This window comes from Micromonospora sp. DT31, assembly GCF_049841795.1.
Classification (GTDB): domain Bacteria; phylum Actinomycetota; class Actinomycetes; order Mycobacteriales; family Micromonosporaceae; genus Micromonospora.
Window position 1 is genome coordinate 1 of the sequence record NZ_JBNCKZ010000006.1, and the last position, 54,449, is coordinate 54,449.

The following is a 54,449-nucleotide window of genomic DNA, read 5'->3' on the forward strand; positions in this document are numbered from 1 at the left end:
CGCGTCGCCCCGGAGAACGCCGCCGAGCGCAACAGCACCGACCTGACCGAGGTGCCCAAGATCGCCGGACGCCCCCGTGTTCCGGTGCTCAGCCTGCACGGGATCGGCGACATGCAGGTGCCGTTCTCGATGGAACAGATCTATTTCCTGGAGGCCGTAGCCAACAAGCAGCCCTTGGGCCACATGCTCGCCCAGCGGGCGATTCGCACCACCGGGCACTGCGAGTTCAGCCCCACCGAGGTCGGCACCGCCTTCAACGACCTCGTCAACTGGGTCAACACCGGGGTGAAGCCGGCAGGTGACGACGTCTTCACCCGGGCCACGGTGGCCGCGGCCACCTACGGCTGCCGGTTCAGCGACAAGGCCGCCTATGCTGCCGGCACCGGCACCCGCCGGCTCTACGCTCCCTGCCCGGAGTCCACCTCCTGAACCAGGTCCCCCATCGGCCGTTGGTGCGGGGAGGGCTTTCCTCCCCGCACCACCGGCCCTCCGGCGGACAGACCCCGCGGAGATCGCGTCAAGAAAGGCCCCGACCCGGTGTGAACCACCAGATCGGGGCCTTGATCGTTGGTGCGCCGCCAGGGACTCGAACCCCGAACCCGCGGATTAAGAGTCCGCTGCTCTGCCAGTTGAGCTAGCGGCGCTCGCTGACAACGGGACGAGACGTTAGCACGCCCCCGGATCGCCCCGGGCGGACAGGGCGGGCGCCGGTGTGAACCGCCCGGTCGCGGGCGCGGGCCCGAGCGCGGGACGGCCGGTTCCGGCGCCTGACCGGAAGTCACTCGCCCGTTTCTTCGGCTTGACGCATTCCGTTATGGGAATATGATGGCTGTCATGGCACGAGCAGCGACGACATCGGACGCGTTCAACGCGATCGCCGAGCCACAACGCCGGGACATCCTGGCGCTGCTGCGGGCCGGCGAACGGCCGGTGACCGACCTGGCCCAGGAACTGGGCATGAGCCAGCCACGGGCGTCAAAGCACCTGCGGGTGCTCCGGGAGGTGGGGCTGGTGCGGGTACGCGAGGCGGGCAAGCAGCGCCTCTACGGCCTGGACGCCCGCGGGCTGCGGCCCATCCACCAGTGGGTCGGCGGCTTCGAGCGGTTCTGGAACGACAGCTTCGACCGGCTGGTCACCTACGTGCAGGACCTCAAGCAGACAGCACAGGAGGAGTGACCGATGACAGAGGCACGGCAGGAAACGCAGGCGGAGCCGGTGACCGACGACCGGGAGGTCGTCATCTCCCGGATCATCGACGGCCCCCCGGAGTTGGTCTTCGAGGCCTTCACGCAGGTCCGGCACCTGTCGCGGTGGTGGGGGCCGGACGGGTTCACCACCACCACCCGGGCCTTCGAGTTCCGTGAGGGTGGCACCTGGGACTTCGTGATGCACGGCCCGGACGGGACCGACTACTCCGAATGGATCACCTGGACCGAGATCGTCGCGCCGCAGCGGATCGCGATGCTGCACGGTGAGTCCCGCGACGACCCCAACGCCTTCGAGTCGACCCTGGTCTTCGCGCCGCACGGCGCCGCGACCCGGATCGAGATGCGTACGGTCTTCCCCACCCGGCAACTGCGCGACCAGGCCGTGGTGGAGTACCACGCGATCGAGGGCGGCGAGCAGACGCTCGGCAACCTGGCGGCCTACGTCGCCGAGATGGCCCAGGAGGAGGGCCGCTGATGGCCGGGAAAATCTTCTTCAGCGTGTCGATGTCACTTGACGGCTTCAGCGCGCCCGAGTCGATGGATGGCCTCCTCGCCACACCCGAGCAGCGGGAACAGGACCCGAGGCTGGGGTACTGGATGGCGCAGTGGATGGAGCTACAGGCGTGGATCTTCCCGCAGCGGCACTTCCGGGAGAACCTCAGCCTCGGCCAGGGCGGGGAGGAAGGGCGCGACAACGACATCGTCCGGGACACCTTCGAGCGCACCGGCGCGAGCATCATGGGCAAGCGCATGTTCACCCTCGGCGAGCGCGCGTGGCCGAAAGCGGCGCCCTTCCACACCCCCGTGTTCGTCCTCACCCACGAACAGCGCGACCCCTGGGAACGGGCGGGCGGGACCACGTTCCACTTCGTCAACGACGGCATCCACAGCGCGCTGGGCCAGGCCCGCGAGGCCGCCGGCGACCGGGACGTCCGCATCGCGGGCGGCAGCGAGACGATCCTGGAATATCTGAACGCCGGCCTGGTCGACGAGTTCTCGATCGCGCTCTCGCCGGTGCTCTTCGGCGCCGGCACCCGCCTGTTCGACGGCGTGGACGCGTCCCGGATCGCGTTGGCGCCGATCCGGTCGGAGTCGACGTCGCGGGCGACGCACCTGACCTATGCCGTGCACCGCCGCGCACCGTCCTGAATCAGCGGCGGCTAGGCTGCCGCGATGGCCAGTGGTCGATGGACTCTGCTGATCCTCATGGTGTTCGTCGGTCCGCTGCTGTGGTGGGCGGGGGTGTCCCGCACCACGTCTGCCGCCTCCGCCGATCTCGATCCAGGCGACCCTTCGCTGCCGGTCTTTGTCGCCAACTACCACAGCGGCGCGATGAGCATGATCGGCTTCTTCGCCCTGATCAATCTGGTCCTGGTGCTGATGTTCGTACCCGGAGACCGGCTGGTGCGGGAGGGCCGCACCGAACCGTTCGTCCGCGCGGTGGTGGCGACGCTTCTCGTCGCCGGCCTGGTCTGGGTCGAATACCGGCTGAGTCCGGCGGCCTACAACTGGAGCGGCGACCCGGACGCCCGGAGCATGGTCAGGGAGCACATGCGGCCGTGGCACCTGGCGGTCGGAGGTCTCTGGGTCGCCCTCCACGCGGCGGTGGCCGCCTCGATCGCCTGGCGAGCCGGGCGCTTCCGTTTCCGCCACCGGCCGGCGCGTCCGGCGCTCAAGGAAGGCTCCGTCCCCGGCACCTAGGTGGGTGCCGGATCAGGGCAGCGCGTGGGGGACCGCCCGCCCTATCCTGCTGACGATGGATGTCTTCGGAGCGGTGGCTGAGCAGTACGAGCACGCGCGACCCGGTTATCCGCCGGAGATCACCGAGGCGATCCTCGCCTACCACGGGGGCACGCCGACGTCCGTGGTGGAGGTCGCCGCCGGCACGGGCAAGGGCACCGAGGTGCTCGTTCCCCTCGGTGCGCCGCTGACCTGCGTGGAGCCCGATCCACGGATGGCGGCCCGGCTCGCCGAACGGTTCCCGGACGTCCACATCGAGGTGACCACGTTCGAGCGGTGGTCACCGCCGGCCGGCGGTGCGGGAGTGCTCGCCTGCGCGCTGGCCTGGCACTGGCTGGACCCGGCCACCCGCAACGCGTACGCCCGACGGGCCCTGGCCCCCGGCGGCACACTCGCCGTCTTCGGGCACCGCTACGACTACGCCGACGCCGCCCAGCGGGACGCCGTCCGCGCCGCGCTGCGGTCCGTCGACCGCACCGCCCGGGAGCGGCCCGTCGACTGGTTCCATCGGGACATCGTCGAGCACGGCCAGTTCGACGACGTACGCCGGGAGGTGTTCCGCCGGGAGCTGCCGCTGGACAAGGAGCGGTACCTGGCGCTGATGCGCACGTTCGGACCGTACCTGGCCCGTACGCCGGAGCAGCAGCGACGTGGGATCGCCGCACTCGACCGGCTGGTCGACGACTTCGGCGGCACCGTCGTGCTCGACCTGCGTACCACGCTGGTGCTGGGTCGGGCCGATGCTCGGTGACCGGTGGGGCGTGTCGGACGACGAGACGCGGCGCCGGTACCCGTGTGACGACCACGCCACCGCGCCGACGTTGCGGGCGTGGCGCGGGGTGAGCGTGCACGCGCCGCCCTCGGCCGTGTGGCCGTGGGTGGCCCAGATCCGGCTCGCGCCGTACTCGTACGACCTGATCGACAATCTCGGCCGGCGCTCGCCGCAACGGTTAGCGGACCTTCCCGGGCCGGTGGTGGGTGAGGCGTTCACCACGGCCGGCGGGCGCCGGTGGGGCCGGATCCTCGCCGTCGAGCCGGGCCACCACCTCACCGGCGAGATCATGGGTGCGGTGCTGTCGTACGTCCTGGTGCCGGACGTGAGGGCCAGCACCCGGCTGCTGCTCAAGGTCGTCATGCGGACGAACCGGGCGCTCGCCCTCGGGTTGTGCCTCGGGGATCTGGTCATGGCCCGCCGGCAGCTACTGAACCTCAAGCGGCTCGCCGAGCAGGGCTGACCGGAGGCCAGCCCGGAGGGTCACGCCGGTCGTCGTTGGACAGGCGCGCTGCTCAGCACGCCGTCGGGCCGGACCTCCTGACGCAGGTGCGCCAGGTTGACGAACCGGTCACCGTCGAGCGGATCGGCGTCGAGCAGGCGCAGGACCACCGTGCAGTACTTGGCCATCGTGTTGCGGCCCGGCATGAAGATCGACAGCTCGTCGTGCGCGTCAGGCGTCTGCACGATCAGGTCGGCGGGCAGGGCCGGCAGCGTCTCGGGGGTGCCGGCCACCGCGACCTTGACGATCCAGAACGGCCCGACGCCGTCGAGCACCTGCCGGTCCTGTTCCGGCGTCTCCAGCGCCAGCGTCCGCCACGGCTGACCCAGACAGGTGACACCGGCCTGCCGCACCATGGTGACCAGTTCGGCCGCCGCCGCAGTGAGGATGTCCTCGGCCCGGTCCCACTCGTGCGCGTCACGTCCCAGCGGGGTGCCGGGCACGAGCCGCGCCACCACCGTCATGGCCGGCACCTGCCGCAACCGCGGTGCGGGCTGCGCCTCGAAGACGGCGCGGGCCGCCGTGATCGCGTCGGCCTGCGCCCGGCGTTGCCGGCTGACCTCGTCGCTGTGCCGCTCGAGCAGGGCAACCGCCTGGTCCGGTTCGTCGAGGGCACGCCGGACGAGCTTGACGCTCATCCCGGTGTCCCGCAGCAGGGTGATCAGCATGGCCCGCTCCACCTGCTCGAAGGTGTACGAGCGGTGACCGGTCCGTTCGTCGATCTGAGCGGGCACGAGCAGTCCCTCGGCGTGGTAGAAGCGCAGCGCCTGCGGCGAGAGGTGGCACATCTGGCTGAACTCGCTGATCGACAACATGACCCCAGACTGCCCCCTGTGGTTACCGCAGGTGCAAGCGACGACGTACGCCTGCCGGCCGCGTACGCGAAAAAGGCCCCGACCGGCGTGAAACGCCGAGTCAAGGCCTTGATCGTGTGGTGCGCCGCCAGGGACTCGAACCCCGAACCCGCGGATTAAGAGTCCGCTGCTCTGCCAGTTGAGCTAGCGGCGCTCGCTGACAACGGGAAGAAGATTAGCACGCCCGCCGGAGCGGGTTCCAATCCGATACGGGGTCCACCCTTCGGACGAGCTTAACCGGCGAAACTACCCAAAACTCCCGGGCAGTTCCGCGTCGGGACGGGTTCTGTCGCCTCGATGCGGCACGATGTCCGCCAGGCATGCGAGGACAGGGGTGGGCATGGGCAGGTTCGCGCGGGCCGGGGCGACGCTGGGCGTCCTGGTCCTCACGGCGTCGCTGGCGCTGACCGGATGCGGCGACGACGGGGAGGACGAGAAGCCGGCGTTCGTACCCGGCCAACAGCAGGTCGGCGGCGTGGCGACCACCGCGCCGGAGCCGAGCGCCCCGGCGAGCGGGAGCCCGGTCGCGGCACCACTGGCCGTCAGCCCGGCCGACGGCGCGACGCGCCGGCCGGTGAGCACCGAGATCAACGCGCGGATCCCCGGCGGCGGCAAGGTGTCGAAGGTCGCGCTCACCACCGCCGACGGCTCCGCCGTCGCCGGTCGGATGCGACGCGACGGTTCCGGCTGGGTGCCCTCGGCCCCGCTGAAGTACGCCACGAAGTACACCGCCACGGTCACCGGCACCGGCAAGGACGGCCAGACCCACCAGGGCACCAGCACGTTCACCACGATGCCGAGGCCGAAGTCGATGATCGGCTCCGGGCTCTACATGTTCAGCGGCAAGACCTACGGGGTGGCCATGCCGGTGGTCGCCGAGTTCTCCCCAGGCATCCCGAAGAAGGACCGGGCCGCCGTGCAGAAGCGGATGTTCGTGCAGACCGACCCGCCGCAGCCCGGCGCCTGGCACTGGGTCGACAACGGCACGCAGGCGTACTACCGCGCCCCGGAGTACTGGAAGACCGGGACCACGATCACGGTGCGGCTGGCGTTGGCCGGCATCCCGCTGAGCAACGGCCGGTACGGCAACACCGACCGGGTCGCCACCGCGAAGATCGGCCGCGCGTTCGAGATGACCGTCGACAACGCGACCAAGCGGATGACCGTCTCCGAGAACGGCTCGGTGGTCAAGACGATCCCGGTCAGCCTGGGCAAGAAGAGCACCCCCTCCTCCAGCGGCACGATGGTGGTGATGGACAAGCAGGAGTCGACGGTCTTCGACACCCGCGACGACCCGAACCCGGACAACCGCTACGTCACGAAGATCGATTTCGCGCAGCGGATCACCTGGGGTGGCGAGTACATCCACGCGGCCCCGTGGTCCGAGGGTGTGCAGGGTCGGCGCAACGTCTCGCACGGCTGCGTCAACGTGTCGATGGCCGAGGGCCGGTGGCTGTTCAGCAGGACACTCGTCGGTGACCCGATCACGGTCAAGGGCACCGAGCGGCGGCTGGCGCCGGGCAACGGCTGGACGGCGTGGAGCCTGAGCTGGTCGCGGTTCGTCGCCGGCAGCGCACTGCCGGTGCCCGAGGGCGGGCAGCCGTCGGTGTTCTGATCGGCGTACCGTGGTCGGACATGCCACCTCAGGCAGAGCGCCGGGCGGCCGCGGAATCGTTACTCCCGAGTCGGGGTGTTTCGCTTCACGTCCGGCAACGCGCAGCCGCTCCGGCGCGTCTGAACCGGAGACGACGGGGACCGGATCACACGTGCGAGGGAGTCATGCGAGCTGGCCAGGACGAACCGATCCGGGGCAGGGCTGCCCGGCGCGTCGGGCGCCGCCGGGCGCTGACGGCCGCGGTGCTCGCCGCGGCGATGGCCCTGACCTCCGCCTGCACCGGTGGGGGCGACGACAAGCCGTCGAGCTGGCAGGGCGGCGGCAACGACAGCGAGGGCGAGAAGGCCCCGAAGGCGGTGGCCACCATCAGTGAGCCGGCCGCCGACGCCAAGGACGTGCCCGCCTCCACCGCCATCACCTTCACCACCGAGCAGGCGCAGGAGACCGCGGTCGAGTTGAAGGACTCCGCCGGCAAGGTCGTCGAGGGCACGCTCGCGGCGGACGGCACGAGCTGGCTGCCCACCGGCGCGCTGGCCTACGGCCAGACGTACACGGCGACCGTGACCGCGACCGGCGACGACGGCAAGCCCGCGACCGCGACCAGCACGTTCACCACCATGGCGAAGCCGGCAAAGCAGATCCGGGTGACCAGCTTCCTCGGCGACAACCAGGTGGTCGGGGTGGGGATGCCGTTGATCGTGAAGTTCGGTCGGGCCATCCCGACGGACTACCGCGACGACGTCCAGCGCCGGATGACGGTGACCTCGAAGCCGGCCCAGGAGGGCATCTGGCACTGGGTGAGTCCGACCGAGGTGCGCTACCGGCCGAAGACGTTCTGGAAGGCCAACACCACGGTCAGCTACAAGGTGCAGGCGGGTGGGCTGCCGCTCGGCGGCGGCTGGTACGGCCGTTCCGACCTGAGTGTCGATGTGAAGGTCGGCCCGGCGTTCGTGATGACCGTGGACAACCGCACCAAGCGGATGACCGTCACCCGCGACGGCAAGGTGGTCAAGACGATCCCGGTGAGCCTGGGCAAGAAGAGCACCCCGTCCTCCAGCGGCACAATGGTGGTGATCGAGAAGCTGCGGCACACCGTCTTCGACACGATGGAGGAGCTGGGCCCGGAGGACGGCTACCGCACCGAGATCGACTATGCCCAGCGGCTCACCTGGGGTGGTGAGTTCATTCACGCCGCGCCCTGGTCGGAGGGGGTGCAGGGGAGAACGAACGTGTCGCACGGCTGCGTCAACGTCTCGATGAAGGACGGCAACTGGCTGTTCGCCAACACCCGCATCGGTGACCCGATCACGGTCAAGGGCACCGAACGCAAGCTCCAGAACGGCAACGGCTGGACCGACTGGAACATGAGCTGGGAGCAGTACGTCAAGGGCAGCGCCCTGCCGTACGAGCCGACCACCTGAGCGCGCCCCGGACACGAAGAAGCCCCCTCCCGCGGGAGGGGGCTTCTTCGATGGGGTGACTGATGGGAATTGAACCCACGACAACCGGGACCACAACCCGGTGCTCTGCCAACTGAGCTACAGCCACCATGCTCGCCGCTGCGGGTCGACCCGGGCGGTGCGCGGACTAATAATAGCCACACTCCGGCCGACCCCGTCCACCGGGTTCGGCCGGGGCGTCAGAGCTGCGCGGCGATCGCCTTCGCGGTCTCCACGTCCGGACCGGGCAGCGGCACGAACACGGTCCGCCGGTAGTACTCGAGCTCCCGGATGCTCTCCCGGATGTCGGCGAGTGCCCGGTGGGCCAGGCCCTTCTGCGGCTGCCCGAAGTACACCCGGGGGTACCAGCGGCGGCACAGCTCCTTGATCGACGAGACGTCGATCATCCGGTAGTGCAGGTGGGCGTCGAGCCGGGCCATGTCGCGGGCCAGGAAGCCGCGGTCGGTGGCGATGGAGTTGCCGCACAGCGGCGCGGTCCGCGGGTCCTTCACATAGCTCGTCACGTAGTCGAGCACCATGGCCTCGGCCTCGGCCAACGTCACCGTGGAACGGCGTACCTCCTCGGTCAGCCCGGACTTGGCGTGCATGGTGCGCACGACCTCCGGCATGCCGTCGAGCGCCGCCTCGTCGGCGTGGATCACCACGTCCACGCCGTCACCGAGCACGTTGAGGTCGGGATCGGTGACCAGTGCGGCGACCTCGATCAGGGCGTCGCGTCGCAGGTCCAGCCCGGTCATCTCACAGTCGATCCAGACGAGAAGATCAGCCACCGGGACAGACTACGCGCCGCCGATCCGACCGCGCCTCGGCACCTTGGACGAGGCGGACCGCTAGGGTTTCCCCGTGCCAGCCGAACCCGTCGCCCCACCCGCCGTCGCCCCCGACGACGTGGCCGGGCGTACGGCCCGACGGGTGGTCACGGTGCTGGCGCTCGTCGCGGTGCTGCCGGCGCTCTACCTGCCCGGCCTACGCCACGAGTACTACGACCAGAAGATCTACATGCGGGCGATGGACTGGTGGACGGCCGGCCATCCGCTGTACGACTACGTCCAACCGGACCGGGTGCAGGGGGCGCTCTACTTCACCTACCCGCCGTTCGCCGCGCTGCTGCTGGCCCCGTTCGCGCAGTTGCGGCTCGGGGTGGCCATCGCCGCTTTCGCGGTGCTGACCGTGGCCGGCGTGGTGGTGACCACCCGCTGGCTGGTGGCCCCGGTGTTGCGACGGCACGGCCTGCCGCACACGTTCGGGCTGACCGTCGCCGTGTTGCTGGTGCTGGCGGTGGAGAGCACCCGGGAGACGCTCACGCTCGGGCAGATCAACATGCTGCTGGTGGTGCTGATCCTGGGCGACCTGCTGTTCGCCGTACCGCAGGGGCGGCGGTGGGCGGGCGTGGGCGTGGGCGTGGCGGCGGCGCTGAAACTCTTCCCCGGCATCTTCGTGCTCTACCTGCTCGCGGCCCGGCGGTGGCGGGCGGCGGCGGTGGCGGCGGTGACCGCGGCGGTGGCCACGCTGCTGGCCGCCGCGGTGGCGCCGGGCGACTCGTGGCGGTTCTGGACCCACGAACTGTGGGCGACCGATCGGGTGGGGCGCCCCGACTACACAGGTAACCAGTCGCTGTTCGGCCTGCTCAGCCGGCTGACGTCGCCGCAGGACCCGGGCCGGCTGGAGTGGCTGCTGCTGGTGCTGTTGGTGGCCGCGTTCGGGCTGTGGCGGGCGGCCCGCGCCGCGCGGGCCGGGGACGCGGTGACCGGCCTCACCCTCACCGGCCTGGTCGGTGGGCTGGCCAGTCCGATCACCTGGACCCATCACCTGTACTGGTTCGTCCCGGCGGTGGTGGTGCTTCTCGACACCGCGTTGGACGCCGGCCCGGGGACCTGGCGGCGCCGGGGTCTGCTCGCGCTGGCCGTGGGCACCGGACTGGTGATCGTGTACGGGGTGGTGACGTTCCAGGACTGGGGTGCCGGCGTGGTGCACACCGGCAACCTGGTGGACTTCGTCGTCCGCAACGCCTATGTGCTGCTCAGTCTGCTGATGTTGGTGGTGCTGCCGATCCGCTGGCACCGCGACACCTCGCCCGACAACCCGGACCGAGCGGACACCACTGGCGACAACTGACGTTCGGGGTTAATCTGGTCTCAACTACCTCAGGTAGCACCGAATTTCCCCCGGTGAGAACGGCCCTCCGCGTCGGCAGCGCGGAGGGCCGTTCGCCGATGCGCGTCAGTCCGGATCGGCCGGGCGGCGACCCGGCAGCGGGGCGATCGCCGCGCGGGGGCGTCCGCCGGCCGAGCCGACGGCCACCAGGTGCCGCTCGGGTCGCGACGCCGGACCGGGCTGCCGGCCCAGCCCGCTCAGCGAGGTGACGCCGAGCCGCCCCGCGAGCACCGGCACCTGGTCCGGCTCCACCACGAACACCACCTCGCGTGGCCGGGCCGGGCGCAACAGCACCACCACGGCCAGCACCACGAGCAGGGCCCCGCCGGCCAGCAACGCCCACCGCAGTCCGGGCAGCCAGCCGGCCCGCAACTCGCCAGCCATCCGCAGGTCGAGTCCGGCCGCGCCGTCCACCCGCATCACCACCAGGCTGAACGACCGGCCGTCCAGCTCCGCCGGGCTCCACTCCAGCGAGCCGACACCCTGGCGTACCCAGAAGGTCTGCGCCAGGGGCACGGCGGCCGCGTCACCGGCGGTCGCCGGGTCGAGGCGGACCGGCAGCGGGCCCCGGGCCACCGCGACCCGCCCCACCGGGCTGTGCGGGACGTCGGCCAACCACCGCCGGACCTGGTCGGTCGGCGCGAGGCCGAGGAACGCCGGCCCGCCGGTGTCCCGCGCGGTCAGGCGCAGCCGGGTCGAGCCGGTGGCCGCCACCGGCAGCTCGGCGCGCAGCAGCGCGGCCACATCGGCCACCACGATCGCGCGGGCGGGGGTGCGGACCGGCTCGAGACGGGCGCCGAAACCGTCGTCCGGGCCGCCGTCGCCGGCGGCGAGCCAGAGCGCGGCACCGGCCAGCAGCACCGGAATGCCCAGAGCCATCGCCAGCATGCCGGCGATGGTGCGTACAAAACGCATTCGCGTCGTCCCTCTCGGTAGCCAACTACCCGGACGACCTTACCGACGGGCTCCGGCCGCCGCCGGAGATCAGCCGCACCCGCCCGGGAGACGCGACCGGCCCGGCGACAACGCTCCGCCGGGCCGGTGACGACGCTCCGCTCAGGACCTCGCGGTCGGCTCCCGCCGGGTACGCGCGAACGCCAGCCCACCCAGGGCCAGGCCGGCCAGGCCGGCGACGAGACCGGCCACGCCCAGCGCGGTGGCCGCCCCGGAGTCGTCGTCATCGTCGTCGTTCCCGGCGCTCGCCGGGGCGCTCGGCGACGTGGACGCCGGCGTGGTGAGCGTCAGCACCGGGGCCGGGCTGTCCGGCTCCTCCGCGCCCGGCGTCGGCTCCTCGATCCACCGCGACACGTTGCCGTCGGAGTACGTCTGGAGCACCTTGAACACCATGGTCTCGACCTGCGGCAGCGGCCCCATCGACACCGGGAACTCCTGGAACTCGCCAGGCTTGACGCCGCCGCCCGGCTCAGCGGTGAAGGTCAGCTTGGACACCGCCTCGGTGAGCTGGCTGCCGTGCACCTCGATCGGCGGATCGACCTTGCGCTTCTGCACCGCCACGGTCCAGCCCGGCACCGGCATGGTGGACACCGAGCCGACCGGGGCGTTCTCCGGCAGGTTCACCTCGACCTTGACCGTCGACGCGGTGTCGCTCTCGTTCGGCACCCGGAACGCGAAACGGCCGTAGCCGCCCTGGGTGGCTTCCGCCGGGTTGACCGTGACATGCGCCGAGGCCAGACCGGGCAGGCCGAGCACGGTCGTGGCGACGGCGGCGAGAGTCAGCGCGGCGACGGTCGCCGGGCGCCGGAGACGGATCATCAGATGGGACCTTCCGTTACTTGATCGGCACGGTGGCGGTCACCGTGGCCTGGTCGATGTCGGACGTGCGGACGGTGATCCGCACCTGCCAGTCACCACGGGCCGGCAGGTTGACCTCGCCAGTGGCGTGGTTGTCGCTCAACGGCAGCAGCGGCACCGTGATCGGCTCGATGCCGGCCGACGGCAACGCGGCGGTGACCTTCCACTCCTGCACCGGCTGCGGCCGGTTGTCCTTGGTGTAGGCGTACAGGTGGAGCGAGTTGTTGCCGGTCTCCGCCGGGTCCAGCTCGACCTGAAGCGAGTAGAGCGGGCTGCTCAGCGTGGTGGAGAAGTAGCCGGCCGGCGCGCCGGCCACGTTCGCGCCGGCGGTCCGCGCCGGGGTGGTCTGCACGAGGGTCGCCGACACCCCCAGCACCACCGCCGTGATGGCCAGCTCGGCGACCACGGCCCGCCGCATCGCGCCGGGCCGGCCGGCGGCGACCCGCCGCCGCACCAGCGCCCGGGAGTACGCGGCCACGCCGATCGCCAGCACGAAGAGCGCGATCTTGGCGAGCAGCAGCTGCCCGTACGTGGTGTCGACGAGCGCCTTGAGGCTGGCCACCTCGATCAGACCCTGCACGGTGCCGGCCAGCAGCAGCGCGGCCACCGCCAGCGCCGCCCAGCGGGACCAGATCGGCAGGATCGCGTCCAGCTCCCGCTCGTCGGCGCGCCGCAGCAGGAACACCGCCAACATCACCAGGCCGCCCAGCCAGACCGCCATGCCGCCCAGGTGCACCGCGTCCACCACCACCGACACGGCGGGCGCGGGCGAGGCCGCCGCGTGCCCGGCGAGCGGCCAGGTGAACAGCGCCGCCCCGCCGAGAACGGCCAGGATGATCCCGTCGGTGCGGCTGACCGGGCCGGCGAACAGCGGGCGGAGCAGGAACGCCGCCGCCGCGAGCAGGCCCAGCCGCACCAGGTGGGTGGTGCCGTAGGCGCTGCCCAGCACGGCGGTGAGGCCGGAGCCGGTCACGTCGAACAGGCCGCCGCCGTTGGTGTAGGGCACCTGCAGCCACACCTCGGCGAGCGTCGCCACGGCCAGCACGCCCAGCCCGGTCCAGGCCACCCGGGCCGGCCCCCGGCGGGACAGCCGGCGTGGCCAGAGCGCCGCCAGCACCAGCGCCGGGCCGACGAGCAGCAGCAGACCGACGTACCCGGCGTACTTCGCCACCTTCACCGCGGTCTCGGTCACCGGGTTCGCCCGGTTGTCCGAGCCGGCGTCGGTCGGCGGTTCCGACGGCGCGCCGACGGAGTAGGTGAACGCGCCGGAGACCGGGTGGCTGTCCGCCGAGATGACCCGGTAGCTGACCAGGTAGGTGCCGCGCGCGCCGGACGGGTCGACCGGGATGGTCACCTCGGCGCCCCGGAACGTCGGCTCACCCCGGTCGGCCCGGGAGCCGTCCGGGGCGATCACCCGTACCTTGTCCGGCACCTTGCGGACACCCTCGCTGAAGGTGATCACCACCTGCGCGGGCGCCTCCGGCACCACCGCCGACGCGGCCGGACTGCTGCTGACCAGCACCGCGTGGGCGCTGGCCGGGGCGGCCGGGACGAGCAGCAGGCCGACCATCAGGAGCAGCAGCCCGGCAACGGTCCCGGCACGGGCGGCGGCCCGGTACGGGCGACGTACGACAGGAGTCATGACCGCCATGGTTCCCGAACCGGGTCGGGTCCGGCGAGCCGACCTCCGGCGGTCGGGCCGCGACGCCCGCCGGGGGCGACGGCGCGCGCCACTCCGGGCCTGCTCGGAGGTCATGGCGAGGTAGTCGACCGGCGGGCGGGAAAAGTTCCCGGCGTGTGCCGGGACACGGAATGGGCCGAAGGACCCTGTCCCGCCCCGGTACGCCGCGTAACCTCGTCAGGCGTGATCCCCGGCCCGCGCGACACCGCCGCCGACCGCCCCGCGACGGCGGGAGCGGAGGCTGCCCGGGAGGCGGCCACCGGTTGGGCGCTGGCCGCCCGTGACGGTGACCGCGCGGCGCAGGCCGAGTTCGTCCGTGCCACCCAGGCCGAGGTGTGGCGCTTCGCCGCCGCCCTGGTCGACCCGGACAACGCGGACGACCTCACCCAGGAGACCTACCTGCGGGCGTTCCGGGCGCTGCCCGGCTTCGAGGGGCGCTCCAGCGTGCGGACCTGGCTGCTCGGCATCGCCCGGCGGGTCTGCGCCGACCACCTGCGCACGGTGGTGCGCCGCCGCCGGCTCGACGCGCGGCTCGCCGCGCAGGCCGCCACCGACCGGCCCTACCCGGACCCGGCCGGTCATCTCGGCGCCACCGACCTGATCCGCCGGCTGCCCGCCGAGCGACGCTCCGCGTTCGTGCTCACCCAACTGCTCGGCCTGTCCTACGCCGAGGCCGCCGACGTGGAGGGGGTGCCGGTGGGCACCATCCGGTCCCGGGTCGCCCGCGCCCGCGACGAACTGGTCCACGCCGTCGGCGACACGATGGCCGGATAGCGGGAACCATTCATGATTCTCGGACGACGAATGACTGTGACCCCCTCCCCCTCCCGGGCCGGCCGCTGGCCGGTCCTGCGCCCCTGGCTCGGCGTCGCGGCCCGGCTCGGGCTGGCCGCCGTCTGGCTGTTCGCCGGCGCCACCAAGGTCGGTGACCTGGCCGCCTCCGGCCGGGCCGTGAACGCCTACCAGGTGCTGCCGTACGACCTCGCCACCGTGATCGGGGCGGCGCTGCCCTTCGTGGAGCTGGCCCTGGGCGTGCTGCTGCTCGTCGGCCTGGCCACCCGGCTCACCGCCGGTGTGTCCGCCGCCCTGCTGGTGGTCTTCATCGCCGGCATCGCCTCGGCCTGGGCCCGCGGGCTGGCCATCGACTGCGGGTGCTTCGGCACCGGCGGCGAACTCGCTGCCGGCGAGACCCCCCGCTACCTCCCGGAGATCCTCCGGGACCTGGGATTCCTGGCCCTGGCCGGGTTCCTGCTGATCTGGCCCCGCACCCCGTTCTCGGTGGACGGCGCGCTGGCGGGCGACGACACGGTGGAGGACGAGGATGAGTAGTCGCAAGGGTCGCCGGGACGCGGCGCGGGTGGTCCGTGAGCAGATCGCCCGGGAGAAGCGCCGCAAGCGCACGTTCTGGACCTCGATCGCGGCGGTGCTGGTGCTGGTCATCGCCGGTGGCATCGGCTGGGCCGTCTACTCGTCGCAGAAGTCGGACGACTTCACCGCCCCGCCCGGGGCCAACGACGCCGGCACCGGCATCGTCCAGGGCACCGGCCCGGTCACCATCGACCTGTACGAGGACTACCTCTGCCCCGCCTGCAAGCAGTTCCAGCAGGCCAACGGCGAGACGCTCAACCAACTCGTCACCGAGGGCAGGGCCAGGCTGGTGTTCCACCCGGTGGCGTTCCTGAACCGCTACTCCAGCACGCAGTACAGCACCCGCTCCTCGGCCGCGTCCGGCTGCGCCGCGCAGGGCGGCAAGTTCCGCGAGTTCACCGACCAGCTCTTCGCCAGGCAGCCGGCGGAGGGCGGCGCCGGGCTCAGCGACGACGAACTCGTCGACATCGGCGCGGGCGTCGGGCTGAACCGGGACGAGTTCGCCTCCTGCGTCTCCGACGGCACGTACAAGTCGTGGACCGAGCACGTCACCGAGAAGGCGAGCAAGGCCGGCGTGACCGGCACCCCGACCATCAAGGTCAACGGCAGTGAGCTGCGGGACCGGAGCGCGCAGGGCATCCGGGCAGCCGTGGAGGCGGCCGGCAAGTGATCCCCGCACCGATGCGCCGGGCCGCGCTGGTGCTCGCCGTCGCCGCCACCGCCCTGCTCACGTTCGCCGCACCGGCGTCGGCGCACGGGGCGGACGCCCCCGACGGCACCGACTACCGCAGCACGATCACCGCGGTCAGCGCGCCCGACCTGGGCGCGCGGATGGTGGAGGCCGGCGCGCGGCTGGAACTGACCAACCGCACCGGCGCCGACGTCACCGTGCTGGGCTACTCCGGGGAGCCGTACCTGCGCATCGGCCCGGGCGGCGTGTACGAGAATCGCCGCTCCCCGGCCACCTACCTCAACCGCACCCTGGCCGGGGAGACCCGGCTGCCGGCCGAGGCCGACCCGGCCGCCGCGCCGCACTGGCGGCGGATCACCGACGGGCCCACCGCCCGCTGGCACGACCAGCGCACACTGTGGCGCGAGCCCGACCCGCCGGCCGCCGCAGCCGCCGACCCGGGCCGGGAGCACCGGGTCCGCGACTGGGTGGTGCCGCTGCGCGTCGGTGACGACACCGGTGAGGTACGCGGCACGCTGGACTGGGTGCCGCCGCCCGACCCGTACCCGTGGTGGGTGGCCGCCACGCTCGGCTTCCTGGTGATCGGCGCGGCCGGGCTGGCCCCGGCGGGCACCGCCGCCGGGGTGCGGGCGCTGCGCGCGGCGGGCGCGCTGCTCGCCCTGGGTGGCGTGGCGGCCGTGGCGCTCACCGTGGCCCGGGCGGTCGACACCGGCGGCCCCGGCACCGCCGGGCTGCTCGCCGAACTGGCCACCGGCCAGGTGTGGACCCTACTCACCGGGCTCGGCGCGGTGGCCGCCGGCGGGTACGCGCTGGCCCGCCGCCCGGCCGCCGACTTCGCGCTGGCGCTGGCCGGCGCCTGTCTGGCCCTGTTCGCCGGGGTGTCGAACCTCGCCGCGCTGTCCCGCTCGGTGCCCCCGGCGGCCGGCCCGCCCGAACTGGTCCGGCTCCTGGTGGTGGTCGGCCTGGCCACCGGCGCCGGTGCGGTCGCCGCCGGCCTGCTGCGCCTGCGCACCGCCGCCCGCGCGGCCCGCCACCCCCACCCCACCCCGGCCCGCTGACCTCGGTCAGCGGGGGCGGGGCGCGAAACCGTAGGGCAGTTCCAGGCGGTGCGCGGCCAGGGCGTCGGCATCGGCAAGCAGGTCCACGGTGGGGGCGTCGGCGACGATCCGGCCGCCGTCCAGGATCACCGAGCGGGGGCACAGCTCGGCCGCGTACGGCAGGTCGTGGGTGACCATCAGCAACGTCACCGGCAGGGCGCGCAGGATCTCCGCCAACTCCCGGCGGGCCGCCGGGTCGAGGTTCGACGACGGCTCGTCCAGCACCAGGATCTCCGGGCGCATGGCCAGCACGGTCGCCACCGCCACCCGGCGTCGCTGCCCGAACGACAGGTGGTGCGGCGCGCGGTCGCGGTGCTCGGCCATCCCCACCGCGGTGAGGGCCTCGTCGACCCGGGCGGTCAGCTCCGCCCCACGCAGGCCCAGGTTGGCCGGCCCGAACGCCACGTCCTCGGCGACCGTCGGCAGGAAGAGCTGGTCGTCCGGGTCCTGGAAGACGATGCCGACCCGGCGGCGCACCTCGGCGAGCGTGTCCCGGTCCCGGGTGACCGTCAGGCCGCCGACGCTCACGCTCCCCCCGGTCGGGGTGAGGATGCCGTTGAGGTGCAGCACCAGCGTGGTCTTGCCGGCGCCGTTCGGCCCGAGCAACGCCACCCGGTCACCGCGCGGCACGGTCAGGTCCACCCCGTGCAGGGCGACGTGGCCGTCCGGATATGCGTACCGGACGCCACGGACGTCCAGGGAGGGCGGCTGTTGCACGTACCCGATCATTGCAGGACGAGTGCGGCGGCGGCGATGGAGGCCGCGATCGCCGGCACCGTCGCGGCGACCGCCCACTGGCCGGCCGTGGCCGGGCCGGCCCCCTGCCACACCGTCGGCATCCGGCCCGTGTAGCCGCGGGAGAGCATCGCCAGATAGACCCGCTCGCCGCGCTCGAAGGCGCGCAGGAACAGCGCACCCACCCCGGCGGCGAAACCGCGCAACTGCCACAGGAAACGGGGGTCGTCGCCGCGGGACACCCGCGCCACCCGCATCCGCCGGGCCTCGCCGACGAGCACCTCCAGGTAGCGCAGCATGAACGTGGCGATCTGGGTGAGGATCTGCGGGCAGCGCAGCCGGTCCAGGCCGACCAGCAGGTCACGGGTCGTCGTGGTGGCCGCCAGCAGGAGCGAGGCGAGGACGCCGAGCGTGCCCTTGGCCAGGATGTTCCACGCCCCGTGCAGGCCGTCCACGGACAGGTTCAGCCCGGCCACCTCGACCCGCTCCCCCGCGCCGAGGAACGGCAGCGCGAACGCGAACAGCACGAACGGCACCTCGATCATCGCCCGGCTGAGCAGCCAGCGCGGGCCGACCCGGGCCAGCGCCGCCACCACGACGACCAGCAGCGCGTAGCCGCCGAACGCCCAGTACGCCTCCCGGGGGGTGGACACCACCGCGACGGTGAACAGCACCATCGCGGCGATCTTCACCTCCGGCGGGAGGCGGTGCACCGGCGAGCCGGACCCGCGGTAGAGCACGTGCGCGTGCCCGGCGCCCATGGTCGCGGCCGGTCAGCGGGTGGAGTCGGCAGGCGTGTCGGACCCGGTGGCGCTCACCGGGTCGCGGCGGCGGGTCAGCCAGAACAGGCCACCGCCGACGGCGAACGTGAGCAGCACGCCGAGCACCCCGGACAGGCCGGTGGAGAGGAAGTCGTTGCCGATCCCCCGCACGCCGTAGTCGGCCAGCGGGCTGTCCGCCAGCTCGTGGTCCCGGGCCTGCTGGGCCGGGCAGCTGCCGCCGGTGATCTCGTCGTCGGCGTTCACCGTGCAGCCCTTGAGCAGCGACGAGTCGAGCCCGTCCGGGTGCGACGAGGCGTAGTTGCTGACCACACCGGCCAACAGCAGGGCCACCAGCAGGCCGCCGAGCAGGAACGGCCAGGAGCGCTTGTTCATCGGGCACCTCCGGCGACCGGGACGGCGGGAGCGGGCGCGGTCGACCGGCGGGCGCGCAGCGCGTACACCAGGTCGGGGCGGACCTTGGCGACGGTGAGCACGGTGGTCGCGGTGATCAGGCCCTCGCCGATGCCGATCAGCAGGTGGGCGCCGAACATGGTGCCGGCCAGGCCGGTGAGGTTGCCGCCCAGGTCGGTGGTGCCGCCCAGCCAGTACTGCAGGACGAAGCCCTGGGACGCCACCACCACGCTGACCAGCGCCGACACGAAGGCGGTGACGGCCAGCCCGGCCGGGGTGCGCGGCAGCACCCGCAGCAGCAGCGCGATCAGCAGGTACGCCGCGGCGGTGCCGAGGATCGCCATGTTGGTGATGTTCAGGCCGAGCATCGCCACGCCGCCGTCGCCGAAGACGAGGGCCTGCACGATCAGCACGACGGCCACGCAGAGCGCGCCGACCCAGGGGCCGACCAGCAGCGCGGCCAGCGCGCCGCCGAGCAGGTGACCGCTGACCCCGGCGGTGAAGATCGGGAAGTTGAGCATCTGGACGGCGAAGATGAACGCCGCCACCAGGCCGGCCATCGGCGCCAGCCGGTCGTCGAGGTCGGCCCGGCCGCGTCGCACGCAGAAGGCGAGCGCGGCGAGCGCGACGACCGCGAAGATCGCGGCCACGGGACCGTTGATGATCCCGTTGGAGATGTGCATCGCCAGGGTGTCCACGGGCTGAGCCTATTTCCACGGCCACGTTGTTGCCAATGCCTTGCAACAACTGATGGGATGCGTCACGGTCCGGGTGCCCGGCACCGCCCAGCGGCCCCCACCCCGGCGGTATCGTCACCGCCATGACCGACCGCCTCAACCCCGGCGACCCCGCCCCCGAGTTCAGCCTGCCCACCGACGACGGCCGCACACTCACCCTTTCCGACCTGCGCGGCCGCAAGGTCATCCTGTACGCCTACCCGGCCGCCATGACGCCCGGCTGCACGAAGCAGGCGTGCGACTTCCGGGACTCGCTCGCCTCCCTGCAGGCCGCCGGCTACGAGGTGGTCGGCATCTCCCCGGACAAGCCGCAGAAGCTGGCCACGTTCCGGGAGCGCGACGCCATCACCTTCCCGCTGGTCGCCGACGCGGACAAGGCGGTACTGACCGCGTACGGCGCGTACGGCGAGAAGCAGTCGTACGGCCGCACCGTCACCGGCGTGATCCGTTCGACCTTCGTCATCGACGAGGACGGCAGGATCGAGCGGGCGCTCTACAACGTCAAGGCCACCGGGCACGTCGCCAAGCTGCGCCGCGACCTCGGCCTCGACTGAGACCGTCGCGTCCCGCCGCCGCCGGCGGCGCGTGCCACGCCCACGACGGCCGGGCGCGACGCTCTACACTGGGCGGGCCCGCGGGAGTGGCGTAACAGGCAGCCGCGATAGGTTTAGGTCCTATTGTCCGAAAGGACGTGGGGGTTCGACTCCCCTCTCCCGCACCACGAACGGTGTCACCCGCATCACGAACGCGGGTTCGCGGCCGCCTCCCGCCAGCAGGATGGCGACGTGGACCTGCGTTTCGTTCTCGACCCCGACCTCACCGCTGACCTGCGGGAACAGATCGCCGACCTCTGGGTCGACGTCACCAACGCCGGCGGCGCGGTCGGCTTTGTCGCGCCGGTGACCGCGGCCGAGGTACGACCGCTGGCCGAGTCCACCCTCGCCGAGGTGGCCGACGGGCCGGACCGCCTGCTCGTCGGCCACCAGGGTGACCGGCCGGTCGCCGTCCTGGTCATCGCGGACAACCGGTTCCACCTGAAGGCGCACTGGCGGGTGCTCAAGCGGGTGATGGTGCACCCCGACGTCCAGGGGCGCGGGCACGGCGTGGCGCTGATGCGCGAGGCGGAACGGGTCGCCCGGTCCCTCGGCCTGGCCGCGCTGCACGTCACGGTGCGCGACGGCCTCGGGCTGGACGGCTTCTACCGGCGCCTCGGCTACCGCGAGGTCGGCCGCCTCCCCGCCGCGCTGCGCCTGTCCCCCACCGACACCCGCGACGAGATCCTCATGTGGCGCGACCTGTCCCATCCCTGACCCCACCCCCACCCCCACCCCGCCCCGCCCTCGCCCCGTCGACCTGGCGGTTGCCGCCCGGGCAAAAGGCATCAATGCCTCGACCGAGGGGCGGCACCTGCAAGATCGACGCCGAAGGGTGGGGCGGGTCGGGTCGGGGCGGGGAGGGGGACGGGGCCCGCGGGACCCGGCGACTCAGTAGCATCACGGCATGTCAGCTCGCCACCGGCTCGCCGCATCCGACCCTGTCCACCCGGACTCCGACGTGGAGCCGGACGCGGCGGAGGCGACCACCCCGAAGCGTCGCCGGGGCCGGCGGATCGCCCTGATCGTGCTGCTCGTGGTGGTGCTGCTGGCCGGCGGCGGCGCGCTGGCCGGTGGGCTCTACTACCGGTCGGTGGACAAGTCCATCGACCGGGTCGACGCCTTCGAAGGTGTGCCGGAGGAGTCGCGGCCGGAGGTCGGGGCCAAGGGCGCGATGAACATCATGATCCTGGGCAGCGACTCCCGCGACCCGGAGAACACCGGCGGTTCACGCAGCGACACCATCATCCTGGCCCACCTGCCGAAGGACCGGTCGAGCGCGCAGCTCATCTCGATCCCCCGGGACACGTGGACGGCCGTTCCCCGGTCCAAGGACGGCCGCGGCGGTCGGGACGCGAAAATCAACGCGGCGTACGCCTGGGGCGGTGTGCCGCTGATGGTGCAGACCGTGGAGAAGTTCAGCGGCGTGCGGGTCGACAACGTGGCGATGGTCGACTTCGCCGGCTTCAAGGAGATCATCGACGCGCTCGGCGGCGTCGAGGTCGACGTGGAGAAGGGCTTCACCACGAGGTACTCGCTAATCGGCACGCGCACCTTCGAGAAGGGCCGGCAGACCATGGACGGAGCCGCCGCGCTGGACTACGCGCGGGAGCGCCACGCCTTCCCCGACGGCGACTTCGCACGCATCCGGCACCAGCAGCAGGTGATCAAGGCCATTCTGGACAAAGCCGCCTCGGGCGGGGTGCTGACCAACCCGGCCAAGCTCAACTCGTTCGTCCGGGCCACGTCGGATTCGGTGGCTGTCGACAAGTCGCTGTCCCTGGTGGACCTGGCGATGGAGATGCGCGGCCTGCGCAGCGGCAACCTGACGTTCTTCACCTGCCCGGTGAAGGGGACGGGCCGGGTCGGCAGCGAGAGCGTCGTGTTCCCGGACCCGGCACGCTCGAAGACACTGTTCGACGCGGTGCGCCGCGACTCGGTCCCCGACATCCTGGCGATCGGCGAAAAGTAGGACGTCGATCTGCCATGCCGGTGGTGGTGGCGAGGCACAGTCGCTCGTATCCTGCGATCGCCCTCGGTCCTTCCGTCCGGGCCGGGGGCGTCACGGGGAGGATCGACCATGCCACGCCTGCCGGCGTCCGAGCATCCGGCCGCACCGCCGCCCGGTGCGCCGATGAACAGGTCAACGAACAGCGACCTGGACACCACCACAGTGCTCCCGTACGCGGGTTCGCGGGCGTCCACGCGCACCCGGCGGCTGCGGGCCTGGATGGTGACCGCACCCATCGACGTGGCGGCGCTGCTCGTCCCGTTGCTGGTGACCCAGAACTACTGGCGCGGCACGTTGTCCAACGCCGCGCTCACCATCGGTTTCTTCGCCGCGGGCGGGCTCTACCGCCCGCGGCGGCACATCAGCATCCTGGACGAACTGCCCAGCCTCGGCGGCCGACTGCTGGCCTCCGGCGCGGTGGTGGCCATCATCGCGACGCTGCGGCACGATTCGGTGCCGTACGTCAGCGGGTTCGTGCGTGGCGTGGCACTCTCCGCCGGTCTGGTGATCGTCGGGCGGGCGCTGAACACCCGGCTCATCCTGCTGGCGCGCAAGCGCCGGTGGGTGGAGCACAACGCGATAGTCGTCGGCGGCGGACCGATCGGCGGGGAACTGGCCCGGCTGCTGCGCCGCTACCCGCAGTACGGGCTGCGGTTCGTCGGCGCGGTCGACGCCCCGTCGCGACCGCGCATGGGGTCGCTGCCGCTCATCGGCACGATCGACGACCTGGAGAAGCTCACCGACATGCTGGAGTGCGAGGTCCTGGTCATCGCCGACCCGGACTGCTCCGAGGCCGACCTGATGGAGTCGCTGCTGCGGCCGGCCAGCTCGCGGTGTGACCTGTGGGCGGTGCCGCGCCTGTGGGGTTCACGGTCCCAGGGCGGCTACCCCGACCACATCGGCGCCATTCCGATCGTCAAGATCGGCGACACGACGCTCAGCGGTCCACGGTGGCGGGTCAAGCGGGCCTCCGACGTGGTGTTCGCGGTGACCGCCCTGGTGGTGCTGAGCCCGTTGCTGCTGCTCTGTGCCGTCGCCACCTTCCTCGACGGCGGTCGCGGTGTGTTCTTCCGGCAGGAGCGGATCGGCCGGTACGGCAAGCCGTTCCACGTCGTCAAGTTCCGGTCGATGCGCCCGGAGGACGAGCACGAGTCGCGGACGAACTGGTCCATCGCGCACGATCAGCGGGTCGGGCCGATCGGCCGGTTCATGCGGCGCACCTCGCTCGACGAACTGCCGCAGCTGTGGAACATCCTGCGCGGCGAGATGAGCGTGGTGGGCCCCCGCCCGGAGCGACCGCACTTCGTGGAGAAGTTCTCCGTGGAATACCCGACCTACGCGATGCGTCACCGCGTGCCGGTCGGGCTCACCGGGCTGGCGCAGGTCAGCGGCCTGCGCGGGGACACGCCGATCTCGGACCGGGCGCGGTTCGACAACTACTACGTGGAGAACTGGTCGCTCTGGCTCGACATCAAGATCGTGCTGCGTACCGTCGCCGAGGTCTTCCGGGGCGGCGGCCGCTAGCGGCCGGCGAGCGCCTCGGCCAGGTCCGCCTGCCAGGGGCCCGGCGGCGGCAGCTTCGCGGCGGCCCACCGGCCGTGCGCCAGCACGCTGTAGGGGGGACGCCGCGCCGGGCGCGGGAAGCGGTCGCTGGTGGTCGGCCGGACCCGGTCCGGGTCGAGGCCGCGCAGGGCGAGGACGGCGCGGGCCAGGCCGTACCAGGTCGTCTCGCCCGCGGCGGTGCCGTGATACGTCCCGGGCGCCGCGTCGCCGGCCAGCGCCGCGTCGGCGAGCGCCACGAGACGCTCGGCGAGCCGGTACGACCAGGTGGGCTGCCCCCGCTGGTCGTCCACGACGTCGAGCCGGTCCCGTTCGGCGGCCAGCCGCAGCATCGTGGTGACGAAGTTGCGCCCGTGTGTGGCGTAGAGCCAGGCGGCGCGCACGACGTACCCGGTCTCGGGCAGCAGCCGGGCCACCGCCAGTTCCCCGGCGAGCTTGCTGCGCCCGTACGCGTTGACCGGGCCGGTCGGCGCATCCTCCGGGTACGGCTCGGTGGCGTCCCCGGCGAACACGTAGTCGGTGGAGACGTGCACCAGGCGGGCGCCGGACACGGCGCAGGCACGGGCCAGGGTGGCGACAGCGTCGCCGTTGACCGCCGTGGCGTCCCGTTCCCGGGTCTCCGCGCCGTCCACGTCGGTCCAGGCGGCGGCGTTGAGCACCACGTCGTGGCCGCCCACCGCGTCCCGGACCCGGGCGGCGTCGGTGACGTCGAGGTCGGCGCGGCCGGCGGCGGTGACCGACACGTCCGGTCGGGTCCGCAGGACGGCCAGCAGGTCCTGCCCGAGCATCCCGCCCGCGCCGGTGACGAGGAGCCGGGTCATCCGTTCGCCGTCTTCAGCGGCTCCCACCAGGCCCGGTTGTCCCGGTACCAGCGCACGGTCTCGGCCAGCCCCCGGTCCAGGTCGATGCTCGGCGTGTAGCCCAGCTCGGTGCTGATCTTGCTGATGTCCAGCGAGTACCGGCGGTCGTGTCCCTTGCGGTCGGTGACCGGGACGACCCGGTCCCAGCCGGCGCCGCAGGCGTCCAGGAGCCGTCCGGTCAGCTCCCTGTTGGTCAGCTCGGTGCCGCCGCCGATGTGGTAGACCTCGCCGGCACGCCCCTTCTCCTGCACCATCGCGATGCCCCGGCAGTGGTCGTGCACGTGCAGCCAGTCCCGGACGTTGCCGCCGTCGCCGTAGAGCGGCACGGTGCCGCCGTCGAGCAGATTGGTCACGAACAGCGGGACCACCTTCTCCGGGAACTGGTACGGCCCGTAGTTGTTGGAACAGCGGGTCACCACCACGTCCAGTCCGTGGGTGCGGTGGTAGGCCAGCGCGAGCAGGTCGGACCCGGCCTTCGAGGCGGAGTACGGCGAGTTCGGCGCCAGCGGCCAGCTCTCCGTCCAGGAACCGGAGTCGATCGAGCCGTACACCTCGTCGGTGGAGACGTGCACGAACCGGCCGGTGCCGTGGCGCAACGCGGCGTCCAGCAGCGTCTGCGTGCCCAGCACGTTCGTGGTGACGAACGGGGCCGCGCCGGTGATGGACCGGTCCACGTGCGACTCGGCGGCGAAGTGGACGATCACGTCGTGCCCGGGCACCACCTCGTCGACGAGCGCCGCGTCGCAGATGTCGCCGTGCACGAACCTCAGCCGGGGGTCGTCGCGTACCGGGGTGAGGTTGGCGAGGGTGCCGGAGTAGGTGAGCTTGTCCAGCACGGTCAGCGCGGTCGGTGACTCGACCCGCACCCCGGCCGCGTCGCCACCGGGAACACCCAGCAGCATCCGCGCGTACTCCGACCCGATGAAGCCGGCGCCGCCGGTGACGAGGATCCTCACGGGTCGAGGAGTCTACGCCGTGTCACCGCGCCGCAGGCGCGACGACGGGCCACGGGGAGGGCGCCGTCGTCGCGGGTACTCTCCGCGGGTGCGTGGAATCCTTCTCGCCGGCGGCACCGGCTCCCGGCTCTGGCCGATCACCCGGGCCGTCTCCAAGCAGCTGATGCCGGTGTTCGACAAGCCGATGATCTACTACCCGCTCTCCACCCTCGTGATGGCGGGAGTGCGGGACATCCTGGTGGTGACGACGCCGGAGGACCGCGCCCAGTTCGAGCGGCTGCTCGGCGACGGCAGCCAGTGGGGGCTGTGCCTGGCGTACGCCGAGCAGCCCCGCCCGGAGGGCATCGCGCAGGCGTTCCTGCTCGGCGCGGACTTCATCGGCGACGAGTCGGTGGCGCTGATCCTCGGCGACAACATCTTCCACGGTGTCGGGCTCGGCCGGCAGCTCGCTCAGCACGGCGACCTGGCGGGCGGCCGGGTCTTCGCGTACCCGGTGGCGAACCCGCAGGAGTACGGCGTGGTCGAGTTCGACGACGCCGGCCGGGTGCTCTCGATCGAGGAGAAGCCGGCCCGTCCCCGGTCCCGGTACGCGGTGCCCGGCCTCTACTTCTACGACAACCGGGTGGTCGACATCGCCCGCAAGCTGACGCCCAGCGCGCGTGGCGAACTGGAGATCACCGCGGTCAACGAGACCTACCGGGCGTGGGGCGAGCTGACCGTGACGGTGCTCGACAGGGGCACCGCCTGGCTGGACACCGGAACGTTCACCTCGATGATGCAGGCAGCCGAGTTCGTCCGGGTGATCGAGGAACGCCAGGGCATGAAGATCGGCTGCGTCGAGGAGGTCGTCTGGCGGTCCGGGCTGATCGACGACGAGCGGCTGCGCGTGCTCGCCCATCCGCTGACCCGCAGCGGTTACGGCGATTACCTGCTGGGCCTGTTGGCCGAGCGGGGCGGGAACGACCGATGAGGATCCGGCCGCTGAGCATCGAAGGAGCCTGGGAGATCACGCCCCGGCAGCACGGCGACTCCCGCGGCTTGTTCACGGAGTGGTACCGCTTCGACCGACTCGCCGAGGCGGTCGGGCATCCCCTGCGGCTCGCCCAGGGCAACCTGTCCGTCTCCGCGCGGGACGTGGTGCGCGGGATCCACTTCGCCGACGTCCCACCCGGGCAGGCCAAGTACGTCACCTGCGTCCGCGGGGCGGTGCTCGACGTGGTGGTCGACGTCCGGGTCGGCTCGCCCACCTACGGCCGGTGGGAGGCGGTGCGCCTAGACGACACCGACCGGCGGGCCGTCTACCTCGCCGAAGGGCTGGGGCACGGGTTCTGCGCGCTGACCGACGACGCGACGCTCAGCTATCTCTGCTCCGCCACCTACAACCCGTCGGCCGAGCACACCGTGCACCCGCTGGACCCGCACCTGGGGATCGACTGGCCGGCGACGACACCGCTGCTCTCCGCCCGGGACGCGGCGGCGCCGAGCCTGAGTGAGGCCCGGGCGTCGGGCCTGTTGCCCCACCACGACGCGTGCCGGTCCTACGTGGATGCCCCGGGCTCGCGCGAGATCCCCGGTCCGGCCGGGTCCTGACGCGCTGCCCGCGGTATTTGTCCGGCGGGCTGGCGGTTGCGCCGACCGACCCCATATCCTGCGATCGCCCTCGGCCCGTCCGACCGGGGCTGCCACGGGAGGGAAGCACGATGTCCGGTCCGCCGCCACACGCCGCGGCCACCGGGGCGACCGCGGAGCCGGCCGGCTCCACCGTTCCCGCCCTCGACGACGCGTCCGTGGCGCTGGTGCACGAGTGGTTCGGCGTCACCGGCGGTTCCGAGCAGGTCTTCCGGAACATCGCCGAGCTGTTCCCTGCGGCGCAGCGGTTCGCGCTGTGGAAGGACGACGGGGTGGACGAGCCGCTCCTGCGGGAGTCCTGGCTGGCCCGCACCCCGATTCGCCGCAGCAAGGCGTTGGCCCTGCCGCTGATGCCGGTGGTCTGGCGGACGCTGACCCGGGAGCGCTTCGACGTGGTCATCTCGTCCAGCCACGCCTTCGCGCACACGGTCCGGCTGGGGCCGCCCGAGACCACCCGGCACCTGAGCTACGTACACGCCCCGGCGCGATACCTCTGGAACCCGGCGACGGACGGCCGCGGGGCGAGCCCTCTGCTCACCCTGCCGCGACGCGCGCTCCAAGGCGTCGACCTGCGGTTCAGCCGCCACGTGCACCGGTACGCGGCCAACTCACGTGAGGTGCAGGCCCGGATCCGGCGCTACTGGCGACGCGACGCCGTGGTGATCAATCCGCCGGTGCGGGTGGACTACTTCGCCGCCGCGCCGGCCGCCGACCGCGCCCAGGCGCGCGACTACCTGCTCGGCGTCGGGCGCTGGATCCCGTACAAGCGGTTCGACCTGATCGTGGCGATCGCCGAGGCCGCCGGGATGCCGCTGGTCATCGCCGGCTCCGGCCCCGAGGAGGCGAACCTGCGCCGGCTCGCCGAGCGGGCCGGCGTCCCGGTCACGTTCGAGGTCACGCCGAGCCAGGAACGGCTGCGGCGGCTCTACTGGGGCGCGCGGGCGCTGCTCTTCCCGGTGCACGAGGACTTCGGCATCGTGCCGGTGGAGGCACAGGCGTGCGGCACCCCGGTGCTCGGCCTGCGGCGCGGCGGGCTGCTGGAGACGGTGGTCGACGGCGAGACCGGCTTGCTTGTCGACTCCACCGACCCCCGCGACCACGCGGCACTCACCCGGCGTCTGGACGAGTTGCGGCCCGATCGCGTGCAGGCCCACGCGGCAACCTTCTCCGAGGCGTCCTTCGCCACGGCCTTCGCCGCGTGGGTGGCGGAAGCCGTTGCCTAGCCCGGCCCGGGCGGCGAGCCGATGACCACGCTCGGCATCGCCGTCGTCAACTACCGCAGCGCGGCGGACACCGCCGGCCTGGTCCGGTCGATCCTGGCCCACCACCACGACCCCGACCTCAAGGTGGCCGTCGCGCTCGTCGACAACAGCGACGAACACCACCGGCTGGCGGAGGTCGCCGCGTTCGCGCACCGGCACGGCCTGGTGGCGCGGGTGCTGCACGGTCACGGCAACGTCGGGTACGCCGCCGGCAACAACCTGGCCGGGCGCTGGCTGTGCGACGCCGGAGCCGACGTGATCTGGGTGCTCAACCCGGATGCCCGGATCACCGGTGGGGCGCTCGCCGCGGCGGCTCGACTCGGCCCGGCGGGCGACTGCGTGATCGGCGCGACGACGTGCCAGGACACCTCCGGGGTTCGCCGGCCCGACCTGGGCGCGGTCGACCTGTGGACCGGCCGCAGCGGACGGCCGCCGGGGCCCCGCACGCTGACCTATGTCGCGGGGCACTCCGTGCTGCTCACCCGGACGGCGTTCGAGCGGCTGGACGGGTTCTCCGAGGAGTTCTTCCTGTTCTACGAGGAGGCCGACCTGGCCGTGCGGTGCGCGCGGCTCGGCGTACCGGTGCGCGTTCTCCCGGACCTGCTGGTGACGCACGCGGGCGGCGGCGCGACGGGCGCGAGCACCGACCTACGGGCCAAGTCGCTGCTGACCTACTTCCACGCCAGCCGCAGTTGCATGATCTTCTTCCGGCGCCACTACCGCCGCCGGCTCGCGGTCGCGACCGCCGCCCGGCTGCTCTACGCCGGCCGCGCCCTGCTGGCGGCCGGTCCGGCCGCGGCGGGCGCGGTGCTGCGGGGCACGGCGGCGGGACTGCGGTCATGACCGCGTCGGCGGTGACGGCCCTGCGGCGTGCGGCCGCCAGCGCCACCCTGATGTACGTCGTCGCGCTGGGCATGTCGGGTGTGGCCATCCTGCTCAGCATCGCGCTCCCGCCGGCCGAGCGGGGCCTGCTGGTGGCCACCACGGCGAGCGCCACGATCGGTGTCGCGGTCGGCGGGTTGTCGCTGGAGACGTTCCTGCTGGCGCAGGGGCGGCGGTGGCTCGACGAGCTGGCCGGGCGCCGCAGCCTGCTCGTCTACCTCGCCACGGTGCCCCTGACCGCGGCGCTGGCCTGGTTGTTCGCGCGCTACTCCGAGGAGGCGAGGCCGGGCGTGGCGGTCGTCGGCGCGGCGTGCATCGCGGCGAGCAACGTGCCGGCCGCAGCCGGGCTCACGCTCGGCGGCTTCCTGAGCGTCTACCGGTACCGGGCCGCTTTCGCCGCCGTCGCGCCAGCGCTGTACGTCGGCCTCATCCTGGCCGATGTGGACGACGCGGACCACTGGCTGACCGCATGGCTGGGCTGCCAGGCGGTGATGGCGGTGGCGTTCTGGGCGCGGCACGGCCGGCCGCTGGCCCGGCTTCTCCGCCGGGCCACCTCGACGCGGGAGCGGATCACCCGGCTGGGGCTCACCCACACGGGCGCGGTGGCCCAGGTCTTCACCTACCGCTTCGACCAGTTGGCACTGGCCCGTCACCAGGGGCCGGACGTGCTCGCCGTCTACTCCCTCGCGGTGGCGGCGATCGAGTTCACCCAGGCCGGCGCGGTGGTCGCCGCGCAACGGACACTCGGCGACCACGAGGACGGCTCCGCCCGCCGGCTGGCCGGTGTGCTGCGCCGGGCGGTCTGGCTGGCCGCCGGCATGGGTGTGCTGGTCCTGGTCGGGCTCGCCGCGATCGGCGTACTGGCCGACGGCTACACGGCCGCTCTGCTGATCGGCCTGATCCTGGTGCCGCGCAGCCTCGCGGTGACCATCGGCAAGGTCCTCAGCGCCCGGCTGGTCAACCTCGGCGGCGAGCGCGCGACCGCGGTGATCGCGGTGGGTACGGCCCTGGCCGCGATCGTCGGCTACTCTCTCACCGCTCCCGCGTTCGGCGCCGTGGGTGTCGCCGCCGTCTCGGTGGCGCTCTTCGCGGCGCACAGCACGGTCACCGCCGCCACGCTGCGGAGATGGCCCGCGCGGCAGGACGCGCCGGGACCCGACTCCCCGGCCCGGAACAGTGAGGTTGGCAGCAGTGCCTGACAAGGTCGTCGCGGTGATCCTCAACTGGAACTGCGTGGACGACACGCTGCGCTGCCTACGGGCGGTGACCGCCGGCAGCCTCGTGCCCGAGGTCGTCGTCGTCGACAACGGCTCGACCGACGACTCCCCAGCGCGACTCGGCCACCTCGACGGGCGCGCCACCCTGCTGCGGCTCGACGACAATCTCGGTTACGCGGGCGGGATGAACGCCGGCATCCGGGAGGCCCAGGCGCGCGGCGCGGACTGGGTCTGGCTGCTGAACGCCGACGCGGTGCCCCGGCCGGGTGCGCTGGCCGCGCTGCTGGCGCACCGGGAGCGGTTCACCGTGGCGACGTCGGTGCAGACGACCTCGGCGCACCCGGACGACCCGGCCGCCGAGCCGTACGTGGTCGCCGCCATGCTTCCCGGCGGCAAGGTCCACCCGTTCCGCTGCGCGGGATGCGCCGACGGGGTGCACGAGGTGGACGTGGTCACCGGCGCCGCGCTGCTGCTGCGGGTGCCCGACGTGGTCCGGGTCGGGTTCTTCGACGAGCGCTTCTTCCACTACAAGGAGGAGTTCGACCTGGTCCGCCGGATCGCCGACGCGGGCGGGCGGATCGCGCTGGTGTGCGCCTCGGAGGTCTGGCACAAGCGCGGCGGCAGCCTAAGCGGCTCCAGTCCCCGGGCGCTCTACTACTACCACCGCAACGAGATCCTGTACGTGCGCAAGCACTACCGCCGTCCGCTGCGGCGACTGCTGCTCAGCGAGCCGATCCACTACCGGCGGCTGGCGACCGCGCTGCTCCGGCTGGCGACCGCGGACCGGAGTCGCCGCCTCGGCTCGCGCGCGGTCCTCGCCGGATACCGGGACGGCCTGCGGGGCGTCCACGGCGCCACCGAGAGGTTCTGACGGTGCACCTGCTGTTCGTGAGCCACTCGGCGGAGCTGATGGGCGCGGAACGTTCGCTGGTCGCGCTCGTGCGGGAGGCGGCCCAGGTCCGGGGGCACCGGATCACCGTCACGCTGCCGGCGGCGGGTCCGCTGGAGTCCGAGCTGACCGCGGCGGGCGCCGCCGTGACGGTCCTGCCGACCCGGCTGTGGATGGGCCGGCGGCACCTCGGCCCGGTCGGCGTGCTGCGGTCGGTCCAGGCGCTGGCCTCGGTGCCCCGGTACCGGCGGTTCCTGCGGCGGGCGCGGCCCGATCTGGTGGTCACCAACTCGGCCGTGGTGCCGGCCGGCGCGATCGCCGCCCGGTTGGCGGGCGTCCGGCATGTCTGGACGGTCCGGGAGAGCCTGCTGACCAACCCGAGCCTGCGCTCCGCCCTGCCCCGCCGGACGATCGCCCGGATCATCGCCGCCCGGTCGGTGGGCGTCGTCGCCATCTCGCGGTACGTCGCCGGGCAGTTGCTGGCCGCGGCGCCCGGCGTCGGGGCGAAGCTGCGGGTCGTCCCGCCCTCGGTCGAGCCCGGCGCGGTACGGCCGCCGGCCCCGTCCGGCGGCCACGGGCCGGCGGGCGCACACGGGCTGGCGCGACTGGTGCTGCTCGGGCGGTTCACGCCGGAGAAGGGACAGGCGGACGCCATCGAGGCGCTCGGGCACTGCCTGCGGGCCGGGTGCCCGCTGCGGCTGACGCTGGCCGGCGTCGGCGACCCGGTCGCCCAGCGTGCCGTTCGGGAACTCGCCGAACGGCACGGCGTCGGTCACCTCGTCGACGTCTCCGCCTGGGCGGACGATCCGTACCCGCTCTACGCGGCGGCGGACGCGACACTGATGCTGTCCCGCAACGAGGCCTACGGCCGGGTCACCGTGGAGTCGCTGATGGCAGGCACCCCGGTGATCGGCTACCGCGCCGGCGCCACCACCGAACTCCTCACCGACGGCGGTGGAGTGCTGGTGGAGCCGGACGCCGGGGCGCTGGCGCGGGCCCTGCTGGACCTGGCCGCGGACGCGGGGGCGGTCGGCCGGCTCCGGTCCGCCGCCGCCCGGCGGGCAGGTGAGCTGACCGCGGCACCGTCGTCGGCGCCGCAGTTCGTCTCCTACCTGGAGGAGCTGCGGACGGACCGCCGGTGACCCGGTCGCCGTGGTCGATCGGGCCGCCGGCGGCGCTGGCGGTGACGGCCGGCGTGCTCGCCGTCCGGTGGCCGGTCCCGGCGGTGGCCACGGCCATGGTCGCGCTGACCGGCTGGGCGCTCTGGACCCCGGCCCGACTGAACCACGCGCTCTTCACGGTGCTGTTCCTGGTGCCGGTCACCGTTCGGCTCGGCGGCTCGACCAAGACGGTGTGGATCGTGCTGCTGGCCGCGACCGCCATCGCCCTCTACGGCCGGCTCCAGCAGCTGCGCCCCGACACGCCGCTCGCGTCCGCCGGGATGGCCGGGTTCGTGCTGCCCGTCGCGGGGGTCGTCGCCGCGCTGGCGCACTGGAGCGGGCCGAAGGATCTGCTGTTCGCGCTCACCCCGTTCGTCTGCTACGCCGTCATCACCTGGCACGTGGTGGCGGAGGCTCGTCGCCAGCCGGCGGCGTTCGTCCGGCTGGCCCGGTTCTTCGCCTGGCTGGGCGTGCCACTGGCGCTCCTCGCGATCTACCAGCGGGCCACCGGCACCTGGCCGGTCCTGGACGAACTGGCCGTCAGCAACGCCTTCACCTCGTCGGCCGGCGCCGGCCGGTCCGTCGCCACGATGGGCCATCCGATCGTCTACGGCACCTACTGCCTGATGTCCATGTGCGTCGCGCTCGCCCTACGCGGCCGGGCCTGGCCGGTGCCGTTCGCCGCCGGCGCGGTGGGGTTGCTGCTCTCCGGCTCGCGCAGCGCCTGGATCGGCACGGGATGCGCCCTCGCGGTCTGGTACGTCGCCCGGCGGCCGAGGCTGACCCGCCGTGGCGTCGCCGTCGCCGCGGCCACCGTCGCCGCGGCGACCGCGCTGGCGCTGGCCGGCCCCGCGCCGGTGCGGGGCACCGTCGAGATGCTGCGCGCGCGGCTGTCCAACGTCGGCGGGTCCAGCTCCGCGACGGCCCGCTACAGCCGGTACGAGGTGGCGTGGCAGGCGCTCACCGACAGCGTCGACCGGATGCTGTTCGGTCTCGGGCCGGAAGCGCACGTCCGCTTCTTCCAGGAGGTGGGCATCGGTGACCACCTGGCGCAGACGTTCGACAACAGCTTCCTCACCCTCTGGTACGACCTGGGACTGGTGACGCTGCTGCCGTTCGTCGCCCTCCTGGTGGCGTTGTTGGTCAGGGCCCGGTCGCTGGCCGCCCGGCTGCTGGTCGTGGGGATGACGGCGCAGATCTTCTTCTTCGACTTCTATCTGTGGCCGTGTGCCGCGGCCGTGTTGATCCTGGCCGCCGGCCTGGCCGTCGTCGACGCGGACGTCGACGCGGACCACCCGGCGGCGCGGACGTCCGTGCCGCCGGCCGGTGCGGGTTCCGGGTCGTTGAGCGCAAAGGGAAGGACCACAGGTGAGGCTCGTCGGTGAACCCCGGCCGGCCGCGGTTTCCGGCTCACCGAAGCCGGCGGCACGCGGCCGCGACGGCGTACGTGCCGCAGTCGACCGGTCCCTGCTGGCGGTCCGCGGCTGGACCGAGCTGACGCCCCGGCACCACCTGCGGGCACTGCGCCGGTACCGGTGGACGGTGCTGATCCTGGTGCTGCTCGGCGGGGTCGGCGGTGGGCTGGCGGCAGCGTCGCAGACCCCGGTCTACCGGGCGCAGGCGCGGCTGCTGTGCTCGCCGAACTTCCCGACGAACGACGTCCGGCAGCTCGACACCGGCGGCAACTACATCCTGCAACGCGTCCGGTCGTACACCGAGGTCGCCAACAGCGCCGAGGTGGCCGCGGCGGTGACCGCGAGGCTGGGGCTGCCCTACTCGCCGCAGGAGCTGATGTCGCGGATCACCGTGACCAGCAGGGCCAGCACCGCCGTGCTGACCGTCGAGGTCGACGACACCGAGCCGGAGCGGGCCCGGGACATCGCCAACGCCGTCGCGGAGGAGATCCCCGCGTACATCGCCCGGGTCGAGCGGCCGGCCGGCGTCGACCGGTCGCCGGTGAAGGTCACCGTGGTACGCCAGGCGGTGGCACCGGAGTCGCCGGAGTCGCCGCGACCGCTGACCGATGTCGGCCTGGGTCTCGCCGGTGGGCTGGTCGTCGCGGCGGTCACCGCGCTCGGGCGGTACGCGCGGGAACGCGCCGTCCGGGACCCGCAGCACGCCGCCGAGGTGGCGGACCTCGTCCTGCTGACCGACGCCGTGTCGGCGGGCCCGGCCCCGCTCGCGCCCGACGGGGCGCCCGACCGGGTGGAGGAGCTGCGGCGGTTCCGGACGAACGTCCGCCTCCAGGCGGCCGGTGGCCCGCTCACCAGCGTCGCCGTGGTGGAACCCACCACCGGCGCGGGGGCGGCGGTCACCGCGGCCAACCTCGGAATCGCGTTCGCGCTGGCCGGCGAGCCGGTGGTCCTGGTCGACGCCGACCCCGACCGCCCCTCCGTGCACGAGTTGTTCGGCGTCGGCAACGACTACGGCCTGACGACGGTCCTGCGCGACGGGGCGCCGGTGCACGCCGCGCTGGTGGGGTGGCGACCGGACGTGCCGCTGCGTGTCCTCCCGGCCGGGCCGGCCGGGGCCGGGCCGCTCCGGTCGGACCGGCTGGCAGACCTGGTGAAGGCGTTGCGCCTCGACGGGATCCTGGTGCTGGTCGTGGGCCCACCGCTGCTGTCCGAGGCGGACACACTGCTCCTGGTCGGCGCCACCGACGCCACAGTGGTGACCGCCCACGTCGGGTCGACCGACGCGGACTCGCTCGCGGCCGCCGTACGGGTGCTGCGGCGGCTGCCGGCGAACCTGCTCGGGCTGGTCGCGGTGCGGCCGTCCGGATAGCCCGGAGCGGGGACCGGGTTACCGGATCCGCGAGTCGGCACCTATGGTTGGGCGAATGAGGGATGACGTCGCGATGCTGTTGCGGCGGGCGACCTTCGGCCCGACAGCGTCCGAAGTGGCGTCGGCGCGCCAGGCCGGTTACGCGGCGACCGTCGCACGGCTGACCTCGCCGGCCGGGCCGGATCGGGGGGCCGCCACCGCACCGGTTCCGGAGCTGGGCCGGGATCCCTTCGACGACCTCCCCGATCCGACGGTCGAGCAGCGGGCCGCCGCCGAGTCGACCCGCCGGGAACACACCGACGCCATCATCAGGTGGTGGCTCGACCGACTCACCGTCGCCGACCACCAGGCCGCCGAGAAGCTGCTGTTCTTCTGGCACGGGCACTGGGCCACGTCGATCCGCAAGGTGGGCAGCCCGCAGTTCATGCTGGCGCAGCACCAGAAGATGCGCAGCTCGCCGGACATCCGGGTGATGGCCCGGAAGCTCGTCTGCGACCCGGCCCTGGTCTACTGGCTCGACGGACAGCTCAACACGAAGGACGCGCCGAACGAGAACCTGGGCCGCGAGTTGATGGAACTCTTCCTGCTGGGCATCGGCAACTACACCGAGCGGGACGTCAAGGAGGCGGGGCGGGCGCTGACCGGCTGGCGGACCGATCTCGGCGTGCCGGCCACGGCGATCTTCTTCCCCGAGGACCACGACGCCGGGCCCAAGACGATCCTCGGCACCACCGCCCACTTCGACGCCTTCACCCTCGTCGGCCACCTCGTCAAGCAGCCGGCGTGCGCGCGGTTCGTCGCCGCCCGCATGTGGTTCCGCTACGGCTCGTCGACCGAGCCGATCCCCCGCTCGACGCAGCAGCGGATGGTGGCCGCCTTTCCGGTGGGCATCCGGATGCTGCGCGCCCTGCTGACCGACGACGAGTTCCGCTCGGGCCGGCACCGGCTGGTGAAGCAGCCGGTCGAGTGGTTGGTCGGCGCGCTGCGGCAGCTCGGCCTTCGGCCGGCCCAGCTCTCCGCGCAGACGCTGCACCAGCTCACCACCGGCCTGACCGGTCTCGGGCAGGTTCCCTTCGCGCCGCAGAGCGTGGGCGGCTGGCCGGCCGGGACGGCCTGGCTCAGCTCGGCGGCGGCGCAGACCCGGCTGGGCCTGGCCGACGTGCTCGCCGGGCTCGCCGACACCGACCGGGGCGACGGCGTCGACCGGATGAATCCGGAGCGGCTGGCGGAACTCCTCGCCGTGGACACCTGGACGAATCGCACCTACCTGGCCCTGAAGCGAGCGGGCAGTCCCCGGCAGCTCCTCACCCTCGGCCTGGTGAGCCCGGAATATCTGGTGAACTGAGATGGATGCACTGACTCGCCGCAGGTTCCTCCTCGCCTCGGCCGCCGCCGGCGGGGCCGCCGCGGTCGCCGCCGGCGGGATCGGGCTGGCCGAGCTCCTCGCCACGGCCCGGCATCCGGGGGCCGATCCGGACGACCAGGCCGATCGCCTCGTGGTGGTCACCCTCTACGGCGGCAACGACGGGCTCAACACGGTCGTGCCGTACGCCGATCCGGCGTACCACTCCGCGCGGCCGGAGCTGGCGTACGACCCGGAGGAGGTGCTGCGTCTCGACGACGCGCTCGGCCTCAACCCGGTCCTCACCGGACTGAAGCGCCTCTGGGACCGCCAGCAGGTGGGCATCGTGCTGGGCGTCGGCTATCCCCGGCCCGACCGCAGCCACTTCCGGTCGATGGACATCTGGCAGACGGCGTCGCCGGAGCTGCCCGTCGCCACCGGCTGGGTGGGCCGCTGGCTCGACGGCACCCGCGCCTCCGCCGAGACGGCGGTCAGCTTCGAGCCGGTACTCCCGCCGCTGCTGGTCGGTGAACGGCAGTTCGGCGCCTGCGTGGCCATCAACGGGCTGCGGCTGCCGCCCGGGGTCGACGCCGGCATGGTCGCCGCGTTGGGGGGAACCCAGGACGGCGAGTCCGAGTTGCAGGCCCGCGCGGCGCAGGCGTACCGGGACCTGTTGGACGTGGACTCACTGGTCCGACAGGCGGAGCACGGCCAGGCGGTCACCGCTCCGACCGACCGTCCGGTCGCGACGGCGACCGGCGGCGCGGTCTCCCTGGCCGGTCAGCTCGCGCTGGTGGCGCGGTGCGTGGAGGCCGGGGTGCCCACCCGGGTCTACTCGGTGAGCCTCGGCGGGTTCGACACCCACGCCCAGGAGCGGATCGGGCAGGAGGCGCTGCTCCGCCAGCTCGACGAGGCGTTGTCGTCGTTCGTGGAGCGGCTCGGCCGGACGTCGGCCGGCCGACGGGTGTCCGTGGTCGTCTACAGCGAGTTCGGCCGCCGGGTCCGGGCGAACGCGTCCGACGGCACCGACCACGGCACGGCCGGTCCGGTGTTCGTGCTCGGCCCTCGGGTCGTGGGCGGGCTGCACGGCGAACACCCGAGCCTGACCGACCTCGACGCCGGCGATCTCAAGGCGACGACGGACTTCCGTGACGTCTTCGGCGCGCTGCTCGGCACCGTGCTGGGCGCCGAGCCGGCCCGTTACCTGGCCGGCTACCAGCCGAAGCCGCTGTCGCTCATCCGCACCGCCACCTGAGGCCGGCGCTCACGAGCGGCGGCGGGCGCGCACCACCAGCAGGGCGACAAGTGTCACGAGCAACGCGGCACCGAGCCCGGCGAGCAGGTAGACGGCCCAGGTCGGGAACGTCTGCGCCCGGTCGGCGATGGCCTGCCGGTCGGCGGCGTTCCGGCGGTACGTCTCAGCCACGAGGTTCGTGGGCGAGTCGGTCACGGTGGCGCGCAGTTGCCGGATCGCGACCGGGTACTGGCCGGCGAAGTAGGCGTCCAGCCCGCTGCGGTAGCGCTTGTCCCGGTTGCCCAGTTCCGCGGTGACACCTGCCTCGGCGAGCAGGGCGCCGAGCGTGGACGCCGGCACGACCACCCGGTTCTCCTTGGTGGGCGAGGACTCGTCGTTGTCGAGGATGCCGACGACCCGACCGCTCGTGTCGACGACCGGGCCGCCCCGGGAGTGGCTGCCGACGTCGTCGTTGACCCGGAACACCGACACCGGCCCCTGGCTGCCCCAGGCGGTCACCGTCACCTGCTTGGATCCGACGGTGTAGGTGGCGGTGCGTGGGTCCTTCTCGCTCGTGCCGTAGCCGAACGACAGCAGCGACGCCCCCGGCTGGATCTCGGCCGACGTGTTCAGCTCCGCGACGGGCAGGTTCTCGTCGGCGAGCTTGACCAGGGCGACGTTGCCGGCGGCGGCGTCCCACGCCTTGACGATCTCACCGGGGACGGCCGGGTTGTCGGTGCGGTTGCCCCGGCTCACGTTGAGCTGCCCGAAGAGGCGGACCTGCGGTTCCGGTTGGGAGTCGACGCCGGTGAGCACCGTCGTCCGGAGGTTCGTCGCGACGTATTCGTCGAGCTTGCCGGATTCGAGCTTCTTCTCCGCGATCAGCGTCTGGCCCAGCGCGTAGAGGGCGTTCTGCCGGGCGGTGTCGGCGGCGGGCCGGACGCAGAGGTTGTTGGTGAGCACGTGGCCGGCGGAACTGACCACGAAGCCGGTGCAGCGGCGGTTGAAGGTGACCGGTCCGGCCCGCAGCGGCGCCTTGGTCACCTTGTCGCGCAGGTAGCCGGTGAACACCGCCTCCACATAGACCACCGCCGGAGAGGCGATGGCGGTGGCGCGTTCCTCAAGCGTGTACGGGGGCGGCGGCGGGTCGTTGTCGCTCGTGCCCACGAACACGACCACGCCGCCCGCGGCGGCGAGGATCAGCACGGCCAGCGTCACCAGCGCCCGGAGCAGGCCGCTACGGCGCAGGCGGGGGTCGGAGGGTGCGATGCGGCGCTGCGGCGAGGTGAACGGGTCGGACGGGGACGTGCTGACCGGTGGGGACGACACCTGGTGCGGCACCGACGACACCTGCTGCGGCACCGACGACACCTGCTGCGGTACCGACGAGACCGGCTGCGGCGGCGCGGAGACCGGCTGCGGCCCGACCGGGGCGTGCATCGCCCACGGCAGGGGCGCGCCCGAGGTCGGGGTGCTGCCGGAGACCGGCATCGCCGAGATCTGCTGCGGCGGGTCGGCCACCGGGCCGGCCTCCGGGATCAGGGTCTCCGCCTCCGTCTCGGCTGGGTGCACGTCCATGCCGAGGTTCTGGAACAGGCGCTGCCCGCCCATCCCCTCCTCGTAGGGGTAGGCCGCCCACGGTGTCGCCGCGGCGAAGTCGGCGTTGACGTAGCGCTGGCCGCCCGGGGTCAGTGCCATGGCGCCGGCGGCGTTGGCGAAGGCTTCCCGCCACGGCAGGTCGGCCGCCGCGGCGCCCTCCAGCACCGCCACCGTCACCAACCGGTCCTGCCCGTCGATGGCCCACCACACCTTGCCGACCTGACAGACGCCCATCACCTCGGTGAACCTGTATGGACCAACCGGTTGCATGCGTCCCACTCCTCTACTCACCCCGCCGTGCGGATAGTACAGAGCGCTTGCACGATGAAATTTTCTATGCATAGAGTCTGCCCATGAATGAAGGCAGTGCGGCCGGAGCCGAGCGCCTGCTCGACCTGCTGCACGGCGTGCGGCTCACCCCCACCCAACGCCGGATCGCCCACTGCCTGGTGCGACACAGCGGCGCGGTCGCCTATCTGTCTGCCGCGGAGGTGGCCGAGCTGGCCGGCGTCAGCCAGCCGTCGGTGACCCGGTTCGCCATGGCGCTCGGACACGACGGCTATCCCGCGCTGCGCCGCCGGCTGCGGGAGCTGACCGCGCACGGCCCCACCGGGCCGGTCGCCGCCGGGAACCCGCTGCAACGCGCGGTGCACGCCGAACGGGACAACCTCGACCGGCTCGCCGCCCACCTCGCCGACGCCGACCGGATCGCCGAGGTGGGCGAACTCCTCGCCGCCAGCCGACCGCTGCCGGTGCTCGGCCTGCGCGCCGCCGCGCCGCTGGCCGCCTACTTCGCCTACTTCGCCGCCAAGGTGCACCCGGACGTCCGGGTCCTCGACGACGGCGGCAGCCTGCTCGTCGACCGGCTCGACCAGGCCGCGGCGGCCGGCGCCACCGCGCTGCTCGCCCTCGTCCTGCCCCGCTATCCCCGGGAGACCCTGGACGCGCTGCGCGAGGCCCGGGACGCCGGGCTGACCGTCGTGGCCATCACCGACTCGCCGGTGAGCCCGGTCACCGAGCACGCCGACGTGGTGCTGCCCGCCGCCGTCGGCACCGACCTGGTCTTCGACCTGCACACCGCCCCGATGACCCTGGCCATGGTGGTGTTGCAGGCGATCTGCGACGCCGCGCCGACCGAGACCCAGACCCGGCTCGAGGCGTTCGAGTCGTCCGCCGCCCGCCGCCAGTTGTTCCTCGGCTGAGAGGAGTACGAGATGCACCAGCCCGTCCGCGCCGCCCGCGGCACCGCCCGCACCGCGAAGGGGTGGCCGCAGGAGGCCGCCCTGCGGATGCTGATGAACAACCTCGATCCGGAGGTGGCCGAGCGCCCCGACGACCTGGTGGTCTACGGCGGCACCGGCCGGGCGGCCCGGGACTGGCCGTCGTACCACGCGCTGGTGCGTACGCTCACCGAGCTGCGCGACGACGAGACGATGCTTGTGCAGTCCGGCCGCCCGGTCGGGGTGCTGCGCACCCACGAATGGGCGCCCCGGGTGCTGCTTGCCAACTCCAACCTGGTCGGTGACTGGGCCACCTGGCCGGAGTTCCGCCGCCTGGAGTCGCTCGGCCTGACCATGTACGGGCAGATGACCGCCGGCTCGTGGATCTACATCGGCACCCAGGGCATCCTCCAGGGCACCTACGAGACGTTCGCGGCGGTGGCCGCGAAACGGTTCGGGGACACCCTGGCCGGCACGTTGACGCTGACCGCCGGATGCGGCGGGATGGGCGGGGCGCAGCCGCTCGCGGTCACCATGAACGGTGGCGTCTGCCTGATCGTCGACGTGGACCGGAGCCGGCTGGAGCGGCGGGCGCACGACCGCTACCTCGACGAGATCGCCGACTCGCTCGACGACGCCGTCGAACGGGCGCTGGCCGCGAAGCGGGACCGGCGGGCGTTGAGTGTCGGGGTGGTCGGCAACGCGGCCACCGTCTTCCCGGAACTGCTGCGCCGGGGCGTCGCGATCGACATCGTCACGGACCAGACCAGCGCCCACGACCCGCTGTCGTACCTGCCGGAGGGGGTGGAGCCGGCCGACGCGCGGGACTACTCGGCGGCCGAGCCGGCCGAGTTCACCGACCGGGCGCGGGCCTCGATGGCGAAGCACGTGGAGGCGATGGTCGGCTTCCTCGACGCGGGCGCGGAGGTCTTCGACTACGGCAACTCGATCCGGGGCGAGGCGAGGCTCGGCGGGTACGAGCGGGCGTTCGACTTCCCCGGTTTCGTGCCCGCCTACATCCGGCCGCTGTTCTGCGAGGGTCGGGGGCCGTTCCGCTGGGCCGCGCTCTCCGGCGACCCGCGGGACATCGCCGCCACCGACCGGGCGATCCTCGACCTGTTCCCGGAGAACGAGTCCCTGGCCCGGTGGATCCGGCTGGCCGGCGAGCGGGTCGCGTTCCAGGGCCTGCCGGCGCGGATCTGCTGGCTCGGCTACGGCGAGCGGGACCGCGCCGGGGTGCGGTTCAACGAGATGGTCGCGTCCGGCGAGCTGAGCGCCCCGGTGGTGATCGGCCGGGACCACCTGGACTGCGGCAGCGTGGCCAGCCCTTACCGGGAGACCGAGGCGATGGCCGACGGCTCCGACGCGATCGCCGACTGGCCGCTGCTCAACGCGCTTGTGAACACCGCCAGTGGGGCATCCTGGGTGTCCATCCACCACGGTGGCGGGGTGGGCATCGGCCGTTCGATCCACGCCGGCCAGGTCTGCGTCGCCGACGGCAGCGCGCTGGCCGGGCAGAAGATCGAGCGGGTGCTCACCAACGACCCGGCGATGGGTGTCATCCGGCACGTCGACGCCGGCTACGGCGACGCCCGCGAGGTCGCCACGCGCACCGACGTCCGCATCCCGATGGCAGAGTGAGGAAGGGCCCCTTGTTAACGCATTCCACAGGTGAAGGGTCCCTTCCTCACCGGTTCCGGGAGCTGTGGGACGAGATCGCCCCGGTCGGGCGGGACGCCGGCAGCGGCGGCTACCTGCGCTACGCGCTGACCGGGCCGGAGCGCACGCTGCGCGGCTGGTTCCGCGAGCAGGCCGACCGACGCGGCATGCCGGTGTCCGACGACGGCAACGGCAGCCTGTTCGCCTGGTGGGGTGACCCGGCGGCCGGCGGCGCGGTGCTCACCGGCAGCCACTTCGACTCGGTGCCGCACGGCGGCGCGTACGACGGCCCGCTCGGCATCGTCAGCGCGTTCCTGGCCGTGGACGAGTTGCGGGCCGCCGGCGTGACCCCGGACCGGCCGATCGTGGTGGCCGCGTTCGTGGAGGAGGAGGGCGCCCGGTTCGGCGTACCCTGCCTGGGGTCGCGGCTGCTCACCGGCGAGATCGACGTCGACCGCGCGGCCGGGCTGCGCGACCAGGCCGGGACGACCTTCGCCGAGGCCCTGGGCGGGCGGCCGGCGGGCGCCGACCCGGCGCTGCTCGGCCGCTTCGCGGCGTTCGTGGAGCTGCACGTCGAGCAGGGTCGGGCACTCGTCGACCGGGACGCGGCCGTCGCGGTGGCCTCCGCGATCTGGCCGCACGGCCGGTGGCGGTTCGACTTCACCGGCGAGGGCAACCACGCCGGTACGACCCGGATGGCCGACCGCCGCGACCCGATGCTCACCTACGCGTTCACCGTCCTCGCGGCGAACAAGGAGGCCCGGTTGCGCGACGCGCACGCCACCGTGGGCCGGGTGTCGGTGGAGCCGAACGCCACCAACGCCATCCCGTCCCGGGTCACCGGCTGGCTGGACGCGCGGGCGGCCGAGGCGGCGACGCTGCACGGTCTGGTCGAGGCGGTACGCGCCAAGGCCACCGACCGGGCCGGTCGCGACGGCACCGGGGTGACCTGCACCGAGGAGTCGGCGACCCCGCTCGTGGCCTTCGACGGCGGGCTCGCCGGGCGGCTGGTCACGCTGCTCGACGTGCCGGTGCTGCCCACCGGGGCCGGGCACGACGCGGGGGTGCTGGCGGCGCACCTGCCCACCGCGATGCTGTTCGTGCGCAACCCGACCGGGGTGTCGCACTCCCCCGCCGAGTCCGCCACCGACGACGACTGCGCCGCCGGGGTCGCCGCCCTGGCCCGGGTGCTGGAGGAGCTGGCATGCCGTTGAGCAAATGGCTGGCCGAGTACGCCTGGCTGCCCGAGCGCGCCGAACCCACCCGGGACGTGCTGATCGAGGTGGTCGACGGGCGGTTCACCGCGGTGACGCCGCTGGGCCACGGCGGCTCGCCGACCGCCGGGGTGGAGGTGCTCGGCGACGCGGTCCGGCTGCCCGGGCTGACGCTGCCCGGCCTGGCCAACGCCCACTCGCACGCCTTCCACCGGGCGCTGCGCGGGCGCACCCACGACGGTCGGGGCGACTTCTGGTCGTGGCGCAGCCTGATGTACGCGATCGCCACCCGGCTGGACCCCGACTCCTATCTGGCGCTGGCCCGGGCCACGTACGCGGAGATGGCGCTGGCCGGGATCACCTGCGTGGGCGAGTTCCACTACCTGCACCACGGTCCCGGCGGCACCCCGTACGCGGACCCGAACGCCATGTCGGACGCGCTCGTGGAGGCCGCCGCGCACGCCGGCATCCGGCTCACCCTGCTGGACACCGCGTACCTGGCCGGGGGTGTGGACGGCACGCCGTTGGCCGGGCCGCAGCGCCGGTTCGGCGACGGTGACGCGCTGCGCTGGGCGGAGCGCGTCGACGCGTTCCGCCCGTCCGACGACCATGTCCGGCTCGGCGCGGCCATCCACTCGGTGCGCGCGGTGCCGGCCGAGCAGCTCGCCACGGTGGCCGGCTGGGCCGACCGCAACGGGTTGCCGCTGCACGTGCACCTGTCCGAGCAGCCGGCGGAGAACGACGCCTGCCGGGCGGTGCACGGCTGCACCCCGACCCGGTTGCTGTCCGACCACGGGGTGCTCGGCCGGCACACCACCGCCGTGCACGCCACCCACCCGACCGCCGCCGACGTGGCGCTGCTCGGCGAGAGCCGCACCGGCGTCTGCCTCTGCCCGACCACGGAACGGGACCTGGCCGACGGGATCGGTCCGGCCCGGCGGATGGCCGACGCGGGCAGCCCACTGAGTCTGGGCAGCGACAGCCACGCGGTGGTGGACCTGTTCGAGGAGGCGCGGGCCGTGGAGCTGGACGAGCGGCTGCGCACCCGCGCCCGTGGGCACTTCAGCCCGGCCGCGCTGCTCACCGCCGCCACGGTCGGCGGGCACGCCGCGCTGGGCTGGGGCGACGCCGGCCGGCTCGCCGTGGGCCAGCGGGCCGACCTGGTGACGGTACGGCTGGACAGCGCCCGCACCGCCGGGGTGCCGCCGGTCGGCGCGTTCTTCGCCGCCACCGCCGCCGACGTGACGCACGTGATGGTGGACGGCCGGCCGGTGGTGGCCGACGGCCGGCACCTGACCGTCGACGTGGCCACCGAGATGGCAGATGCGGTCGCGGCGGTGACGGCGTGAGCGCCTTCGGCTTCCCGCAGCGACCGGTGCGCCCCGGCGACCCGCTCCGACCGGCGGCGCGGAACTCCGGCAGTCTGCTCGTCGACCACATCGGCGAGCTGGTCACCAACGAGGGGCGGCCGGGCGACCCGCTGGGCATCCGCCGCGACGCCGCCCTGCTGATCTCCGACGGCGAGGTGGCCTGGGTCGGGCCGGCCCGCGACGCGCCCGCCGCCGACAGGCGCATCGACGTCGGCGGGGCGGCGGTGCTGCCCGGCTTCGTGGACAGCCACGCCCATCTGGTCTTCGCCGGGGACCGGGCGGGCGAGTTCGCCGCCCGGATGGCCGGCGAGCCGTACACCGGCGGCGGCATCCGCACCACGGTGGGCTCCACCCGGGCGGCCGGCGACGACGACCTGCGGTCGACGGTGCGTCGGCTGCGCGACGAGATGCTGCGGCAGGGCACCACCACGGTCGAGATCAAGAGCGGGTACGGCCTCACCGTCGCCGACGAGGCCCGCTCGCTGCGGATCGCCGCCGAGTTCAGCGAGGACACCACGTTCCTCGGCGCGCACGTGGTCCCCGCCGAGTACGCCGACCGCCCGGACGACTACGTGGGCCTGGTGTGCGGGCCGATGCTCGCCGCCGCCGCCCCGTACGCCCGCTGGATCGACGTGTTCTGCGAGCGGGGCGCGTTCGACGTCGACCACGCCCGGACGGTCCTCGCCTGCGGGCAGGCCGCCGGTCTGGGCGTGCGGGTGCACGCCAACCAGCTCGGCCCGGGGCCGGGTGTCCAGCTCGGGGTGGAACTGGGCGCGGCGAGCGTCGACCACTGCACCCACCTGACCGACGCCGACATCGACGCGCTGGCCTCGCGGCGGATCGACTGCATGTGCGCCGAGGGCGAGCACACCGTCACCGTGGCCACGCTGCTGCCCGGCGCGGAGTTCTCCACCCGCTCGCCCTACCCGGACGCCCGCCGGCTGCTCGACGCGGGGGTGACCGTGGCGCTTGCCACCGACTGCAACCCCGGTTCGTCGTACACCTCGTCGATGCCGTTCTGCATCGCGCTCGCCGTACGCGAGATGCGGATGACCCCGGCGGAGGCGGTCTGGGCCGCGACCGCCGGCGGGGCGGCGGCGCTGCGCCGCACCGACGTCGGCCGGCTGACCCCGGGGGCGCGGGCCGACCTGATCGTCCTCGACGCCCCCACCCACCTGCACCTGGCCTACCGGCCGGGGGTGCCACTGATCCGCCAGGTTCTGCACAACGGAGTGCCGCGATGACGAACGTGACCGTCCTGCCCACCGGGGTCACCCCCGCCGACGTGCTCGCGGTCGCCCGCGGCAGCGCCAAGGTCGTGCTCGACCCGGCCGCCACCGCGGCGATGGCGGCCAGCCGGTCCATCGTGGACGGCATCGAGGCCGCCGGCCGCCCGGTGTACGGCGTCTCGACCGGCTTCGGGGCGCTCGCCAACACGTTCGTCGCCCCCGGGCGGCGGGCCGAACTGCAACACGCGCTGATCCGCTCGCACGCGGCCGGTTTGGGCGCGCCGATGCCCCGCGAGGTGGTCCGCGCCATGATGCTGCTGCGGGTCCGCTCGCTGGCGTTCGGCCGTTCCGGCGTACGCCCGCTGGTCGCCGAGGCGCTTGTGGACCTGCTGAACCACGACGTCACCCCGTGGGTGCCGGAGCACGGCTCGTTGGGCGCCTCCGGCGACCTGGCGCCGCTTGCGCACTGCGCGCTGGTGCTGCTCGGCGAGGGTTGGGTGCTCGGCCCGGCCGGCGAGCGTGTCCCCGCCGCCGACGCGCTGCGCCGGGTCGGGCTGTCCCCGGTCGCGCTGGCCGCCAAGGAGGGGTTGGCGCTGATCAACGGCACCGACGGCATGCTCGGCATGCTGCTGCTGGCGATCCAGGACGCCCGGCACCTGTTCACCATGGCCGACGTGACCGCCGCGCTGGCCATCGAGGCGATGCTCGGCTCCGAGCGACCGTTCCTGCCCGAGTTGCACGCCATCCGCCCGCACCCCGGCCAGGCCGCCTCGGCGGCGAACATCCACCGGCTGCTCCAGCGTTCGGCGGTGATGGACTCGCACCGCGACGACCTGGCGCACGCCGTGCAGGACGCGTACTCGATGCGGTGCGCCCCGCAGGTGGCCGGCGCGGCCCGGGACACGCTCGACTTCGTGGCGGTGGTGGCGGGCCGGGAGTTGCTGTCGGTGGTGGACAACCCGGTGGTGCTGCCGGACGGGCGGGTCGAGTCGACAGGCAACTTCCACGGTGCGCCACTCGGCTTCGCCGCCGACTACCTGGCCATCGCCGCGGCCGAGGTGGGGGCGATCGCCGAACGCCGGGTGGACCGGCTGCTGGACGTGGCCCGCAACCGGGACCTGCCGGCGTTCCTGTCCCCCGACGCCGGGGTGAACTCCGGTCTGATGATCGCCCAGTACACCGCCGCCTGCATCGTCGCGGAGAACCGCCGGCTGGCCGCCCCCGCCTCGGTCGACTCGCTGCCCACAAGCGGCATGCAGGAGGACCACGTGTCGATGGGCTGGGCCGCGACCAAGAAGCTGCGCACCGTGCTGGACAACCTGACCAGCCTGCTCGCGGTGGAGCTGCTGTCGGCCGTACGCGGACTTCAACTCCGCGGGCCGCTCACCCCGTCGCCGGCGGGCCGGGCGGCGGTGGCCGCGCTCGGCGGCACCATCGGCGACCCCGGGCCGGACGTGTTCCTCGCCCCGCTGATGGAGGCGGCCCGGGAGGTCGTACGCGGGCCGGAGCTGCGGGCCGCGATCGAGCGGGAGACCGGCCCGCTCGGCTGAGCGGGCCGCCAGGCCCGAGGCGGCGCAGCGGCGGGGGTCAGGTGGCCGGCGGGAGCACCTTCGCGACCAGTTTGGCCAGCTCGCGCAGCGCCTTGCCGCGGTGGCTGACCGCGTCCTTCTCCTGCGGGGTCAGCTCCGCGTTGGTCCGCTCCTGGCCGTCACCGAGGAAGATCGGGTCGTAGCCGAAGCCGCCGTCGCCCCGTGGGGCGCGCAGCAGCCGGCCGGACTGTCGACCGTCCACCAGGTGCTCCTTGCCGCCGGGCAGCACCAACGCCACCGTGCAGACGAACGCCGCGCCCCGGTGCTCGTCCGGCACGTCGGCGACCTGGTCCAGCACGAGCTGGAGATTTGCCCGGTCGTCGCCGTGGCGACCGGACCAACGGGCACTGAACACGCCGGGCATGCCGTTGAGCGCGTCCACCGCCAGACCGGAGTCGTCGGCGATTGTCGGCAGGGCGGTGCGCCGGCAGCCCTCCCGCGCCTTGATCAGCGCGTTCTCGCCGAAGGTGAGCCCGGTCTCCGGCAGCTCCGGGTATTCCTCGACGTCGTCGAGGCCGAGCAGGGCCACCCGGTGCGCGCCGAGCGCGCCGTCGAGGATCCGCTGGAGCTCGACGAGCTTCTTGCGGTTGCGGGTGGCCAGCAGCACCTTGTTGTCGGTCACAGGTCCAGCGCCTTCCGCTGCGCGTCGGCCAGGTCCAGGCAGCCCGCCACACCCAGGTCGAGCAGGGCGTCGAGCTGGTCGCGGGCGAAGACCCCGGCCTCGCCGGTGCCCTGCACCTCGACGAAGTCGCCGGTGCCGGTGCACACCACGTTCATGTCGACCTCGGCGGTCACGTCCTCGGCGTAGCAGAGGTCGAGCATCGGCTCGCCGCCGATCACCCCGACGCTCACCGCGGCCACCGACCGGTGCATCACGTTCTCCACCTTGCCGGCCAGCGACTTGCGCGCGGCCAACCAGCTCACCGCGTCGTACAACGCCACGTACGCGCCGGTGATCGCGGCGGTACGGGTGCCGCCGTCGGCCTGGAGCACGTCACAGTCCAGCACGATCGAGTTCTCGCCGAGCGCCTTGAGGTCGACACAGGCCCGCAGGCTGCGGCCGATCAGGCGGGAGATCTCGTGGGTCCGCCCGCCGACCTTGCCCCGCACGCTCTCCCGGTCCGACCGGGTGTTGGTGGCCCGGGGCAGCATCGCGTACTCGGCGGTCACCCAGCCGAGCCCGGAACCCTTGCGCCAGCGGGGCACGCCCTCGGTGACGCTTGCCGTGCAGAGCACCCGGGTCGCGCCGAACTCGACGAGCACCGAACCCTCCGGGTGGGTGCTCCAGCCCCGGGTCAGGGTCACCGGTCGAAGTTGGTCGGGACGCCGCCCGTCAGGTCGTGCCATGCCTGCACCCTATGCGGTGCCGTGTCCGTCCCGCCTGCGGGTGCCCACCGCGCGGATGTCAGACGTCGTAGCTGGCGCCGGCCCGTACCACCTCGATCGACCCGGCGTACGCCCCGGCCGCGGCCTCGACGGTGTGCGACTCGCTGCCCCAGGCCGTGACGAGGTGGGTGAGCAGGAGCCGGCCCACGCCCGCCTTGGTGGCCGCCTCCCCGGCCTCCCGGCCGGTCAGGTGCAGGTCCGGCGGGTTGTCCGCCCCGTCCAGATAGCTGGCCTCGCAGAGGAACACGTCGGCGTCCTGCGCGAGGCGCAGCAGCGCCTCGCAGGGCGCGGTGTCGGCGGAGTAGCAGAACACCCGGCCGCCGTGCTCCAGCCGCACCCCGTACGTCTCGACCGGGTGGTTCATCCGGTCGACGGTGACGGTGAACGGGCCGATCGGGAAGGTGCCCGGTTGGAGGCCGTAGAACTGGTAGACGTCCTCCACGGAGCCCGCCTCCTGCCCGTACGCGCTGGCCAACCGGTCGGGCGCGCCGGAGGGCGCGTACATCGGCAGGGGCGGGTACGGGCCGTCCGGCGCGTACCGGCGCACCACCACGTAGGACACCGCGTCGAACATGTGGTCGCAGTGCAGGTGGGTGAGGAGGATGGCGTCGGGGGCGTGCAGCCCGACGTAGCGCTGGAGCGTGGAGAGCGAACCCGCCCCGAAGTCGATCAGGAGACGGAACCCGTCGGCTTCCAGGAGGTAGGCCGAGCAGGGCGACTCGGGGCCCGGGAAGCTGCCCGCGCAACCGAGGACGGTCAGTCTCATCCCGTGTCCTCGATCTCACGGTGAGTAGTCAACGGGTCGGCCGGTGCGGCGTCGATGATCTTTACCGACGCGCTCGTCACGCTGCGCAGCCTACGCGCCGCCACCGTCGGTCAAGAATCATCTGCCGGAAGTTGTCGCCAACGTGACACCCGCGCACGTCCGGTCCGCGCGGCACCGCGCCGGCCCGGCCGGCGCGCGGCGCCGACCGGGCCGATCATCGGGCGCTCACGCCCAGAGCTGGCCGTCCAGGGCTTCCTCGGCGTCGGCGAGGGTGCCGCCGTACGCCCCGGTCGAGAGGTATTTCCACCCACCGTCGCAGACCACGAACGCCACGTCGGCGCGGCGGCCGTCGCGCACCGCCTCGTGCGCCACGGCGAGCGCGGCGTGCAGGATCGCGCCGGTGGAGAAACCGGCGAAGATGCCCTCCACCTCGACGAGCTGCCGGGTACGCAGCACCGCGTCCCGGGTGCCCACCGAGAACCGCCGGGACAGCACCTCCGCGTCGTACAGCTCGGGCACGTATCCCTCGTCGATGTTGCGCAGGCCGTAGACCAGCTCGCCGTAACGCGGCTCGGCCGCGACGACCTGGATCCCCTCGACCTTCTCCCGCAGGTAGCGACCGGCACCCATCAGCGTGCCGGTGGTGCCCAGCCCGGCCACGAAGTGGGTGATGCCCGGCAGGTCCTGCACCAGCTCCGGCCCGGTCGTCTCGTAGTGCGCCCGGGCGTTCGCCTCGTTGCCGTACTGGTAGAGCATCACCCAGTCCGGGTGCTCGGCGGCGATCTGCTTGGCGGTGGCGACAGCCTGGTTCGAGCCACCGGCCGCCGGCGAAAAGATGATCTCCGCGCCGTACATCCGGAGCATCTGCACCCGCTCGGTGGACACGTTTTCCGGCATCACGCAGACCAGGCGGTAGCCGCGCAGCTTGGCCACCATGGCCAGGGAGATGCCGGTGTTGCCGCTCGTCGGCTCCAGGATGGTGTCACCGGGACGCAGGCGGCCCGACTCCTCGGCCGCACGGATCATGAACAGTGCCGCCCGGTCCTTGATGCTGCCGGTCGGGTTCCGGTCCTCCAACTTGGCCCAGAGCCGCACCGGCGGCGCCCCGTCGGCGACCGTCGGCGAGAGCCGTGGCAACCCGACCAGCGGGGTGCCACCGCAGGCGTCGAGCAGGCTGTCGTACCGCGCCATCGCGCGCCGCCTCAGCGGGTGGCGGCGCGCACGGAGACCGCGTGCGAGGCGATCGCCGCCGCGGCCGCGAAGCCGAACGCGCCACCGGCGACGGCGGGCAGGATGGTCACGCCGTCGCCGTCGTTGACCTTGGCGTCGAGCGCACCGAGGAAACGTACGTCCTCGTCGTTGACGTAGACGTTGACGAACCGGTGCAGCGCGCCGGCGTCGGTGACCAGCCGGGCCTTCAGGCCGGCGTGCCGGGAGTCCAGGTCGTCGATCAGGTCGGCGAGCGTGTCGCCGCCACCCTCGACGACCTTCGCGCCGCCGGTGTAGCTGCGCAGGATGGTGGGGATGCGAACCTCGATGGCCATGATGTCTCGTGCTCCTCGTTCAGGGTGGTGCCAGGTGACGGGAAAAGGAAGGTGCCGGCGCTGAGGGTCAGCGGCCGGAACACTCGTAGTCGACCGTCGCCGGGCTCTGCCCGAACATGTAGGACTGGACGGCGTTCGGGTCCACGGCGGCGTCCACGATCTCCACCGGCTCCTCGGTGACCACGCCGTCGACGATCCGGAAGGAGCGGATCTCCTCCGAGTCGGGCTCACGGGTCGAGACGAGCAGATAGTGGGCGCCCGGCTCACCGGCGAAGGAGACGTCCGTGCGGGACGGGTAGGCCTCGGTGGCGGTGTGCGAGTGGTAGATGACGACCGGTTCCTCGTCGCGGTCGTCCATCTCCCGCCACACCCGCAACTGCTCCATCGAGTCGAACTCGTAGAACGTCATCGAGCGGGCGGCGTTGTCCATCGGGATGTGCCGGGCGGGCCGGTCACTGCCGGCAGGACCGGCGACCACGCCGCACGCCTCGTCCGGGTGGTCCCGACGCGCGTGGGCGACGATCGCGTCGATGATCGACCGGTCGATGCTCAGCACGCTGACCAGCCTAGCGCCTGCCGATGCGAAACGGCGAGGTGGCAACCGTCACCACTCAGTCGATCAGCGCGTTGAGCAGGGACTCCTGTAGGTAGCCGAGGAAGCGGTATACCGACAGTTGGAACACCCGGGACGAGGCCGGATCGGCGGCCAACGCGTCGTCGAGTTCCTCGTCCAGGTCGGTGCCGTCCTTGATCTCGAGGCGTACCCCCATCGCCAGCCGGACGTCGTTGAGCGCCCGCAGCCACGCCTCGGCCGCCTCCGCGTCCAACCGCACGTCGCCACCCGCGTCGTCGTCGGGCAGCGCGGCGAGGATGGCGCCCGCCTGGTCGATCTTGCCGGTCTTCAGGTCGCCCTCGGTGTAGCGGCGGAACTCGGCGCTGCACGCGTCGTCGTCCGGGTAGACGTCGGGGAAGAGCCGCCCGACCACCGGGTCACGGTGGTCGAAGCCGTCCGTCAGCAGGCCCACCACCTCGGTGGCGACCTTGCGCAGTACCCGGATCTCGTCGATGGCGAACGTGGCGACGTACCGGTCGCCCCGGCGGCGGAACATGCTCACGAGCGGTCCACCGTCGCCCACAGCCCGTACGCGTGCAACTGCGCCGCGTCGTGCTCCATCCGTTCCCGGGCCCCGCTGGAGACCACCGCCTTGCCCTTGTGGTGCACGTCCAGCATCAGCCGTTCCGCCTTCTCCCTGCTGTATCCGAACAGCTTCTGGAGAACCCAGGTCACGTACGTCATCAGGTTGACCGGATCGTCCCAGACGATGGTCACCCACGGCCGGTCGGAGACCGGCACCTCTTCGGTGTCCGGCGTCTCGACCGGCGCAACCTGTGGAGCCGCCATGTCCCCCATCGTGCCACCGGATCCGCCGAACCGATGAACCGGAACGGCGCGGCGGCCAGGATCACCGGCCCGGGCCACGCCCGCCGGCCCGGGCCGGCGCACGCCCGGGGCGGCGTCAGGCCAGCAGGATGCCGTGGTCGACCGCATCGGCGAGCACCGCGCCCAGCGAGAGACGGATCACCTCGAACCGGCGGGCCACCTCGCGGGACAGTTCGAGTTCGACCTCGCGCAGGGCCCGCTGGGCCCACGACCGGGCCGCGCCGGGGTCGTCGTTGCCCGGCACCCGCCAGTGCAGCCAGCAGCCCCCGTTGAGGGCCACGCCGACCGGTGGGAGCACCTCGTCGCGGTGCCCGCCGGGCAGGCCGGCCAGCGCGTCGAGCGCCCCGGCGCCGGTCAACCCGGCGACGCCGGCCGTGCTTGTGACCAGGAGCACCCGGTCCAATTCCCGGCTGTCCGGGTGGTCGGCCAGGCCGACGCGTACCGCGTGGACGATCCGTCGGCGGACGCCCTCGGCGAGCGGGGCGCCGAAGACCCGGGTGGCGGCCTCGTCGACCATGTTCCGGACCGCCTCGTCGCACTGCGTGGTGGCGAGCAGCGACAGCGCCTCCAACTCGCGGTCGAGCAGCTGCGGCAGGCCGGCGCAGCCGACCCCGAAGATGATCTCCTGCACCACCCGCAGGTGGATGTTGGCCAGTTCCAGGGCGAGGTGCTGGCGGATCCGCCGGGCGTAGGAGCGGGCCCGACCGTCGATCAGCTCGGTGAGGTCCGCCGGCTCGACGCCGGGCAGCACCGGGACCCGGCCGTGCGCGGCGGGCGGCTCGGGCGTGCCGGCGGTGCGACGTGACCCCTCGTCGGCTGCCCACTCGACCAGGGCCCGACGCAGGTCGGGCAGGTCGGCCCACCGGGCCGGGAACCACCTGGCCGGGGCGAGCACCGGCACGGCGGCGAGCAGGGCCGCGCGGTGGGCCTCGATGGAGACCGCCACCGGGTCGAGCCCGCCGACCGGCGGCAGGGACGCTCCGGGGTCCTCCGCCGGCGTCGGGTCGGCGGGCGTCGCCACGCCGCTGACGGCGAAGAACACCTCGACCCCGGCGCGCGCCACCTCGGCCAGCAGGTGCAGCTCGGCGGCGCTGAACGCCTGGTCGGCCGAGATCACGAACAGCAGCGCGCCGGAGCGGCCCACCGCGTCGCGCAGCACCCGGCCGGCGGCCACGCCGAGCCCTCCGGTGTCCGGGGTGTCGAGCATCGGGAAGTGCCGCAGCAGCGGATCGGGCAGGCTGAGTTCGACCCGGCGTGGCGGCCGGGGCAGCGCCCGGCCGGCCGGTGACCGGTCGCCGCCGAAGGTGTGCGGCTCACGGTAGCCAGGCACGTACGCGGCGCGGGTGGCGACCGCGGCGTGGTGGATCAGCAGGTGGCTGCCGGCGGGCACCGCGAGGGTGTCGGCCTCCACGCCGAGCAGACCGGCGATCAGCCGGCGCCGGCCCGCGCCCGCCG

General features: G+C 73.2%; 55 protein-coding genes, 4 tRNA genes and 1 pseudogene (1 of these 60 running past the window's edge). 36 read left to right on the plus strand and 24 right to left on the minus strand.

Going from position 1 to position 54,449, the window contains the following annotated elements; translation table 11 throughout:
- Positions 1-429 (plus strand): annotated as a pseudogene (locus tag ACLQ2X_RS12110) (hypothetical protein); the annotation flags it as partial.
- A gap of 139 nt (positions 430-568) precedes the next feature.
- On the opposite strand, the gene ACLQ2X_RS12115 reads toward ACLQ2X_RS12110, so the two are convergent.
- Positions 569-644 (minus strand) — tRNA-Lys (locus tag ACLQ2X_RS12115).
- Between the two features lie 190 nt (positions 645-834).
- Here ACLQ2X_RS12115 and ACLQ2X_RS12120 point away from each other — a divergent pair.
- From ACLQ2X_RS12120 to ACLQ2X_RS12145, 6 genes are read left to right on the plus strand one after another with little or no spacing between them, the layout of a single operon-like run.
- Positions 835-1,176 (plus strand): ArsR/SmtB family transcription factor, encoded by a 342-nt coding sequence (locus ACLQ2X_RS12120; protein WP_425681093.1) that lies wholly within the window; start codon positions 835-837, stop codon positions 1,174-1,176.
- 3 nt (positions 1,177-1,179) lie between these two features.
- Positions 1,180-1,683 (plus strand): SRPBCC family protein, encoded by a 504-nt coding sequence (locus tag ACLQ2X_RS12125; RefSeq protein WP_425681094.1) that lies wholly within the window; start codon positions 1,180-1,182, stop codon positions 1,681-1,683.
- Complete coding sequence (locus ACLQ2X_RS12130; RefSeq protein WP_425681095.1) at positions 1,683-2,357, plus strand: dihydrofolate reductase family protein; 675 nt, start codon at positions 1,683-1,685, stop codon at positions 2,355-2,357. The genes ACLQ2X_RS12125 and ACLQ2X_RS12130 overlap by 1 nt, the downstream gene beginning before the upstream one ends.
- Before the next feature lie 24 nt (positions 2,358-2,381).
- Positions 2,382-2,909: a hypothetical protein gene (locus ACLQ2X_RS12135; RefSeq protein WP_425681096.1), complete on the plus strand. Its 528-nt coding sequence runs from the start codon at positions 2,382-2,384 to the stop codon at positions 2,907-2,909.
- Positions 2,910-2,964: 55 nt separating this feature from the next.
- Positions 2,965-3,699 carry a class I SAM-dependent methyltransferase gene (locus ACLQ2X_RS12140; RefSeq protein WP_425681097.1) on the plus strand — a complete coding sequence of 245 codons (735 nt, stop codon included), beginning with the start codon at positions 2,965-2,967 and terminating at the stop codon, positions 3,697-3,699.
- The gene (locus ACLQ2X_RS12145) at positions 3,689-4,183 is read left to right on the plus strand and encodes a polyketide cyclase (protein WP_425681098.1); all 495 of its coding nucleotides are present in this window, start codon (positions 3,689-3,691) and stop codon (positions 4,181-4,183) included. Before ACLQ2X_RS12140 ends, ACLQ2X_RS12145 begins: the two co-directional genes overlap by 11 nt.
- Before the next feature lie 20 nt (positions 4,184-4,203).
- On the opposite strand, the gene ACLQ2X_RS12150 is transcribed toward ACLQ2X_RS12145, so the two are convergent.
- Positions 4,204-5,037 (minus strand): MerR family transcriptional regulator, encoded by an 834-nt coding sequence (locus ACLQ2X_RS12150; protein ID WP_425681099.1) that lies wholly within the window; start codon positions 5,035-5,037, stop codon positions 4,204-4,206.
- Between the two features lie 117 nt (positions 5,038-5,154).
- Positions 5,155-5,230 (minus strand) — tRNA-Lys (locus tag ACLQ2X_RS12155).
- Between the two features lie 186 nt (positions 5,231-5,416).
- Between ACLQ2X_RS12155 and ACLQ2X_RS12160 the strand changes: the two genes are divergently transcribed.
- Positions 5,417-6,691, plus strand: coding sequence for an Ig-like domain-containing protein (locus ACLQ2X_RS12160; RefSeq protein WP_425681100.1), 1,275 nt, complete (start codon positions 5,417-5,419; stop codon positions 6,689-6,691).
- Between the two features lie 164 nt (positions 6,692-6,855).
- Positions 6,856-8,112: an Ig-like domain-containing protein gene (locus ACLQ2X_RS12165; RefSeq protein ID WP_425681101.1), complete on the plus strand. Its 1,257-nt coding sequence runs from the start codon at positions 6,856-6,858 to the stop codon at positions 8,110-8,112.
- 51 nt (positions 8,113-8,163) lie between these two features.
- On the opposite strand, the gene ACLQ2X_RS12170 is transcribed toward ACLQ2X_RS12165, so the two are convergent.
- Positions 8,164-8,239: transfer RNA gene (locus ACLQ2X_RS12170), tRNA-His, on the minus strand.
- Positions 8,240-8,330: 91 nt separating this feature from the next.
- Complete coding sequence (gene orn, locus ACLQ2X_RS12175; protein WP_425681102.1) at positions 8,331-8,921, minus strand: oligoribonuclease; 591 nt, start codon at positions 8,919-8,921, stop codon at positions 8,331-8,333.
- A gap of 73 nt (positions 8,922-8,994) precedes the next feature.
- Here orn and ACLQ2X_RS12180 point away from each other — a divergent pair, with 73 nt between their 5' ends.
- Positions 8,995-10,266, plus strand: coding sequence for a glycosyltransferase family 87 protein (locus ACLQ2X_RS12180; protein WP_425681103.1), 1,272 nt, complete (start codon positions 8,995-8,997; stop codon positions 10,264-10,266).
- Positions 10,267-10,371: 105 nt separating this feature from the next.
- On the opposite strand, the gene ACLQ2X_RS12185 is transcribed toward ACLQ2X_RS12180, so the two are convergent.
- The 3 genes from ACLQ2X_RS12185 to ACLQ2X_RS12195 all read right to left on the minus strand — a co-directional run bounded on the left by ACLQ2X_RS12185 (position 10,372) and on the right by ACLQ2X_RS12195 (position 13,768).
- Positions 10,372-11,220, minus strand: a complete 849-nt coding sequence (locus tag ACLQ2X_RS12185) for a hypothetical protein (protein WP_425681104.1) — start codon at positions 11,218-11,220, stop codon at positions 10,372-10,374.
- Between the two features lie 141 nt (positions 11,221-11,361).
- Positions 11,362-12,078: a YcnI family protein gene (locus ACLQ2X_RS12190; RefSeq protein WP_425681105.1), complete on the minus strand. Its 717-nt coding sequence runs from the start codon at positions 12,076-12,078 to the stop codon at positions 11,362-11,364.
- Positions 12,079-12,094: 16 nt separating this feature from the next.
- A complete protein-coding gene (locus ACLQ2X_RS12195) occupies positions 12,095-13,768 on the minus strand; it encodes a copper resistance CopC/CopD family protein (RefSeq protein ID WP_425681106.1) in 1,674 nt (557 codons plus the stop codon).
- Positions 13,769-13,981: 213 nt separating this feature from the next.
- On the opposite strand from ACLQ2X_RS12195, the gene ACLQ2X_RS12200 reads away from it, so the two are divergent.
- Genes ACLQ2X_RS12200 through ACLQ2X_RS12215 form a run of 4 tightly spaced genes read left to right on the plus strand, consistent with a single transcriptional unit; the run spans position 13,982 to position 16,915 of the window.
- Entirely contained in the window at positions 13,982-14,572 is a 591-nt protein-coding gene (locus tag ACLQ2X_RS12200; protein ID WP_425681107.1) for a sigma-70 family RNA polymerase sigma factor, read from the plus strand.
- Positions 14,573-14,602: 30 nt separating this feature from the next.
- Positions 14,603-15,127, plus strand: coding sequence for a MauE/DoxX family redox-associated membrane protein (locus ACLQ2X_RS12205; protein WP_425681108.1), 525 nt, complete (start codon positions 14,603-14,605; stop codon positions 15,125-15,127).
- Positions 15,120-15,836: a DsbA family protein gene (locus ACLQ2X_RS12210; protein WP_425681109.1), complete on the plus strand. Its 717-nt coding sequence runs from the start codon at positions 15,120-15,122 to the stop codon at positions 15,834-15,836. The genes ACLQ2X_RS12205 and ACLQ2X_RS12210 overlap by 8 nt, the downstream gene beginning before the upstream one ends.
- Entirely contained in the window at positions 15,833-16,915 is a 1,083-nt protein-coding gene (locus tag ACLQ2X_RS12215; RefSeq protein WP_425681110.1) for a hypothetical protein, read from the plus strand. The genes ACLQ2X_RS12210 and ACLQ2X_RS12215 overlap by 4 nt, the downstream gene beginning before the upstream one ends.
- 6 nt (positions 16,916-16,921) lie before the next feature.
- Here the strand turns inward: ACLQ2X_RS12215 and ACLQ2X_RS12220 are convergent, their stop codons facing one another.
- The 4 genes from ACLQ2X_RS12220 to ACLQ2X_RS12235 are packed head-to-tail and all read right to left on the minus strand — an operon-like array spanning position 16,922 to position 19,559.
- Positions 16,922-17,683, minus strand: a complete 762-nt coding sequence (locus tag ACLQ2X_RS12220; RefSeq protein ID WP_425681111.1) for an energy-coupling factor ABC transporter ATP-binding protein — start codon at positions 17,681-17,683, stop codon at positions 16,922-16,924.
- Positions 17,680-18,450, minus strand: coding sequence for a cobalt ECF transporter T component CbiQ (gene cbiQ, locus ACLQ2X_RS12225; protein WP_425681112.1), 771 nt, complete (start codon positions 18,448-18,450; stop codon positions 17,680-17,682). The genes ACLQ2X_RS12220 and cbiQ overlap by 4 nt, the downstream gene beginning before the upstream one ends.
- A 12-nt stretch (positions 18,451-18,462) precedes the next feature.
- Positions 18,463-18,843, minus strand: a complete 381-nt coding sequence (locus tag ACLQ2X_RS12230; protein ID WP_425681113.1) for a PDGLE domain-containing protein — start codon at positions 18,841-18,843, stop codon at positions 18,463-18,465.
- Complete coding sequence (locus tag ACLQ2X_RS12235) at positions 18,840-19,559, minus strand: energy-coupling factor ABC transporter permease (RefSeq protein ID WP_425681114.1); 720 nt, start codon at positions 19,557-19,559, stop codon at positions 18,840-18,842. The genes ACLQ2X_RS12230 and ACLQ2X_RS12235 overlap by 4 nt, the downstream gene beginning before the upstream one ends.
- A gap of 122 nt (positions 19,560-19,681) precedes the next feature.
- Between ACLQ2X_RS12235 and bcp the strand changes: the two genes are divergently transcribed.
- The 5 genes from bcp (at position 19,682) to ACLQ2X_RS12260 (ending at position 23,726) form a co-directional block, all read left to right on the plus strand.
- Entirely contained in the window at positions 19,682-20,152 is a 471-nt protein-coding gene (bcp, locus tag ACLQ2X_RS12240) for a thioredoxin-dependent thiol peroxidase (RefSeq protein ID WP_425681115.1), read from the plus strand.
- A gap of 80 nt (positions 20,153-20,232) precedes the next feature.
- A tRNA-Leu gene (locus tag ACLQ2X_RS12245) sits at positions 20,233-20,319 on the plus strand.
- Positions 20,320-20,383: 64 nt separating this feature from the next.
- Positions 20,384-20,908, plus strand: a complete 525-nt coding sequence (locus tag ACLQ2X_RS12250; RefSeq protein ID WP_425681116.1) for a GNAT family N-acetyltransferase — start codon at positions 20,384-20,386, stop codon at positions 20,906-20,908.
- Positions 20,909-21,098: 190 nt separating this feature from the next.
- Entirely contained in the window at positions 21,099-22,163 is a 1,065-nt protein-coding gene (locus ACLQ2X_RS12255) for an LCP family protein (protein ID WP_425681117.1), read from the plus strand.
- Positions 22,164-22,271: 108 nt separating this feature from the next.
- Positions 22,272-23,726: a sugar transferase gene (locus ACLQ2X_RS12260; RefSeq protein ID WP_425681118.1), complete on the plus strand. Its 1,455-nt coding sequence runs from the start codon at positions 22,272-22,274 to the stop codon at positions 23,724-23,726.
- On the opposite strand, the gene rfbD is transcribed toward ACLQ2X_RS12260, so the two are convergent.
- Both rfbD and rfbB read right to left on the minus strand, forming a co-directional pair.
- Positions 23,723-24,583, minus strand: coding sequence for a dTDP-4-dehydrorhamnose reductase (gene rfbD / locus ACLQ2X_RS12265; protein WP_425681119.1), 861 nt, complete (start codon positions 24,581-24,583; stop codon positions 23,723-23,725). The two genes, ACLQ2X_RS12260 and rfbD, sit on opposite strands and share 4 nt — an antisense overlap.
- A complete protein-coding gene (gene rfbB / locus ACLQ2X_RS12270; protein WP_425681120.1) occupies positions 24,580-25,578 on the minus strand; it encodes a dTDP-glucose 4,6-dehydratase in 999 nt (332 codons plus the stop codon). Before rfbB ends, rfbD begins: the two co-directional genes overlap by 4 nt.
- A gap of 88 nt (positions 25,579-25,666) precedes the next feature.
- On the opposite strand from rfbB, the gene rfbA reads away from it, so the two are divergent.
- From rfbA to ACLQ2X_RS12325, 11 genes are all read left to right on the plus strand, one after another.
- On the plus strand, positions 25,667-26,548 hold the full coding sequence (rfbA, locus tag ACLQ2X_RS12275) for a glucose-1-phosphate thymidylyltransferase RfbA (protein WP_425681121.1): 882 nt from the start codon (positions 25,667-25,669) through the stop codon (positions 26,546-26,548).
- The gene (gene rfbC, locus ACLQ2X_RS12280; protein ID WP_425681122.1) at positions 26,545-27,168 is read left to right on the plus strand and encodes a dTDP-4-dehydrorhamnose 3,5-epimerase; all 624 of its coding nucleotides are present in this window, start codon (positions 26,545-26,547) and stop codon (positions 27,166-27,168) included. The genes rfbA and rfbC overlap by 4 nt, the downstream gene beginning before the upstream one ends.
- A 110-nt stretch (positions 27,169-27,278) precedes the next feature.
- A complete protein-coding gene (locus ACLQ2X_RS12285) occupies positions 27,279-28,430 on the plus strand; it encodes a glycosyltransferase (protein WP_425681123.1) in 1,152 nt (383 codons plus the stop codon).
- 21 nt (positions 28,431-28,451) lie between these two features.
- Complete coding sequence (locus ACLQ2X_RS12290; RefSeq protein ID WP_425681124.1) at positions 28,452-29,312, plus strand: glycosyltransferase family 2 protein; 861 nt, start codon at positions 28,452-28,454, stop codon at positions 29,310-29,312.
- Positions 29,309-30,550, plus strand: coding sequence for a hypothetical protein (locus ACLQ2X_RS12295; protein WP_425681125.1), 1,242 nt, complete (start codon positions 29,309-29,311; stop codon positions 30,548-30,550). Before ACLQ2X_RS12290 ends, ACLQ2X_RS12295 begins: the two co-directional genes overlap by 4 nt.
- Complete coding sequence (locus ACLQ2X_RS12300) at positions 30,543-31,439, plus strand: glycosyltransferase family 2 protein (RefSeq protein ID WP_425681126.1); 897 nt, start codon at positions 30,543-30,545, stop codon at positions 31,437-31,439. The genes ACLQ2X_RS12295 and ACLQ2X_RS12300 overlap by 8 nt, the downstream gene beginning before the upstream one ends.
- Positions 31,440-31,441: 2 nt before the next feature.
- Complete coding sequence (locus tag ACLQ2X_RS12305) at positions 31,442-32,599, plus strand: glycosyltransferase family 4 protein (RefSeq protein WP_425681127.1); 1,158 nt, start codon at positions 31,442-31,444, stop codon at positions 32,597-32,599.
- Positions 32,596-34,002 carry an O-antigen ligase family protein gene (locus ACLQ2X_RS12310; protein WP_425681128.1) on the plus strand — a complete coding sequence of 469 codons (1,407 nt, stop codon included), beginning with the start codon at positions 32,596-32,598 and terminating at the stop codon, positions 34,000-34,002. The genes ACLQ2X_RS12305 and ACLQ2X_RS12310 overlap by 4 nt, the downstream gene beginning before the upstream one ends.
- Positions 33,986-35,401 (plus strand): hypothetical protein, encoded by a 1,416-nt coding sequence (locus ACLQ2X_RS12315; protein ID WP_425681129.1) that lies wholly within the window; start codon positions 33,986-33,988, stop codon positions 35,399-35,401. The genes ACLQ2X_RS12310 and ACLQ2X_RS12315 overlap by 17 nt, the downstream gene beginning before the upstream one ends.
- Positions 35,402-35,456: 55 nt before the next feature.
- Positions 35,457-36,746: a DUF1800 domain-containing protein gene (locus tag ACLQ2X_RS12320; RefSeq protein WP_425681130.1), complete on the plus strand. Its 1,290-nt coding sequence runs from the start codon at positions 35,457-35,459 to the stop codon at positions 36,744-36,746.
- Between the two features lies 1 nt (position 36,747).
- The gene (locus ACLQ2X_RS12325) at positions 36,748-37,998 is read left to right on the plus strand and encodes a DUF1501 domain-containing protein (protein WP_425681131.1); all 1,251 of its coding nucleotides are present in this window, start codon (positions 36,748-36,750) and stop codon (positions 37,996-37,998) included.
- A 9-nt stretch (positions 37,999-38,007) separates the two neighbouring features.
- Here the strand turns inward: ACLQ2X_RS12325 and ACLQ2X_RS12330 are convergent, their stop codons facing one another.
- The gene (locus ACLQ2X_RS12330; protein WP_425681387.1) at positions 38,008-39,810 is read right to left on the minus strand and encodes a trypsin-like peptidase domain-containing protein; all 1,803 of its coding nucleotides are present in this window, start codon (positions 39,808-39,810) and stop codon (positions 38,008-38,010) included.
- Between the two features lie 119 nt (positions 39,811-39,929).
- On the opposite strand from ACLQ2X_RS12330, the gene ACLQ2X_RS12335 reads away from it, so the two are divergent.
- Genes ACLQ2X_RS12335 through hutH form a run of 6 tightly spaced genes read left to right on the plus strand, consistent with a single transcriptional unit; the run spans position 39,930 to position 47,818 of the window.
- Positions 39,930-40,778 (plus strand): MurR/RpiR family transcriptional regulator, encoded by an 849-nt coding sequence (locus tag ACLQ2X_RS12335; protein WP_425681132.1) that lies wholly within the window; start codon positions 39,930-39,932, stop codon positions 40,776-40,778.
- Between the two features lie 12 nt (positions 40,779-40,790).
- Positions 40,791-42,437 carry a urocanate hydratase gene (gene hutU / locus ACLQ2X_RS12340; protein ID WP_425681133.1) on the plus strand — a complete coding sequence of 549 codons (1,647 nt, stop codon included), beginning with the start codon at positions 40,791-40,793 and terminating at the stop codon, positions 42,435-42,437.
- A gap of 11 nt (positions 42,438-42,448) precedes the next feature.
- Positions 42,449-43,669 carry an allantoate amidohydrolase gene (locus ACLQ2X_RS12345; RefSeq protein WP_425681134.1) on the plus strand — a complete coding sequence of 407 codons (1,221 nt, stop codon included), beginning with the start codon at positions 42,449-42,451 and terminating at the stop codon, positions 43,667-43,669.
- On the plus strand, positions 43,666-45,018 hold the full coding sequence (locus ACLQ2X_RS12350; protein ID WP_425681388.1) for a formimidoylglutamate deiminase: 1,353 nt from the start codon (positions 43,666-43,668) through the stop codon (positions 45,016-45,018). Before ACLQ2X_RS12345 ends, ACLQ2X_RS12350 begins: the two co-directional genes overlap by 4 nt.
- Before the next feature lie 26 nt (positions 45,019-45,044).
- Positions 45,045-46,283: an imidazolonepropionase gene (gene hutI / locus ACLQ2X_RS12355; RefSeq protein ID WP_425681389.1), complete on the plus strand. Its 1,239-nt coding sequence runs from the start codon at positions 45,045-45,047 to the stop codon at positions 46,281-46,283.
- Positions 46,280-47,818, plus strand: coding sequence for a histidine ammonia-lyase (gene hutH, locus ACLQ2X_RS12360; RefSeq protein WP_425681135.1), 1,539 nt, complete (start codon positions 46,280-46,282; stop codon positions 47,816-47,818). Before hutI ends, hutH begins: the two co-directional genes overlap by 4 nt.
- Before the next feature lie 37 nt (positions 47,819-47,855).
- On the opposite strand, the gene rdgB is transcribed toward hutH, so the two are convergent.
- The 9 genes from rdgB to ACLQ2X_RS12405 all read right to left on the minus strand — a co-directional run.
- Entirely contained in the window at positions 47,856-48,479 is a 624-nt protein-coding gene (rdgB, locus tag ACLQ2X_RS12365) for an RdgB/HAM1 family non-canonical purine NTP pyrophosphatase (protein WP_425681136.1), read from the minus strand.
- Entirely contained in the window at positions 48,476-49,204 is a 729-nt protein-coding gene (rph, locus tag ACLQ2X_RS12370) for a ribonuclease PH (RefSeq protein ID WP_425681137.1), read from the minus strand. Before rph ends, rdgB begins: the two co-directional genes overlap by 4 nt.
- A 58-nt stretch (positions 49,205-49,262) precedes the next feature.
- A complete protein-coding gene (locus ACLQ2X_RS12375) occupies positions 49,263-50,009 on the minus strand; it encodes an MBL fold metallo-hydrolase (protein WP_425681138.1) in 747 nt (248 codons plus the stop codon).
- A 225-nt stretch (positions 50,010-50,234) separates the two neighbouring features.
- A complete protein-coding gene (locus tag ACLQ2X_RS12380) occupies positions 50,235-51,200 on the minus strand; it encodes a PLP-dependent cysteine synthase family protein (RefSeq protein ID WP_425681139.1) in 966 nt (321 codons plus the stop codon).
- A gap of 11 nt (positions 51,201-51,211) precedes the next feature.
- Positions 51,212-51,553, minus strand: coding sequence for a MoaD/ThiS family protein (locus ACLQ2X_RS12385; RefSeq protein WP_425681140.1), 342 nt, complete (start codon positions 51,551-51,553; stop codon positions 51,212-51,214).
- A gap of 67 nt (positions 51,554-51,620) precedes the next feature.
- Positions 51,621-52,109 carry a Mov34/MPN/PAD-1 family protein gene (locus ACLQ2X_RS12390; RefSeq protein ID WP_425681141.1) on the minus strand — a complete coding sequence of 163 codons (489 nt, stop codon included), beginning with the start codon at positions 52,107-52,109 and terminating at the stop codon, positions 51,621-51,623.
- Positions 52,110-52,164: 55 nt separating this feature from the next.
- Positions 52,165-52,662 carry a DUF2017 domain-containing protein gene (locus tag ACLQ2X_RS12395; protein ID WP_425681390.1) on the minus strand — a complete coding sequence of 166 codons (498 nt, stop codon included), beginning with the start codon at positions 52,660-52,662 and terminating at the stop codon, positions 52,165-52,167.
- A gap of 2 nt (positions 52,663-52,664) precedes the next feature.
- Positions 52,665-52,955, minus strand: a complete 291-nt coding sequence (gene clpS / locus ACLQ2X_RS12400; RefSeq protein ID WP_187691217.1) for an ATP-dependent Clp protease adapter ClpS — start codon at positions 52,953-52,955, stop codon at positions 52,665-52,667.
- Positions 52,956-53,070: 115 nt separating this feature from the next.
- Positions 53,071-54,449 carry the 3' portion of a hypothetical protein gene (locus ACLQ2X_RS12405; RefSeq protein ID WP_425681142.1) on the minus strand. It continues 142 nt past the right edge of the window, so 1,379 of the gene's 1,521 nt are visible here — the last part of the coding sequence; its start codon lies off the right edge, out of view — the gene reads right to left on this strand; the stop codon is at positions 53,071-53,073.

Bases quoted from the DNA above. Each gene is read 5' to 3' on its own strand.
- ACLQ2X_RS12120 (WP_425681093.1), top strand. From the start codon at position 835: ATGGCACGAGCAGCGACGACATCGGACGCGTTCAACGCGATCGCCGAG.
- ACLQ2X_RS12125 (WP_425681094.1), top strand. From the start codon at position 1,180: ATGACAGAGGCACGGCAGGAAACGCAGGCGGAGCCGGTGACCGACGAC.
- ACLQ2X_RS12130 (WP_425681095.1), top strand. From the start codon at position 1,683: ATGGCCGGGAAAATCTTCTTCAGCGTGTCGATGTCACTTGACGGCTTC.
- ACLQ2X_RS12135 (WP_425681096.1), top strand. From the start codon at position 2,382: ATGGCCAGTGGTCGATGGACTCTGCTGATCCTCATGGTGTTCGTCGGT.
- ACLQ2X_RS12140 (WP_425681097.1), top strand. From the start codon at position 2,965: ATGGATGTCTTCGGAGCGGTGGCTGAGCAGTACGAGCACGCGCGACCC.
- ACLQ2X_RS12145 (WP_425681098.1), top strand. From the start codon at position 3,689: ATGCTCGGTGACCGGTGGGGCGTGTCGGACGACGAGACGCGGCGCCGG.
- ACLQ2X_RS12150 (WP_425681099.1), bottom strand. From the start codon at position 5,037: ATGTTGTCGATCAGCGAGTTCAGCCAGATGTGCCACCTCTCGCCGCAG.
- ACLQ2X_RS12160 (WP_425681100.1), top strand. From the start codon at position 5,417: ATGGGCAGGTTCGCGCGGGCCGGGGCGACGCTGGGCGTCCTGGTCCTC.
- ACLQ2X_RS12165 (WP_425681101.1), top strand. From the start codon at position 6,856: ATGCGAGCTGGCCAGGACGAACCGATCCGGGGCAGGGCTGCCCGGCGC.
- ACLQ2X_RS12185 (WP_425681104.1), bottom strand. From the start codon at position 11,220: ATGCGTTTTGTACGCACCATCGCCGGCATGCTGGCGATGGCTCTGGGC.
- ACLQ2X_RS12190 (WP_425681105.1), bottom strand. From the start codon at position 12,078: ATGATCCGTCTCCGGCGCCCGGCGACCGTCGCCGCGCTGACTCTCGCC.
- ACLQ2X_RS12195 (WP_425681106.1), bottom strand. From the start codon at position 13,768: ATGGCGGTCATGACTCCTGTCGTACGTCGCCCGTACCGGGCCGCCGCC.
- ACLQ2X_RS12205 (WP_425681108.1), top strand. From the start codon at position 14,603: ATGACTGTGACCCCCTCCCCCTCCCGGGCCGGCCGCTGGCCGGTCCTG.
- ACLQ2X_RS12210 (WP_425681109.1), top strand. From the start codon at position 15,120: ATGAGTAGTCGCAAGGGTCGCCGGGACGCGGCGCGGGTGGTCCGTGAG.
- ACLQ2X_RS12220 (WP_425681111.1), bottom strand. From the start codon at position 17,683: ATGATCGGGTACGTGCAACAGCCGCCCTCCCTGGACGTCCGTGGCGTC.
- cbiQ (WP_425681112.1), bottom strand. From the start codon at position 18,450: ATGGGCGCCGGGCACGCGCACGTGCTCTACCGCGGGTCCGGCTCGCCG.
- ACLQ2X_RS12230 (WP_425681113.1), bottom strand. From the start codon at position 18,843: ATGAACAAGCGCTCCTGGCCGTTCCTGCTCGGCGGCCTGCTGGTGGCC.
- bcp (WP_425681115.1), top strand. From the start codon at position 19,682: ATGACCGACCGCCTCAACCCCGGCGACCCCGCCCCCGAGTTCAGCCTG.
- ACLQ2X_RS12255 (WP_425681117.1), top strand. From the start codon at position 21,099: ATGTCAGCTCGCCACCGGCTCGCCGCATCCGACCCTGTCCACCCGGAC.
- ACLQ2X_RS12260 (WP_425681118.1), top strand. From the start codon at position 22,272: ATGCCACGCCTGCCGGCGTCCGAGCATCCGGCCGCACCGCCGCCCGGT.
- rfbD (WP_425681119.1), bottom strand. From the start codon at position 24,583: ATGACCCGGCTCCTCGTCACCGGCGCGGGCGGGATGCTCGGGCAGGAC.
- rfbC (WP_425681122.1), top strand. From the start codon at position 26,545: ATGAGGATCCGGCCGCTGAGCATCGAAGGAGCCTGGGAGATCACGCCC.
- ACLQ2X_RS12285 (WP_425681123.1), top strand. From the start codon at position 27,279: ATGTCCGGTCCGCCGCCACACGCCGCGGCCACCGGGGCGACCGCGGAG.
- ACLQ2X_RS12290 (WP_425681124.1), top strand. From the start codon at position 28,452: ATGACCACGCTCGGCATCGCCGTCGTCAACTACCGCAGCGCGGCGGAC.
- ACLQ2X_RS12295 (WP_425681125.1), top strand. From the start codon at position 29,309: ATGACCGCGTCGGCGGTGACGGCCCTGCGGCGTGCGGCCGCCAGCGCC.
- ACLQ2X_RS12320 (WP_425681130.1), top strand. From the start codon at position 35,457: ATGAGGGATGACGTCGCGATGCTGTTGCGGCGGGCGACCTTCGGCCCG.
- ACLQ2X_RS12325 (WP_425681131.1), top strand. From the start codon at position 36,748: ATGGATGCACTGACTCGCCGCAGGTTCCTCCTCGCCTCGGCCGCCGCC.
- ACLQ2X_RS12330 (WP_425681387.1), bottom strand. From the start codon at position 39,810: ATGGGCGTCTGTCAGGTCGGCAAGGTGTGGTGGGCCATCGACGGGCAG.
- ACLQ2X_RS12335 (WP_425681132.1), top strand. From the start codon at position 39,930: ATGAATGAAGGCAGTGCGGCCGGAGCCGAGCGCCTGCTCGACCTGCTG.
- hutU (WP_425681133.1), top strand. From the start codon at position 40,791: ATGCACCAGCCCGTCCGCGCCGCCCGCGGCACCGCCCGCACCGCGAAG.
- hutH (WP_425681135.1), top strand. From the start codon at position 46,280: ATGACGAACGTGACCGTCCTGCCCACCGGGGTCACCCCCGCCGACGTG.
- rph (WP_425681137.1), bottom strand. From the start codon at position 49,204: ATGGCACGACCTGACGGGCGGCGTCCCGACCAACTTCGACCGGTGACC.
- ACLQ2X_RS12375 (WP_425681138.1), bottom strand. From the start codon at position 50,009: ATGAGACTGACCGTCCTCGGTTGCGCGGGCAGCTTCCCGGGCCCCGAG.
- ACLQ2X_RS12380 (WP_425681139.1), bottom strand. From the start codon at position 51,200: ATGGCGCGGTACGACAGCCTGCTCGACGCCTGCGGTGGCACCCCGCTG.
- ACLQ2X_RS12385 (WP_425681140.1), bottom strand. From the start codon at position 51,553: ATGGCCATCGAGGTTCGCATCCCCACCATCCTGCGCAGCTACACCGGC.
- ACLQ2X_RS12395 (WP_425681390.1), bottom strand. From the start codon at position 52,662: ATGTTCCGCCGCCGGGGCGACCGGTACGTCGCCACGTTCGCCATCGAC.
- clpS (WP_187691217.1), bottom strand. From the start codon at position 52,955: ATGGCGGCTCCACAGGTTGCGCCGGTCGAGACGCCGGACACCGAAGAG.